We start from the raw sequence: 47877 nt of genomic DNA on the forward strand, positions 1-47877 counted from the left end.
CCCATGATCAGCGAGATCTGCGGGATCACGCCGGAGGCGTGCGTGTTGCGCTTGAAGATCTCCGCGTAGAGCCCGAGCGAGGCCACGCCCTCCTGGATGCGCGCTCCGCCGGAGTCGTTGATGCCGATCAGCGGGCACCCGGTCTTCAGCGCCAGATCCATGACCTTGACGATCTTCTCGCCGAGCACCTCGCCGAGGCTGCCGCCGAAGACGGTGAAGTCCTGCGAGTACACGCACACCTGGCGCCCGTCGATCGTCCCGTAGCCGGTGACGACGCCGTCGCCGTAGGGGCGGTACTCCTCCATGCCGAAGTTGGTGCACCGGTGCCGCGCGTGCTCGTCCATCTCGATGAACGAGCCGGGGTCCAGCAGCACGTCGATGCGTTCCCGCGCGGTCTTCTTGCCCTTGGCGTGCTGCTTCTCCACCGCGCGCTCGGATCCGGCGTGCACGGCTTCGTCGTTGCGGCGGTAGAGGTCCGCCAGCTTGCCCGCCGTCGTGTGGATGTCGGGCGTGTCGACCGGTGGCTCACCGACCGGTTCCGTCGCGCTGCTCATCAACCAACCCAGTCCTTGTTCCCTGCTGTCCGCCTCGCCCCGGCGTCCCGCGCTTCCCCGGGAGCGCGCACCCCGGCGCTGCCGGGGCGCGCTCGCCGCAGGTGGGATACCCCGGATTCCGCGAGGTCCGGGCGCGGCGCGCCCCGCGGGAGACTAGCCCGCCGGGCGCGCCGCGGTCAATTTCCAAGTGAGTCCATCCTAGACGACACTGTCCGTGATGGCGGTGGTGCCCAGCTGTTTCTCGGCATAAGTGAATGAGCGCTAGCTCACCACGCCTCCGCTGGCGGATCATCGGCGGCCGCGTCCAGCATCAGCGCGGCGGCCGTCGCATCGAGGGCCGCGAGGTGGCGCGCGGCACCCGTGCGCGCGAGATCGTTGGCCAGGGTCAGCGCCGCCTGTACGAGCACCCGCGCCCGCGCGGCGTCCAGTCCCGGCCGCGCCTCGCAGAGCAGCCCGACCCACTCGGCCACGTAGGCGTGCTGCGTCTGGCGCGCGCGGTGCCGCTGGTCGTCCGGCAGGTGGTGGACCTCGCTGACGAGGATGTCGATGAACCGGCCGTGGTCGAAGGCGAAGTCGGTGTAGGTGCGCTGCAGCGCCCGCAGGGCGTCCGCGGGGTCCGGGTGGCGCGCGAGCGTGCGCTCCAGCTCCACCTCGAGCCACGCCGAACCGCGCATGATCACCGTGCTGAGCAGCTCCTGCTTGCTGGCGAAGTAGTTGTACAGGCTCGGCCCCGACATGCCGGCCGCCGCGCCGACGTCCTCGATGGTGACCTGGGTGTAGCCGCACTCGGAGAACAGCCGCGTGGCCGCCGAGAGCACGAGCCGGCGGCGCGAGGCGCGGGCTGGCACGGAGGCGGACCGCTGCGGTCCCGCGCGAACGTCCGGACGGGCGAAGCGGCGCGGGGGTTGGTCGAGCACGACCGCGAGCATCGCCCGCAGCAAGTGCTCGAACTGCCCGCGCGGCAGCTCGGCGCGGTGGTAGGACGGGCTGGTCAGCACGCTGAACAGGCACCACGCGCGGAACCACGCGTCCTCGCGGCTGAGCTCGGGGCGGCGGGCCCGGGCCACGCGCTCCAGCGCCCGGGCGACGCCGCGCAGCTCGTCGCGGAGCGCCTCCCGCTGCGCCGCGGGCAGGTGCCGCGCTTCCCGCTGCCAGAGCACGCCGAGCTGCCGGTGGTCGAGCGCCTGCGTGGCCAGTTCCGCCACGACGGGCTCCACGTCGGAGACCGCGAGGCGTTCGGCGCCCGCGCGCAGCGGGCGCATCTCGTCGAGCACGACCTCGGTCAGCAGGTGCTGCTTGCCCGCGAAGTGGCGGTACAGCGCCGAGGAGCGGACCCCGACGGCTTCGGCGATGTCGCTCATCGACACCTGGGCGTAGCCCCACCGGTGGAACAGCTCGGCCGCGGCCGCGGTGATCAGCGCCCGCCGGTTGCGCGGGCGCGTGTTGCGCGGCGGCGCGTTCGTGCTCTCGATCTTGTGCGCCGAGTTCCTGCTCATGCCGTCACCGGTGGAAACCCCCGGCGCGACCGTTGCGGTCGGCCAGCAGCCCGGCCACGGTCGCGATCGCGATCTCCGCCGGGGCGCGCGAACCGATGTCCAGCCCGATCGGGCGATGCACCCGGGCGATGTCCTCCTCCGCCACGCCGAGCTCGCGCAGCGCCCGCACGTGCGGGCCCTCGTGCCGCGGATTGCCCATGACACCGATCCACCGCACGGGCCCGGCGAGCACGTCGCGCAGCAGCGGACCGAGCTCCGCGCGGTGGTGGTCGGTCACCACGACGTCGGTGGTGGAGCTCCACCCCCCGGCCGCGGACAGCACCGGGACGCCGGACCCGCGGAGCCCTTCCGCGCGGGCGGCGTCCGGTTCCAGCAGGTGCACGCGGAAGCCCGCGTCGGCGGCGTAGCGCAGCAGGCGCTCGGCGACCGGGGAGGCGAACACCGCGACGAGCTCGCGGTCGGAGTGCTCCTGCGCGCCGTCGCCGTGGGCCACCGCGCAGGCGGGATCGTGTGCCGGCTGCTCCGTCATGGCCACAGTGTGCCAGGGCGCCGCCGCACCCGTGATCGCGCGCGCCGGTGATCACGGATGCCGGGAGGCCGCGCTGGCGGCTGCCCGGAGCCGCCGTCCTGCGAGCGCGACCTCCGGACCACCTCCGCCTCGGGGCCGCGTTCCCCCGCGCGGGCGGGCTCCTCCGCGCGGGCGGGGTGCTGCGCACCGGCGCATCCCCGTCCCGCGCCCTCCGCACGTGCGCGCGGCCCGCCGCACCACCCGCCTCCGCGGCGGGAATACGCCCCCGCCCGCGCGGAGTTGTGCGGGGCGGATCGCCGGGTGCACCGGCCGGCTCGGCGGAGCCGGCCTCCCGGCAGCAACGTTGCGCGTGCTCACCACCCGCCCGCTCCGATCCCCTCCGAGCGGCCCGGTGCTCCTCGGGCCGTACCGCGGGTGCCGTTGAGCGACCTGCGCGCGAGGAGAGGTGCCCGGTTGCCCGCGGAGCTGCCGGGCGGCGCGGGGACCTCCACCCACCCCCGCTGTGACCCTCGTCATGATCACCCCCTCACGGAATGCAGGAGCATGCGCTAACGTTGCTTGATAACAGCAGACTCAATGAGATGGCGGCGAAGCCTGGCAATGAGGCTCAGTCCGCCCTTGCGAGGAGGAGACCATGCCGACCTTCTTCGGACCCGCGGGGTTCGGCCAGGGGCCGTTCGACGAGTACTTCGCCCGCTTCTTCGGACCGCAGGGCGGCGGCCCGAGCGGTGGTGACGAGGGGCGGCGCGTCAACCTGACCGACCTCATGACCGAGCAGACCCAGCAGCTGCTCGCCGAAGCCGCCCGCTTCGCCCGCGAGCGCGGCCAGTCCGAGCTGGACGCGCTGCACCTGCTGTGGGCCGTGACGCAGCAGCAGCCCACCGCCGGGGTGTTGCGCCAGGCCGGGGTGGACGTCTCCGCGTTCGCCGAGACGATCCGCTCCAACCTGCCGCCGGCCGCGCAGGCCGGGGGCGACGAGGCCGAGGCCGAGGTCTCGCTGACCCCCGCCGCGAAGACGGTGCTGGCCGACGCCCACCGCGTCGCCCGGACGCTGGGCTCGACCTACATCGCCCCGACGCACGTGCTGCTGGCCATGTCCGCGAGCAGCGACTCCGAGCCGGGCCGGCTGCTCAACGGTGCCGGCGCGAACCCGGAGACGGTGCGCTCCGCGGCGCAGGCACCGCAGCAGACCGATGACCAGGCCCAGCAGAGCAGCGAGACGCCGACGCTGGACCAGTACGGCACCGATCTGACCGCCCGCGCGCGCGGTGGCGAGCTCGACCCGGTGATCGGGCGCGGTCAGGAGATCGAGGAGACCATCGAGATCCTGTCGCGGCGCACGAAGAACAACCCGGTGCTCGTCGGCGAGGCCGGTGTCGGCAAGACGGCGGTGGTCGAGGGCCTGGCCCAGCGCATCGTCGACAGCGAGGTGCCGGACGCGCTGTCCGGCAAGCGCGTGGTCCAGCTCGACCTGTCCGGCATGCTGGCCGGTACCCGCTACCGCGGTGACTTCGAGGAGCGGATGACCAAGGTCATCGACGAGATCACCGAGCAGGACAACCTGATCGTGTTCATCGACGAGCTGCACACGGTCGTCGGGGCCGGGGGCGCCGAGGGCGCCGTCGACGCCGGCAACATGCTCAAGCCCCGGCTGTCCCGCGGCGAGCTGCACGTCGTCGGTGCGACCACGCAGGACGAGTACCGCAAGAACATCGAGAAGGACGCGGCGCTCGAGCGCCGGTTCCAGCCGGTGCGCGTGGGCGAGCCGAGCACGGACGACGCGATCGGGATCCTGCGCGGACTGCAGGACCGCTACGCCGAGCACCACGGCATCCGTTACAGCGAGGACGCCCTGGACGCGGCGGTGCGGCTGTCCGACCAGTACCTGACCGACCGGAACCTGCCGGACAAGGCCATCGACCTGCTCGACCAGGCCGGTGCCCGCAAGCGCCTGGCCACGGCCGCGCCGACCAGCCGGGTCGGCCAGCTGCGGCAGCGCATCGGGACGCTGGAGCAGCAGAAGGACGCGGCCGTCGCCGAGGAGGACTACGAGCGGGCCTCCGGGCTGCGCGACGAGATCAACGCTGCGCAGACCGAGCTCGACCAGCTGTCCTCCGAGTCCGGTGAGGCTCGCGCGGAGGTGGAGGTCACCCGCGAGGACATCGCGGAAGTGATCTCGCGCTCGACCGGCGTGCCGGTCAGCCAGATGACCACGGCCGAGAAGGAGCGGCTCCGCAACCTCGAGACCGAGCTGCACCAGCGGGTCGTCGGCCAGGACGACGCGGTGCGCGCCCTGGCCCGCGCCGTGCGGCGCTCCCGCAGCGGTCTCGGCGAACCGAGTCGCCCCATCGGCAGCTTCATGTTCCTGGGCCCGACCGGCGTCGGCAAGACCGAGCTGGCCAAGGCTCTGGCGGCCGCGCTGTTCGGCGACGCCAAGCGCATGGTCCGGCTGGACATGAGCGAGTTCCAGGAGAAGCACACGGCCAGCCGGCTCGTGGGTGCGCCCCCGGGCTACGTCGGCCACGGCGAGGCCGGTGAGCTGACCGAGTCCGTGCGGCGCAACCCGTACTCGGTGGTCCTGCTCGACGAGATCGAGAAGGCGCACCCGGACGTGTTCAACACGCTGCTGCAGGTGCTCGAGGACGGGCGGATGACCGACGGTCAGGGCCGGACCGTGGACTTCAGCAACACGGTGCTGATCATGACCAGCAACCTCGGCGCGGACATCGTGTCCAGCAAGTCGGGTGCGATCGGCTTCAAGACCGGCGAGAGCCGGGAGGACGACTTCGCGGAGCGGATCATGCCGCGCCTGCGGGAGGAGTTCCGCCCGGAGTTCCTCAACCGGATCACCGAGGTCGTGGTCTTCCGCCAGCTCACCGGTGAGCAGCTGCGGACGATCACCCGGATGCTGCTGGACCGGACCGTGCAGCGCCTGGCGGAGCGCGACATCGACGTCGAGTTCAGCGATGCCGCGGTCGACTGGATCGCCGAGCGCGGCTACCAGCCCGAGTTCGGTGCCCGGCCGCTGCGCCGGACGATCGAGCGGCAGGTCGACGACCGGATCAGCGACCTGCTGCTGGACGACGAGCTCGACGCGGGCACTCGCGTGGTGGTGGACGCCGCCGACGGGGAGCTGACCGTCACGACCACCACCGGGGCGGCCCCGGCCGCGTGACGGTCCCGGCCCCGCAGCGAGGACGGATCCCGCGGCGCTGACGAGGCGCCGCAGCGAGGACGAGGGGCGGGTCCACCGCAGGTGGGCCCGCCCCTCCGCGCGTCGCGGGCCGGTTCCGCGCGGCCGCGTTCCGGCGACGGTCCGCGCTCCGGAGCCGGTCGTCCCGTTCCGGTGCCGGCTTCCCGTTTCAGCACCGCGCCGCTGCGGACATCCTGCGGTGGCGGGGGAACCGCACGCCGCCACGGGCGAGGAGGAGCGATGCCCGGTCTCCTGCCGCGAGTCGTGCACCGCACGCTTCGGGCAGCAGCCTCCGGGAGCCCGTCGTGTTCGAGAGGAATCCCATGACCACCATCGCCTTCCTCGGCACCGGGACCATGGGAGAACCCATGGCCCGCAACCTGCTCGCCGCGGGCTTCGACGTGCGCGCGTGGAACCGCACGAGCAGCAAGGCCCAGCACTTGGCCGCGCACGGTGCGCACGTCGCCGACACCCCCGCGGGCGCGGCCCGCGGGGCCGACGTCCTCATCACGATGCTGCTCGACGCCGGGACGACCGTGCGGGCGGCGGAACCGGCGTACAAGGCCCTCGACGAGGACGGGATCTGGCTGCAGATGGCGACGATCGGCTTGAGCGGGATGCGCGAGGTCGCGCGCATCGCCGGCAGCTCGCTCGTCGACGCGCCCGTGCTGGGCACGCGCAAACCTGCCGAGCAGGCCACGCTCGTCGCGCTCGCCGCCGGCGACCCCGCTGTCCGCGAACGCGTGGCCCCGGTGCTGGACGCGATGGCCGAACGGACGCTCTGGCTCGGCGAGGACGCCGCGGGAGCCGCGGGAACGCGGCTCAAGCTCGTGGCCAACAACTGGGTGCTGGCGCTGACCAACGCCGTCGGCGAGTCGATCGCGCTGGCCCGGCACCTCGGCGCTGATCCGCAGCGGTTCCTCCAGGCGATCAGCGGTACCGCCACCGATTCGCCCTACGCGCAGCTGAAGGGCGGCGCCATCCTCGGCGAGGACTTCGCACCGTCGTTCACCACCAGCGGTGCCGCCAAGGACGCCGACCTCATCGCCGAGGCGGGTGAGGGCCTGCGGCTCGACCTGGCCGAGGGAGCGCGCCAGCGGTTGCGGCGCGCGGTCGCCGCCGGGCACGGCGACGAGGACATGGTCGCCGCCTACTTCGCCTCCTTCGAGTGAACGCCCGGCGGGCGGCCCCTCGTCATTCGCGCTGCAACCCCGCGCGCAGCTCGGCGGCGGGAAGCGGGTGCGAGAACAGGTACCCCTGGTACAGGTCGACGCCCAGCTCGGTGAGGGTGTGCAGCTGGCTCGTCGTCTCCACGCCTTCGGCCACGCAGGTGCGGTTGAGCACGCTGGCGATGTCGGTGACGGCGCGGGCGATGGCGTGGTCGACGGTGCTGTCGTCCACGCTGGCCACGAACCGGCGGTCGAGCTTGACGGCTTGGGCCGGCATGTCCTTGAGCCGGGCCAGCGAGGAGTACCCCGTGCCGAAGTCGTCGATGGCGAACCGCACGCCGTGCTCGGCGAGTTCCGTCATGGCGCGGTGCGCCGCAGGGGTGAGCTCCACCAGCTCCGTTTCGAGCATCTCCAGCACGACCCGGTCGGGCGAGATCCCGGATTCGGCGATGATCCCGGTGACGTCCTCGACGAAGCGCGGGTCGGTGGGCAGCAGCTGCGCGAGGTTGACGGCCACGGCCGGTGGCTGCCCGCCGGCGGCGGGCCACGTGGCCGCTTCCCGCAGCGCGGTGCGCAGCACCCAGCAGTCGAGCTCGCGCAGCAGATCGGCCTGCTCGGCCACGGGCAGGATCGTGCCGGGGGTGAGCATCCCGTGCTCGGGGTGCGGCCAGCGCAGCAGCGCTTCGGCCTCCACGACGGTGGCATCGGTGGAGACGATCGGCTGGTAGTGGAGGGCGAGCTGGTCCGTGCGCATCGCCTCCCGCAGCTGCCCCTCGAGGCGCAACTGGGCCTCCGCCGCGGAGACGAGCGCCGGATTGACCAGGGAAACGCGGCCGGGGCCGCGCTTCTTGGCCTGGAACATGGCCATGTCGGCGTAGCGCAGCAGGTCCTGGCCGGTCATGCCGCCCTCGAACATGGCGGCTCCGGTGGAGGCGGAGACGCTGATGAGCTCGTCGCGCACGGGCACCACGGTGCGCAGCGCCGCCGAGACGTGCTGGGCCAGCCGGTCGAGCTCCTCCCCACCGGGGCCGACCTCGGGGCAGACGACGAGGAACTCGTCGCCGGAGATGCGCGCGACGTAGCAGCCCTCCGGCACCTCCCGCTCCAGCCGGCGCGCCAGGGTCGTCAGCAGTTCGTCCCCGGCCTCGTGCCCGAGCGAGTCGTTGATCCGCTTGAAGTTGTCGATGTCGCAGAACAGCAGCGCGATCTGCGTGCGCTGCTCGCGGGTGAGCTCGGCGAGGACGTCGTTGACCCCCTTGCGGTTGAGCAGTCCGGTGAGCTCGTCGTGCGTGGCCTGGTGACGCAACCGGTCCTCGGTGGCGCGCTGCTCGGTGATGTCGCGCAGGATGACCTGGTAGGCGGGGCGCCCGCGCCACATGATGCGCACGGAGACCGACTCGACGAGCACGGTGCTGCCGTCGAGGGGGTGCATGGTCACTTCCGTCGGTTCCGTCCGCTCACCGTGCGCGTCCAGTGCGGCGATGCGTTCGCGCAGCGCGGGCAGCGCGGGGGCCGCGATGAAGTCGCTGATGGGACGGCCGAGGATGGCGGTGTCCGCCTCCGCTCCGACCAGGCGGACGGCCGCCGAGTTGACGTAGGTGACCACACCGTCCTGGTGCACGCAGATCGCCACCGGGGTCAGCTCGGTGAGCAGCCGGTAGCGCTCGGCGAGATCCGCGAGCGCGCGGCGGTCCTGGTGCGCCTCCGAGGTGTCGGTGACGGCACCGAGCAGTTCCTCCTCGCCGCCGCGCCAGGAGCGGCGGGCGCGGAAGCGCACCGCGCGCTCGCGCCCGTCGGGGGCCTGGAACGACTGCTCCAGCTCCAGGTCGCGCCAGACGGGGGCGGTGCGCGCGGACACGATCAGCGGGGCGGCGAGCTCCTGCAGTCGGGAACGCTGCTGCTCGAACGCGGTGCCGGGCATGGCGAGCAACCGCTCCAGCCCCGTGGAAGTCCAGCGCACCTCGTCCCGGGCGAAGTCGTACACCCACAGGACGGCGTCGTTGAGCGCGAGGGCCAGGTCCACGAATTCCCGGTCCGCAACGCCTCCGTCCAGCTCGTCACCTGCCGGGAGACGGTCGGCATCCCGAGGTTCAGACTGCATGGCCCCTCCGACCGCTCCGACCGATGAGCAAACCGGTGGTCACGCTGGGAACGACGACCTCCTACTCCATTCGGATCCGCCGACTCCCACCGTACTGGCACCCGGTGCCCGCTACCGGATGGCGGAACCCGGGGACGCCACCCGAAAAACACGTTGCGCGCAAGACAGCACCTTGGGCCTGCGTCCTTTTTGTGTGATCTTAATCCATTGCGGCGATACTCGTGGGATCGTGAACACATTTAGTGTCCGAACAGCGAATCTCCTCGTCACCGTCGGATGAAAGCGCGGACACAGCGGCACGATCGCACGCCCCGGCGCCACCTCCGCCTCGCGCCCCTCCCCGCTCACGTTCCGCGCCACGCACCTTCCCGCCTTCCACCGCGCAGCGGACGACGGAGGAGACATCCGATGACGAAGCAGCACTGCGACATCACCGGCATCGGCGCGGTCACCGGCTACGGCTGGGGAACCCCGGCGCTCTGGGACGGGCTGTGCAGCGGGGAGTCCGCCGCCCGTCCGCACACCGAACTGTCCGCGGATGGTCAGGACGACGTCTGGGCCGCGACCGTCACCGACGGCGGCGACCCGGCCGACGGCCGGGGACGCTTCCAGCGCGCCATGCGCGCCGCCGCCCGCGAGGCCGTCCAGGACGCGCGGCTCCGCGGCTGGCGTCCGACGGGCACCGTCGGCCTGCTGCACGCGGTCGTCCTCGGCGAGGTGGACCTGTGGAAGGACTTCTACCTCACGAGCAACGGCCGCCTGCCGGTGCGCGACTACCTCTCGCTCATGCCGTCGACGCCGATCTCCACGCTCATGCAGGAGCACGACTTCCACGGCCCCGCCATGAACGTCGGCGCCATGTGCGCCTCGGGCAACGCCGGGCTGCTCACCGCCAAGGCCTGGCTGGACGCCGGCATCGTCGACGACGTGCTGTTCCTCGCCAGCGACCTGTCGATCACCCCGGAGAACGTCGAGCACTTCCGGCGGCTGGGCGTGGCCATCACCGACACCGAACCGCTGCAGGCCTGCCGGCCCTTCCAGGAGGGGAGCCGGGGCTTCATCATGGGCGAGGCCTCCGTCGGCATGGTGCTCTCGCGCCGAGCGGCGAACCCGTACCTGCGCGTCCGGGGCGGGGCCATGACCCACGACGCCCACCACGTCACCTCGATCGACCCGAACCGCGCCGAGATCACACGCTGCTTCACCGAAGCCCTGGACAACGCCGCGGTCGACCCGAGCCGGGTGCGCTACCTCAACGCCCACGGTCCCGGAACGACGCAGTGCGACCGCACCGAGGCCGCGATCGCCGACGAACAGCTGCCGAACGCCGAGCTGTACTCGGTCAAACCCCTCGTGGGGCACTGCCAGGGCGCGGCCTCGGCGGTCGAGCTCGCGGCCTCCGCCCTCGGGCACGACCGCGGCCTCCTGCCGGCCCCGCGGCCCGTCGCCTCCGGGCACGAGCGCCTGCTGGCCGGTCCCACCGCGGCGCAGCCGGGGACGACGGTCAAATCCGCGATCGGCATGGGCGGGCACAACTCCGTGCTCGTGCTCGACACGCCCTGACCCGTTCACCGCTGGTCGCGGAACCACGGCGCACCGGATCCGCGCGTCCCCGCGGCGGGCCCTCCCCACCGGGCTCTCACCGCTCGGACCCGCCGAGCTGCGCGCGCAGGAACCGCACGGTGCGCTGCCAGGCCGATCCCGCGGAATCCGCGTGGTAGCTCGCGGGATTGCGGTCGTTGCAGAAGGCGTGCCCGGCCGGGTACAGGTGGATCTCCGGGTGCACCGGCGAGTCGCGCTCCACGTGCTCGCGCAGCTCGGCGATCGCCTCCCGGCTGATCGTGCGGTCGTGCTCGCCGAAGTGGCACAGCATCGGCGAGGTCAGCCCGGAGAAGTCCGTCTCCGCCACCGCCGGCAGACCGTAGAAGGGCACGGCGGCCCCGACGCGGTCGCCCTGCTGCGCGGCCAGCACGATGGCGAACTTGCCGCCCATGCAGAAGCCCACCACGCCGACGCGGGCGGACGTCGTCCGCGGGTGCGCCAGCAGGTGGTCCACCGCGCCCGACAGGTCCCGCGTGGCCTGCTCGACCGGGAGCTCCTGCATCATGCGCGCGGCTTCGGAGGGGTCGTGCGTGGTGCGCCCGCCGTAGAGGTCCGGAGCCAGCGCCACGAACCCCTCGCGCGCGAGGCGGTCGGTGATGTCGGCGATGTGGTCGGTCAGCCCCCACCACTCCTGGATGACGACCACACCGGGGCCGGGCGCCTCCGGCTCGGCGAGGTACCCGTGCGCGGTGCCCCCGTTGCTGGGGAAGCTGACGTTCTGCTGCGGCCGACTGCCCTCGGTCACCGTTGACCCTCCTCGCTTCGCGTTCGACGACCCCATCCTCCCGCCCGCGCCCCGCCGGGCCCCGGAGCGGGGCGCGGGCGGGATCAGCACGTGACCACCCGGTCGAGCACCGCCACCACCGCGTCCCGGTCCACCGCCGCCGCATCGGCGGCCAACCAGCCGCCGATGTCGCGGACGAACCGCGCCGGCGTCATCAGCTCCACGTCCCCCGGCGCGTCCTCCTCCGCGGTGACCTCGCCCTCGCGGTTCGGGTACAGCAGCGCGACACCCCGCACCTGGACGCCGGGCAGCAGGTCGGCGAAGGCGGCCATCCCGTCGGCGAGCGCCGTCGCACCCCCGCGGAACCGGTGGCCGTTGCGCCACACCGACCCGTCCGCGTCGATCGCGTAGTGCCCGGGCAGCCAGCTCTTCGGCTCGACGAGCACCAGGCGGCGGCCGCACAGCACCGCGTGCGGCACGTCGGCGAACACCGACCCCGGCCAGGCGAGCCCGTGGAAGATCCGCGCGCCCGGCATGCGGGTGAAGTACCGCTTGCACAGGTGCGCCGTGAGCACCTGGACGCGTCTGTCCTGCTGGTCCGGAGCCCCGAAGACCCGTTGGCCGCCGAGCCGGGCGTGGAAGTCCCGCTCCCCGCGGCGCGCGCGGAGGTACCGCCGCAGCATCACCACCACGGCAGCTCCGGCGGTGATCACCAGCGACAGCCAGGAACCCAGCAGCACCCCGCCCAGCCGCACGGTCGACCCGGTGAGCAGCAGCAGGCCCCAGGCGCCGAACATCGCCAGCACCGAGGCGCGGTCCGGGCCGGACGCGGGCACCAGCCGGACGCGATCGCGCGGGTCCACCCGGTTCCACCAGGGCAGGTCCTCCGGCCCGAGATCGGGCAGCCGCGGCTCGTGGCGCGGGTCCTCGCCGAAGGCGGAGCGCTTCCAGCGGGCCCCGCGCGGGAACGTGCGGGCATCGGGCGCGGAGGGCTCGTCAGAGCCGCGCGGGGCGGGGGGCGCCGCCCCGCCGCGGCTCCGGTCGTAGCGGGCGCGACTGGCCGGATCGCGCAAGGTGTCGTAGGCCTCGCGCAGCAGCCGGAAGGTCTTCTCGGTTCCGCCGACGTCCGGGTGCATGGTGCGCGCCAGCGAGCGGTACGCGGACTTGATCTCGGCTGCGCTCGCCTCCGGTGACACCCCGAGCAGCTCGTAGTAGTCGGTCCCGCGCACGTGCTCTGAGTACCTCCGTTCGGCCCGCTCGGCGCCGGTCCGCGCCCGCGACCAAGATCGCAGATCGCCGCGCGGGACGCGACGGACCCGGAGGAGTGAACCACGACCGCCCGGTGAGCTCCATCGAGGAACGCCCGTGATCGGAACGACCGTCCCGTGCGCCGACCGGAGCAGCTCGGCAACGACCGGGTGCAGTTGCCTCGCGAGGCGAGGGCGCGGGGGCTTTCACCCTCGTGCTCGGGATCATCGGCTTCCTGCTGGCCTGGATTCCCTTCATCGGCTTCTTCGGCTTCATCCTCGGCGTGCTCGCCACGTCCCTGGACGGGGTCGGCATTTATCGGGTGCACAAGGGCATCGCCACGAACCCGGTCGTCGCCTACGTCGTCGCCGGGCTCGGTGTGGCAGCTTTCATCGTGAGCCTCGTGGTCTTCGGCGGGTGATGAACTCCATCGATCAGGAGATGCAGCGCTCCGCCGATTCGGACGTGTCGCAGCAGCAGCCCGCAACGGGAGAGTTCGCCACCGCCAACTGCTCCGAGTTTTACTGATCCCGCGAACCACGCGGCGTCTCCGGGAGTGTTTCCACGTCAGCACCCCGGCGGTGCGCGTCGGGTTGCGCCGCACGGCTGGCACGTTCGGCGTCTACTCGCCCCGCCCGGCGGTCAGGTGATCAAGCACCACTTCACCTCGGAGATCACCGCCGAAGCCGCGAAGACGATCGCCGGAACGCCGCGGGAGAGACCGAACGTGTCGGATGCGCGGAGGACCAGCGGACCGCGGTGGAGCCTTGTGCGACGCCTGCCGCGACCAGTTCGATCCCGGCAGCTGAGCACGCCGTGTGGCTGCAGTACCCAGCTGTGATCACCGTGGAGGAGCGAAGGGCCGCGACAGTGCTCCAGGTGCGCGAACGACGTGCGGTCCTCCCCTCCGGTCAGCCCCTGAGCAGCTGCTCGGCTGCACCGGCACGAAAAAACCCGCTGACCGACCGGGTCAGCGGGCTCTTCTCACGGGCGGCCGAGGCGATCGATCGCCTCTCCCTTCCGGCCACCCGGTCAGCCGCGCGCACCCTCTGGAGCGCCTGGGCGGCGCGGCTCGTCCACGTCTGTTGTGCCTGCCGCTTCCGCGCCGCCGGAGCGCGGCCGGCGGAAGCCAGCTGCGGACATGCTACCAGCCGATGGCCACGCGCAAAGCGCGACGCGCCCGTTGCCCGCCCCCGCCGGCTCGACCCGCCTGTCTCGTTCTGTGCTGCCGGGCCGAGTCGCCGGTTCCACGCTGCCGGCTCGCGGCGACAGCACCGGCGCGGTCGGCCATCATGGCCGGTGTGGTGGCCGCGAGCGTCGTGCTGTGCGTCGATCCCGAGCTGCAGCTGTTCCTGTCCGCGCACCGCCGCGCCGGACGGGTGGTGGTGCCCAGCGACGGCACGGCCACCATCGCGCACCTGGCCGAGTCGGTGGGGGTCCCCGCCACCGAGCTCGGCGGCGTCCGGGTGGAGGGGTCCCGGGTGGATCCCACCCACCGCGCCGCCCCCGGTTCGCGGGTGGAGCTGCTGCCGGTGCCGCGCCCGTCCACCACGGCCGAGAGCTTCGTGCTGGACGTGCACCTGGGACGCCTGGCGCGGCGGTTGCGGCTGCTCGGCATCGACGCGTCCTACCGCAACGACGCCGCCGACGACGACCTCGTCGCGCGTTCCCGCGCCGAACACCGGGTCGTGCTCACGCAGGACCGGCGGCTGCTGTGCCGCCGCTCCGTGTGGGCCGGGGCCTACGTCTACGCCGCGCACCCGGACGAGCAGGTGCGGGACGTGCTCACCCGGTTCGCGCCGCCGCTGGCCCCGTGGACGCGGTGCACCGCCTGCAACGGGAAGCTCGCGCCGGTGCCCAAGCAGGAGGTCGCCGACCGGTTGCCGGCCGGGACGCGGCGCTGCTACGAGGCGTTCGCCCGGTGCCCGGAGTGCGGGCGGGTGTACTGGCGCGGCGCGCACGCGCGCCGCATCGACGCGTTCGTGGCCGAGGCCCGCGCGGTGCACCCGCGCGGAGGCGGAGGCCCCGTCCCCTCCCGCGAGCGGTGAACGCCCGGCCGCGGGCACCGGTCACCCGGCGGCCGCGTCGAGCACGGGCAGGTAGCCGCTCCCGTGGCCCTCGCTGTTGGGGTGGAACGACTCGCTGACCACCACCTCGGGGCCGTTGATCCACTCCTGCTCGCCGCACACGCCGTGGCCGTCGAACGTGCCGCGGACGTCGAGGTAGTCGAAACCGGCCCGCTGCGCGGCCTGCTCGATGACGCCGCTGAGCACATCCGCGCCCGCGTTGAGCCGCTCGCGCTTGTGCTCGGTGAAGCCGGGGATCGGGCACGCGCCCGGTTCGGTCAGCCGCGGGTAGCCGAGGACCAGGACGCGGGCGTTCGGCGCTTCCTCGGCGATGGCCCCGTAGGTCTCGTCGAGCGCGGCGGGCAGCTCGCCGCGCGCCCGCTGCTCGCCCTCGCTCACCCGCTCGTCGCAGGTCTCCTCGCTGCCGAGCAGGCACGCCGTGACGATCTCGCCGAAACCGATGTCGTTGCCGCCGACGGAGACCGTGACCAGGGTCGTCGCCTCGTCCAGCGCGGACAGCTGCGCGCCGGTGACGTCGTCGGTGGTCGCACCGCCGCAGGCGACGAAGTCGAACTCGGCGGGATCGTGCTGCTGCGCCCAGAGCTCCGGATAGGCCAGCGGCCCGCGCTTGCAGTCGCCGCTGTCCGGGTCGTACTCACCCGTGCCCACTCCGGAGGCGTAGGAATCCCCGAGCGCCGCGTAGTGCACCACCGGTTCCGCCGCGGCCGCCCCGGCGGAGCCCGCCGCTCCCAGAGCGACGGCGAACCCGCAGGCCAGCGCGCGGAACCACCGCGATTCGCACCGCACGTCATGCCCCCTCGTCCTCGCGCGTCCGCCCTCGCCGCGGACGATCACGGCCGCGATTCAACCCGGCATTCAAGGCACAACGGGCTCCCTGGCGTGAATTCGCCGCGCACGCCCCTCGACCGGAAGAATCCGCGCTCGGCGACCGGCCCGTCCGCGCGACGCCCTGGCGGCCGGCGCGGCGCACCAGCACCGCGGACCGGCACCGCCCGGTCCGGTCGGGAACCGGTGGCCGGGAACCGGTGTCGGGGGAACGGCGGAAATCCCGGAGGCACCGTTCCGCACCCCGCGGTCGGAATCGCAGCATTCCGGAACAACGCGGGGCGGAACCACCGCGCCACCGCGCGCGGGAATCGGCTCCGCTGCGGAAACGGATCGATAACGTTCGCGGCGCGCGCGCAGCGCACGCCGGTGCAGCGGGCGCGTTGCGCCCTCCCGGTGTGGTGGTGTTCGGTGCGGGATGACAACATCCCGTGGTCGAACTGCTCATACCCGATACCGGGCGGGTTCCACAGAAACAGGGAGGGCGGAAATCCCGTGCAAGTCCTGTGGGGAATCGGCGGCATTCTCGTGGTGCTGCTGCTCGCGGTCGCACTGTCCACCAACAGACGCGCGATCCGGCCGCGCACGGTCCTGGGCGCGCTGGCCATTCAGATCGTCTTCGCCGTCATCGTGCTGCGCTGGGACGTGGGCAAGCAGGTGCTCGCGACCGTGGCCGACGGCTTTCGCCAGGTCATCAACTCGACCCGGGAGGGCATCGACTTCCTCCTCGGGCCGGTCATGCCCGAGGATCCCAGCGAGACGGTCGTGGCCTTCCAGGTGCTGCCCGTCATCATCTTCGTCGCCTCGCTGAGCGCGATCCTGTACCACTGGAACATCCTGCAGTGGGTCGTGCGCATCATCGGCGGCGGGCTGCAGAAGGTGCTCGGGACGACGCGCGCGGAATCGCTCAACGCCACCGCCAACATCTTCCTCGGGCAGACCGAAGCCCCCCTGGTCATCCGGCCGTTCCTGGGCCGGATGACGCGTTCGGAGTTCTTCGCCGTGATGGTGGGCGGGCTGTCCACTGTAGCCGGAACGGTGATGGTGGGCTACGCCCTGCTCGGCGCGCGCCTGGAGCACCTCATCGCCGCCAGTTTCATGGCCGCACCGGCGGGCCTGCTCATGGCCAAGATCATCATGCCGGAGACGGAGAAACCGCGCAGCGACCGCGTGCTCGAAAAGCACGGCGGCAACGGCTCCGACGGCGCGGAGTCCGGCTCCGACGGGGCGGGAGGGAACACCTCCGAGGGGTCCGAATCGGACGGCTCCGAACCGGACGAGGAGTCGCAGGGCTCCCCGGGGGCCGACCGGCAACCCGGCGAGGACACCGGGGCCGAGCAGAAACCGCGCAACGTCATCGACGCGGCCGCGGCCGGCGCCCTCGACGGGCTGCGGCTGGCGCTGAACGTCGGCGCGATGCTGTTCGTGTTCGTCTCCCTCGTGGCGCTGATGAACCTCATCCTCGGCGGCATCGGCGGGTGGTTCGGCGCACCGGACCTCACCCTGGAGCAGATCCTCGGCTACATCTTCGCGCCGGTGATGAGCGCGATCGGCGTGCCGTGGGACGAGGCGATCGCCGCGGGCGGCTTCCTCGGGCAGAAGATCGTGCTCAACGAGTTCGTGGCGTTCGCCGACTTCGGACCGCAGATCGACCAGTTCAGCGAGAAGAGCGCCACGATCATCACCTTCGCCCTCACCGGATTCGCCAACGTCGGCTCGCTGGGCATCCTGCTGGGCGGACTCGGCGGGCTCGTCCCCCAGCGGCGCAGCTGGATCGCCCAGTACGGGATCCGCGCGATCCTCGGCGGAACGCTGGCGAACCTCCTCAGCGCCGCGATCGCCGGCATCCTGGTGTAGCTCCGCACCAGGAGCGCGGAGGACGCGGAGACTCCGCGGACGGGCCGTTGCGGGCGGGTGGAGGGGTGGAGGGACCTCCACCTCCCTCCACCCCTCCACTCACCTCATCGGACGCTCCCCCGATCGGCCACGTGCTGTACCCGCCCGCTGACGAACCGCTATTCTTGCGCACGCCGCGCACACCGCGCAGGCGACCGAACAGCTCGAGGCGAGGAGGGACTTTCGTGGAACAGGTGGTTTTGCTCGATGACGCCGGAGCGGCCATCGGCGTCGAGGACAAGGCGACCGTCCACCACCAGGAGACGCCGCTGCACCTCGCCTTCTCGTGCTACGTGTTCAACGAGCGCGGCGAATTCCTGCTCACCCGGCGAGCGGACCACAAGCTCACGTGGCCCGGCGTGTGGACCAACAGCTGCTGCGGCCACCCCTCCCCCGCGGAACCCGTGCCGGAAGCGATCGAACGGCGCCTCGGCGACGAGCTGGGCCTGGCCGTTTCCGCTCCGAACGTCGTGCTCAGCGAGTTCCGCTACCGCGCTGTGATGGACAACGGCCTCGTGGAGAACGAGATCTGCCCGGTGTACGTGGCGCGCGCGCACGAGGATCCGCAGCCGAACCCCGAGGAGGTCGCCGAGGTCCGCTGGGTGGACTGGAAGGAGTTCACCGCCGACGTGCTCGCCGGCCGCACCGCGGTCTCCCCCTGGTGCGTGCAGCAGGTGCAGCAGCTCGTGGAGCTCGGTCCCGAACCCGCCCAGTGGCCGAACGACTCCGAGGGCAAACTGCCCGCCGCGGCGCGCTGCCCGGTGTGACCCCGAGCAGCGGCGGCTCCGGGCTCAGCGCTGGCCGTACGTCGTCAGGCGCTGGGTCACGCGGGCCATCTCGTCCGAGCTGAGCAGCTGCGGTTCACCGACCTGGCGGGCGGTGAGCCACACCTGGCAGAGCCACTCGAGCTGGCGAGCGCGGTTGTAGGCGCTGCGCAGGGTGGAACCGAGGGTGATCGTGCCGTGGTTGCGCAGGACGCAGCCGGCCGAGCCGCTCAGCGCCCGCGACATCGCATCGGCCAGCTCGGCCGAACCGTAGGTGGCGTAGTCGGCCACCCGCACGGTTCCGCCGAACTCGGCGAGCTGGTAGTGCACCGCCGGGACCTCGTCCCGCACGAGCGACAGCGCCGTGGCGTACAGCGAGTGCGTGTGCACCACGGCACCGGCCTCGTGCCGCGCGTAGGCGGTGAGGTGCATGGGCAGCTCCGACGTGGGCTTCATCCGGCCGTCGACCACGTTGCCGTCGAAGTCGACCAGCGGGATGTCCTCGACGGTGAGCTCGTCGTAGTCCACACCGGAGGGAGTCACCGCGACGAGATCGCCGCACCGGATGGAGACGTTGCCGGACGTGCCCACCACGAGGCCGTCCGCGGTCATCCGGCGGCAGATCGCGATGACCTCCGCGCGCTGCTCAGTCCAACCGGAGCTGCCCGACACCTGGTCCTCCTCGGTCCTACGCAGGGTGCGACTCCGCTTCGTAGGCGCTGATCGCGGCGACCTTGCTCGCCGAGGCCGACGCCTCGTCGAAGCGGTGGTCCAGCCATTCCGCGGCGAGCTTACGCGCCAGTTCCCGGCCGATCACCCGCTGCCCGAAGCACAGCACCTGCGCGTCGTTGCTCAGCACGGCGCGCTCCACGGAGTAGCTGTCGTGGGCCGTCACCGCGCGGATGCCGGGGACCTTGTTCGCGCTGATGGCCACGCCCAGGCCCGTGCCGCACACGAGCAGCGCGCGGTCCGCCCCGCCCTCGGCCACCACGCGCGCGGCGTTCACCGCCACGTGCGGGTAGGCCGTGTGCTCGTCCGAACCGACGCCGACGTCGGTGACCTCGGCGACGCGCGGGTCGGCGCGCAGGTCCTCGCGCAGCACGTCCTTGTAGTCCATGCCCGCGTCGTCCGAGCCGACGACGATGCGCCACGTTCCAGCACTCATCACTTCGCACCTTTCGTTCGAGATCACCGGTTCACGCAACCGGATCGGATTCGCGCAGCACCGCGCCCACGCGGGTCACCACCATCGCCAACGAGGTGGCGCCCGGGTCCGGTGTTCCACGGCTGCGCTCGGCCAGCGGGCGGGCCCGCCCGGTCTTCGGCACCAGCTCCGCGGTCGCTTCGGCCGCCCGCGCGGCGGTCTCGGCCGCGCTGCTCCACAGCGCGCACGGATCCGCGGCGGACTCGTCCGAGCGCAGGCTCTCGACGAACGGCAGGAGGGCGTCGAGCAGGGTCTTGTCCCCCGGCTCGGCACCTCCCAACCGGCGCACCGCGTCCGCGGCCGCGCCGGCCGCCGCACCCAGGTCGGCCGCGGTGACCGCGCGGTCGTCCGGGAGGTTCTCCCCGAAGGACGCCAGGGCCGCTCCCCACAGGGCTCCGGACGTGCCGCCGGCTCGTCCGGCCCACGCGTCGCCCGCGGCCGCGAGCACGTCGGCCGGACCGGCTCCCCGCCCGGCGGTCTCCGCAGCGGCCTCCGCAGCGGCTGCGCTGCCCCGCGACATCCCGCGGCCGTGATCGCCGTCCCCGGCGATCGCGTCGAGCTCGCCGAGCCGGTCGGACTCCCGGTCGAGCTCCTCGGCCACCCCGCGCAGCGCGCGCACCACCTGCTGCGCGGTGCGCTGGCCGTCCGGCCCCGCCGCGCGGGCCGGCGCGGCGGTCTCGACGGTCTCCGGGGCGTCGAGCTCCTCCGCGGCGTCCAGGTCGGCGGGCGCGATGCTGCCCTTGCGGTAGGCCGGGGTGTCCACCGGCGCGTGCCAGAGGCGCTCCAGCTCCTCGTCCAGCCAGGTGAGCGTGAGCGAGCACCCGGCCATGTCCAGGCTCGTCACGAGTTCGCCGACCTCGGGCGCGACCACCTCGACACCGGCCTCGTCGAGCAGCCGCGCGACCGTGCGCCACACGACGAACAGCTCCTCGTACTTCGTCGCGCCGAGACCGTTGAGGATCGCGGCCGCGCGCGGGCGAGTGCCGTCGGCCGGCACCGGGGCCTCCTCGAGCAGCCCGTCGACGAGGACCTTCGCCAGCTCGGCGGCCGAGGGCATGTCGGTCTCGGACACCCCCGGCTCGCCGTGGATGCCCAGACCCAGTCCCATGCGCCCGGCGGGGACCTCGAACAGCGGCGCGTCCTGCCCCGGCAGGGTGCAGCCGTCGAAGGCCACGCCGAGGCTGCGGGTGCGCGCGTTGGCGTGCCTGCCCGCGCGCATGACCTCGTCGAAGGAGTAGCCCTCCTCGGCGGCGGCCGAGGCGATCTTGAACACGACGAAGTCGCCGACCACGCCGCGGCGCCGCTCGGCCTCGCCGGCGGGTGCGCTGGCGACGTCGTCGGTGACGACGAGGTTCTCCGCGCGGATCCCCTCCCGGCCGAGCCGTTCCGCGGCCAGCCCGAAGTTCATGTTGTCCCCGGCGTAGTTGCCGAAGGAGAAGATGACACCGCCCCCGCTGTCGACCGCGCGGCCGACCGAGTGGGCGTCCTCGGCCGAGGGGGCGGTGAAGATGTTGCCGATCACCGCGCCGTCGGCGAAACCGGGTCCGACCACGCCGCAGAACGCCGGGTAGTGCCCGGATCCACCGCCGGTGACCACGGCGACCTTGCCCCGGCGGCCGCGCCGCGCGCGCACCACACCGCCGGGGACCTGGCGCACGTAGTGCGGGTTCGCGGCGACGAAACCAGCGGTCATGTCCTCTGCGAACGACGAGGGATCGTCATGCAGGCGAGTCATTCGCGTTCTCCTTCGCCAGCCGAACGCGCCCGCGCTGTCGACGAGCGGGCGGCTCGGATCGTTGTCGGTGCGGTGGTGGTTGCGGAACCTTCTGCTACACGGGAGTCCCCAGGCACGTGCTGGGAGCTGCGGCCTGCCACAGCGGCCGAGCGCGCTCCAGGCTCGCCAGGTACTCGCGGTAGCCCCGCTCGTAGAACTCGGCGGCCTCGGGGTTCGGTGCGATCTCGTGCCGCGCCGCGGCCCACTCCTGCCGGTCGATCGGCTCGCCGAGGGCTTCCCACGCGGCCAGCGCCGCACCCCGCGCCCCGACGCCTTCCTCGTCCGGCACGTGCAGCGGCTGGCCCAGCACGTCGGCGAAGATCTGGCTCCAGCCGCTCGACCGCGCCCCGCCGCCGCAGGCGGAGACGGTGCCGTGCAGACCGGCGGACTCCAGGTTGTGCCGCGCGGCGTAGGCCACGGCCTCGCAGATCGCCCGCACGAGATCAGCCGGTGTCGTGTCCAGCGACAGACCGGTGAACTGCCCGCGGGCGTGCGGCTCCACGAAGGGCGCGCGCTCACCGGAGGTCGACAGGAACGACAGGGCCGAGACCCCGCCCGCCCCGGGCGAGCTCGCCGCCAGCATCTCGTCCAGGCGGTCCACGGTGGAGTTGACCGTGCGCAGCACCCAGTCGAGGTTGGCCGTGCCGACCATCGCGGGCATCACCCGCAGGTACTGCGCGGGCCACGGCGTCGCCAGGTACATGCCGGCGGGCTCGCCGCGCGGATCGATGACGACCTCGTCGCGCAGCACCTGGCAACCGAGAGTGGTGCCGATGACCAGCGTTCCGTCGCCGAAACCGCTGATCCCGGCACCGAACGCGCAGGCGGGCAGGTCGAACGGTCCGGCCGAGACGGGCAGGCCCGCCGGCAGGGCGAGCAGCCGCGCGGTCTCGGCGTTGAGCGCGTGCAGCGTGCCGGCGGGCGCGGGGTCGGCGAGCAGGTGGCGGTACTGCTCGATCCCGCAGGCGGCCAGGGCCTGGTCCGAGTAGGTGCGCGCGGCCACGTCGAGGAACGGCATCGACGCGTCGGAGGCGTCGACCGTGACGGACCCGGTGAACCGCTGCACGATCGCGTCCACGCAGTAGCCGGCCACGGCCGCGCGGTCGAGCCGCTCCGGTTCGGTCTCGGCCAGGTGCGCCAGCAGCGGACCGTGGGCCCCGGGGAACATGCCCGAGCCGGTGCGGGCGAACACCTGCTGCGTGACGCCGGAGGCGTGCCAGTGGTCGAGCACGTCGGCGGCGCGGCCGTCCATCCACGAGATCGCAGGTCCGACGGCCTCGCCGTCGCGGTCGCGCAACCACAGGCCGTCCCCCTGCCCCGTCAGGGCGAGCGCCTCCACGGTCTCGCCGATCTCGGCCGCCGCGGTGCTGACCTCGCGGACGACGTCGACGACCGAGCGCACGACCTCGTCGAGGTCCTGCTCGACCCGCCCACCGGACAACCGGTGCACCGTGCTGCGCACGCTGCGCGTCACCCGCGCGTAGCCGTCTCTGCCCAGCAGGGACGCCTTGGTCACCGACGTCCCCACGTCCACCCCGATGATCATGCCCGCTCGTCCCCGATCCGCTCGAGGACCCCGGGGTTGGCCACGAACCGCGGCCGCTGCCCCTGCACGAAGCGGGCCACGTCGGCGGCGACGATCTCGGCGGCGCGGTGCGCCGTCTGCCGCGTGGCCCCGGCGAGGTGGGGGGTGGTGATCACGTTCGGCGCGTCGAACAGCGGCCACTCGCGCGGAGGCGGTTCGATGTCGTAGACGTCCACGGCCAGCGCCCCCAGGTGCCCGGACCGCAGCATCTCCGGCAGCGGCGCGTAGTCGAGCAGCCCGCCCCGCGCGGAGTTGACCAGCACCGCCCCCTCCGGCAGCAGCTCGAGGTTGTCCGCGTTGAGCAGGTGCTCCGTCTCCGGGGTCAGCCGCGCGTGCAGGCTCACCACGGAACTGCTGCGCAGCAGCGTTTCCAGGGAGACCGCCCGCACGCCGTCGGCGGCCGCGTCCGCGTCGCTGACGAACGGGTCGTGCACGAGGACCTCGGCGTCGAAGGCGCGCAGCGCCCGCGCCACGATCCGCCCGATCGCACCGTAGCCGACCAGGCCGACGGTGCTGCCGGCCAGCTCGATGCCCGCGTTGTCGTAGGCGTAGTAGTCGCCGCGCCAGTTGCCGGCCTTGAGCTCGGCGTCGGAGCGCGGGATGTGCCGCAGCGCGGCCAGGATCATGCCGACGGCGAACTCGGCTGCGGCCGCCGCGTTGCGCCCGGGGGCGTAGCTGACGACCACGCCGCGTTCGGTCGCGGTGTCCAGGTCGACGTTCACGGGACCACCGCGGCAGACCCCGAGGAACTTCAGCTGCGGGCACGCCCGCAGCACCTCCCCGGTGAAGGGCGCCATCTGGGTCGCGACGACCTCGACGCCCTCCAGCGCGCCGAGCAGCTGCTGCTCGGTCCCGCTGGCCTCGGACACGTTGCCGACGGGGCCGAACGGTTCGACCGGCCAGGGCAGCTGCAGCTCGCGACCGGGCGGGGCCTGCTGGCCGAGCTCCCGCTCGATCGCGTCGAGGAACACCCCCGGGGACACGAAGTGGTCGCCCGCGGCGAGAAGTTCACTCATGCCGACTCCTTCGTCTCGTACGTGCCGCCGCGCCCGGGTGCGGTCAGCCGCGGGTGGGCTGCGCCAGCGCCCCCACCAGGTAGTGCCGCACCTCGTCGAGCGAGCCCGCGGTGTAGGCGGACCCGGCCAGCGCGTCCTCCGCCGGCGGGTAGTCCCGGTTGGGGTGGGCCACCACGGTCATCCCGGCCGCGGCCGCCGCGCGCAGGCCGTTGCTGGAATCCTCCACCGCCAGGCACCGCTCGGGAAACCCGCCCAGCCGTTCGGCGGCAGCCAGGTACACGTCGGGGTTCGGCTTGCCGCGCGCCACCTCCGCGCTGGAGACGGTGGCGCTGAAGCACTCCTCGAGCCCGTTGCGCACCAGGACCGCGTCGATGAGCCGCCGCGGCGCCGAGGAGGCCAGGGCGATGGGCGCGACCTCGGACACCTCGGCGACCATGCGGGCCGCTCCGGCGAGCGGCTCGACCTCCCCGCCGTCGAGCGCGGCGATCATGTCGTCGACGACCGCGCGCTCGGTGTCGACCGGGCTGTCGCCGGCGCCGCTGAACTCGGTCAGGAACGCCGCCCACTCGGGCGCGCTCATCCCCTGCACCTGGCGGGTCTGCTCGGCGGTCCACTCCTTGCCGCGCGCAGCGGCGAACCGCGCCCACATGCGCTCCCAGAGGTGTTCGCTCTCCACGAGCACGCCGTCCATGTCGAACACCACGGCGCGGAACTCCTCCGCCGTCCCCGCGAGCCGACCGGCCTCCGCCGCGCCCTCGACCCCCCGGTCCGGTTGGGCCATGCCGTCCCTCCACATCACGTCGATGCCAGAAAATTAACATGTTCTTGTTTATTAGTCACTACCTTCCTGATAATTCATGGGATGCGACGACGCGCCGACGTGCCCGCACGTGGACGACCACGACGTGCGAGAGAAGATGAAAGCATGAGCTCCGGACCGAAGAAGCAGTCACCGCGCCTCGCCCGCCAGCAGCGCATCGTCGACCACGTGCTGGGGCAGGGGTTCGCCAGCGCGACCGAGCTCTCGACGCTGACCGGCGTCAGCCTGATGACCGTGCACCGCGACATCGACGACCTGGTCACGCGCGGACTGCTGCGCAAGTACCACGGCGGCGTGTCGGCCCAGCCCTCCACGGTGTTCGAGAGCAGCTCCGACTTCCGCCTGCACACGCGCACGCGGGAGAAGGAGGCCCTGGCCGGGGAGGCGATCAGGTTCGTCAGCCCCGGCATGTCGGTGCTGCTGGACGACTCCACGACCGCGCTGGCGCTCGCGCGGCTGCTGCCCGACGTCGGCCCGCTCACCGTGGTCAGCAACTACCGCCAAGTGGCGGAGACGCTGCGGCAGGAGCCCGACATCCGGCTCATCGGGCTCGGCGGGGAGTACTCCCGCACGCACGACTCCTACCTGGGGCTGCCCTGCAAGGAGATGGTCAACACGTTCTCGGTGGACATCGCCTTCCAGTCCACCTCGGGGATGAACGGGCAGATGACCTTCCACCAGGAGCAGGAGGTCGTGCTGATCAAGCGCGCCATGCTCGACGCGGCCGAGAGGACCGTGCTCATGATGGACGCCAGCAAGGTGGGCCGGGCCGCGCTGCACCAGCTGGCCCCCGTCGGCCGCTTCGACCACATCCTGCTCAGCGGGGAGGTCGACGAGGAGCTGATCGCCGGCATGCGCGAGCTGACCGACGTGCGCCACGCCCGGTCGCGAACTGACTCTCACTGATTTTGCGAATATTAACTGCTGTGGTGATAGACCACTGCCCGGATCGGCGACGTCCGCCTCCTCTCCGCGGCGGGCTCAGCTCCGGCCGCCCGCACCGGTGTTGTCGATCAGCACGGTCGTCCGCACCGGCCGCGTCCCGCCGGGAGCCTCCGGCGCGCTGTTGACCACGTCGACGAACCGCCCGTCGGCGGTGCGCCGCTGGTAGCGCAACACCAGCTCCGCCGCGCCTGGGCGCAGGCCGCGCACCACGGCGCGGCCCGCGCGCATCTCGACGCTGGCCACCGACGCCGGGGACACCTCGGCCACGACCCGGTTCGCCGGGTGCTCCAGCGGCATCGCCGCGCCGGAGGCCGCCCGCACCTCCACCCCCACGGTGGCGCCGCCCCCGCCGGGCTCGACCACCGCGGTGTCCGCGCCCAGCGCGAACGGCGCGACACCGGACGGCAGCGGCTCGTCCGAGGTGGACTGGTGGATCGCCAGCCGCGCTCGGTCCGGATCGAGGCTCATCCGCTCGGTGTACAGGCGCCGCTCGGAGTCCATGTCCGGCCGCCCGTGGTGGAGGTAGAACAACTCGGTGCCGTCGGGGCTCGCGCTGATGCTGCCGTGGCCGGTGGAGAACATGCCCATGTCCGGATCGGTGCGCAGCACGGGGTTGTCCGGACTCTTGCGCCACGGGCCCAGCGGGTGCTCGGCGACGGCGTAGCCGACGCCGTAGTGCGGGCCCGCGTAGCTGTTGGCCGAGTAGGTCAGGAAGTACAGCGGCCGGCCCTCGCGCGTGCGCGCCTTGACCACGCTCGGGCCTTCCTCCCACCGGCGGTCCTTCTTCTCCCCGCCGCTGTCGGCGTAGTCGTGGACGTGGGCGTTCTCCCAGGCCTGCTCGTCGCCGCCGTAGTCGAGGACCGGGGTGAAGCCGTCCTTGCGGACGGGGTCGCCCGGCGCGCCGTTGGCGTCGCGGTAGGCGTCGGCGATCCGCGGCGGCGTGGTGCCGGTGGGGTCGTTCCAGAAGGCGGGGTCGAGCTCGACCGCGTAGATGCCCGCTTCCTCGACGTACTTGCCGAGGTCGTGGTCCCAGACCCAGTTGCGGTAGGCGTTGCGCGAGAAGTACAGGTAGATGCGCCCGTCGTCGAACAGCAGGGTCGGGTCGATCGTGGGCACGTAGGTGCCCAGCGGGGCCGTCCGGCCCTCCTCGAGGGTCTCGGGCGGCTTGCGCTCGGGTTCGTCCATGATGAGGTTGACGTCGTGGTAGTCCGGGTCGTACGGGCGGTAGTCCAGCGGCCCGTCGCCCAGCGGTCGGAACGGTCCCGCCGGGGAATCCGCCACGGCCACGCCGAGCTTGCTCGGTTCCTCGAAGTCCGCGTACCGGAAGTGCTCGGCCGCGAGGTCGCGGCGCAGCCGGGCGGAGTAGAACAGGAAGTACTTGCCCGTCCCCGTGTTGTGGTAGACCTCCGGCGCCCAGAACCAGTCGCGGCCCCACTGCTGCGCGTCCGCCGGCAGGGCCCCGCCGGGCAGCCGCTGCCACGTCGCCATGTCCGGCGAGCGGTGGACGGCGAAGTGGTGGCCGGGGTCGGCTCCCGTCGTGGAGTAGGCGTAGTAGTAGCCGCTGGCGGGATCGTGCAGCACGAACGGATCGGCCCCCGGGGTCTCCCCGGCGTTGTGGTAGGTCGCGTTCGAGTCCCCGGTCATCGCCGCGCTCACCAGCACCAGTGGAAGCACCAGGGCGAGCATCCGCACCACCCCGGCCGGACGGCTCCCGGCGCGGTCGCCGCGCCGCTCGGCCCCACCCTCCCCTGCGCGCGCGGAGCGCGCACGCCCGCGCCGCGGCAGTCGGTGCCGAGCCGCTCGCAGCACCGCTCGCCCGCCCCGGCGGACAACCGCTCGCCTCCGGTCCGCTGCACACACCGCGCGTGATTGTTCCGCACCGATCGTGACGCCCCGTGCACGACGCGCGCAGCACCCGGACTGCGACGCGGACGAGTGAACACCTGCGTGTCGGTGCGGGGAGCGGACCTGGCAGGCTTTCGGTATGGCGTCCGAGTCGTTTCCCCGTCACAGCGCGCGGACCCAAGGCTTCACGCTGGGAGCCCCGCGCACCAGCACGGTCTGCCCCGCCGCGGACCTCGTGGTCTTCCTGCGCTCGCACGGCCCCACCGATCGGAGCAATGCGCTGTGGGCCCTGGACCTGGACACCGGCGCGGAACGGGTCCTCGCCGACCCGGCGGCGCTGCAGGGGGACGACGAACCCACCGAGGCCGAGAAGGCGCGGCGGGAGCGCGCACGCGAACGGGCCACCGGAATCACCGGCTACGCCACCGATTCCCGCGGCGGCCTCGCCGTGTTCGCCCTCTCCGGCGACGTCTTCGCCACGCAGCTGCCGAGCGGGAGCACCCGTCCGGTCGTGCGTTCGACCGACGCGGCCGACCCGCGTCCGTCCCCGGACGGGAGCCGCCTCGCCTACCTCAGCGGCGGACGCCTGCACGTGGCCACAGTGGACGGATCGGTCGACCGCGCGCTCTCCCCCGCCGAGGACGCGGCGACGTGGGGCTACGCGGAGTTCATCGCGGCCGAGGAGATGCGCCGCTCCCGCGGGTACTGGTGGTCCCCGGACGGCGAGGCGATCCTCGCCACCCGCGTGGACGAGACCCCGGTGGACCAGTGGTACCTGGCCGACCCGACCGAACCGGCCGCACCGCCCCGCGAAGTGCGCTACCCGGCCGCGGGCACGGCCAACGCCGACGTGCGCGCCGCGGTGCTGTGGCTGGACGGACGGCACGTCGACGTCCGCTGGGACCGGGTGAACTTCCCGTACCTGGTCGCCGCGCACTGGTCCCCGCACGGCCCCCCGCTGCTGGCGGTGCAGACGCGCGACCAGCGCACCCAGCTCGTGCTCGCCCTCGACCCGCACACCGGGCAGACCCGCGAAATCCACCGGGACACGGACGAGCACTGGGTCGAGATCAAGATCGGTTGGCCCGCGTGGACCCCCGACGGCCGGCTCGTGCGCATCGCCGCCGACGGTGACTGCTACCGCCTCGTGGTCGGCGACGAGGCCTGGACCGCGGCACCACTGCAGGTGCACCGCATCATCGACGTGGACGAGGACGTGCTCGTCGCCGGATCCGAGGACGACCCGGCCGAAGTGCACCTGTACCGGGTCACCGCCGACGGCCCGGAACGGCTCACCCGCGAGCCGGGGGTGCACGGCGGCACGCGGGCCGGTGACGTCACCGTCATCGCGCGCAGCGGCATCGACGCGCCGCGCACCACCACGACCGCGTACCGCGGCGCAGCGGAGGTGGCCACGCTGGCCAACCACGCCGACGCCCCGCGGATGGACCTGCGGGTGAACCTGCTGCGGCTCGGTGCGCGGGACCTGCGCAGCGCACTGCTGCTGCCGAGCGGGCAGGACCGCGCCGAGGGGCCGCTGCCCGTGCTGGTCGACCCCTACGGCGGCCCGCAGGCGCAACGGGTGCTGGCCCAGCAGCAGGGCTACTTCACCTCGCAGTGGTTCGCCGACCAGGGGTTCGCGGTGCTCGTCACCGACGGGCGCGGCACGGGCGGGCGCGGCCCCGCGTGGGACCGCGCCGTCTCCGGCGACCTCGCCGGCCCGCCGCTGCAGGACCAGGTCGACGCGCTGCACGCGGCGGCCGAGCAGCACCCCGAGCTCGACCTGGCGCGCGTGGCCGTCCGCGGCTGGTCGTTCGGCGGCTACCTCGCCGCGCTCGGCGTGCTGCGGCGGCCGGACGTGTTCCACGCGGCGGTGATCGGGGCCGGCGTGGCCGACTGGTGCCTCTACGACACGCACTACACCGAGCGCTACCTCGGCGACCCGCGGGAGCACCCGGAGGTGTACGAGGCGAACTCGCTGCTGCGGGAGGCCGGCGAGCTCACCCGGCCGACGCTGATCGTGCACGGCACGGTCGACGACAACGTGGCCTTCGCGCACGCGCTGCGCCTGTCGCGCGCGCTGACGGCGGCGGCGCGTCCGCACGCCCTGCTGCCGCTGCCCGGGGTGACGCACATGCCGACCGACGAGTCCACCCTGGAGCAGCTGCTGCTCATGCAGGTGGACTTCCTGCACCGGTCGCTGGGGCCGGGCTGAGCACCAAGACGTCTTTGGTGGGTCATCGGACGACTGCGTTGCGGAGTAGCTGCAAGCTCCTCATCTCGACACGGCAGCTCCCAGCTGCTCCGACCGCCCACCCCGCATGGGAACCGGGCAGCAACAAACCTCCAACGAAGTCCCGTCGGCCCGAGTCAGAGGATCTCCAGCGGCACCGGCCCGGCCGGTGCGGGGAAGGCCTCGTCGAGCTCGGCCACGTCCGCTGTGGACAGTTCGATCCCCAGCGCGCGCACGTTCTCGGCCACGTGCTCCGGCGTCGCCGCCTTGGGGATGGCGCACACCCCGTCGCCGGAAAGCACCCAGGCCAGGGCGATCTGGGCCGGAGAGGCCCCGTGCCGCTCGGCGACGCGCTGCAGCGCCGCGGATCCGAGCACGCGTCCCTGCTCGATCGGCGAGTACGCCATGACCGGCAGGGAGTGCTCGCGGCACCACGGCAGCAGGTCGTGCTCGATGCCGCGGCGCGTGAGGTTGTACAGCACCTGGTTCGCGGCCACCTGGCGGCCCAGCTCGTGCTGCCACAGCTCCGCCACGTCGTCGGGGTCGAAGTTGCTCACCCCGAACGCGCGGATCTTGCCGTCGGCGCGGAGCTGGTCGAACGCCTCCAGCGTCTCCTGCAGCGGCGTGCCGCCGCGCCAGTGCAGCAGGTACAGGTCGATCCGGTCGGTGCCGAGCCGCCGCAGGCTGCGCTCGCAGGCCTCGACGGTGCCCTTCGCCGTGGCGTTGTGCGGGTAGACCTTGCTGACCACGAACGCCTCGTCCCGGCGGCCGTCCAGGGCGGTGCCGAGGACTTCCTCGGCACCGCCGTTGCCGTACATCTCCGCGGTGTCGATCAGCCGCAGCCCGAGGTCCAGGCCGTGCCGCAGCGCCGCCACCTCGTCCGAGCGGCGCGCCGCGCGCTCGCCCATGCCCCACGTGCCCTGCCCGAGCGCGGGAAGACCGCCATCACCCAGCACGCGCACCGTTGCCACCTCCGTCACCGGCTCTTGCTGCTCTCCCGCACGCGGACGGACAGCCGCACCGGGCTGCCGACGAAGCCGAACCGCTCGCGGAAGCTGCGTTCCAGGAACCGACGGTAACCCGGTTCCAACCGCCCCGTGCTGAACACCACCACGGTCGGCGGCTGCGCCTGCGCCTGCGTGGCGAACAGGATCTTCGGCTGCTTGCCACCGCGCACCGGCGGCGGCTTCGCCGCCACGAGCTCGCTGATCCAGGCGTTGAGCTGGCCGGTGGACACGCGCTGGTCCCACGACTCCAGCGCGCGGCGCAGCGTCGGCGCCATCTTGGACACCGCGCGTCCGGTGTGCGCGGAGACGTTGACCCGCTCGGCCCAGCGCACCCGCACCAGGTCCCGGTCGATCTCCTTCTCCAGCCGGCGACGCCGCTCGTTGTCGACGAGGTCCCACTTGTTGTAGGCGATGACCAGGGCGCGCCCGGCGTCCTCGACCATGCTGATCACGCGCAGGTCCTGCTCGCTCAGCGGCTCGGAACCGTCGATGAGCACGATGGCCACCTCGGCGGCCTCGATCGCGTGGCGCGTGCGCAGCGAGGCGTAGTACTCGGTGCCGCGGGCGGTCTTCACGCGCTTGCGCAGGCCCGCGGTGTCCACGAACCGCCAGGTCTCGCCGCCGAGCTCCACGAGCGAGTCCACCGGGTCGACCGTCGTTCCGCCGACCTCGTCGACCACCGCGCGCTCCTCACCGGTGAGCCGGTTGAGCAGGCTGGACTTGCCCACGTTGGGCTTGCCGACCAGGGCGACGCGCCGCGGGCCGGCGCTGCGCCCCCGGTCGCGGGGTGTTTCCGGCAGCGCCTCGAGCACCGCGTCCAGCAGGTCACCGGAGCCGCGCCCGTGCAGACCGCTGACGGGCCGCGGCTCGCCGAGCCCCAGCGACCACAGCTCGTGCACCTCGTTCGCGGTGCGCTGGTCGTCGACCTTGTTCGCCGCGAGCAGCACCGGCTTGCGCGAGCGGCGCAGCACGCGGGCCACGGCCTGCTCGCCCTCGGTGATGCCCACTTGGGCGTCGACGGCGAACACGATGGCGTCCGCCGCGGCCACGGCCAGTTCGGCCTGCTGCGTGATGGCGGCCTGCCGCCCGGAAGCCTGCGGGTCCCACCCGCCGGTGTCCACGATCGTGAACCACCGGTCGTTCCACAGCGCGTCGTAGGCCACGCGGTCCCGGGTCACGCCCGGGGTGTCCTGCACGACCGCCTCGCGCCGGCCGATCAGCCGGTTCACCAGGGTCGACTTGCCCACGTTGGGCCGCCCCACCACGGCCACCACCGGCTGGGCCGGGACGGACGGCTCGCCCTCGGCCGGTTCGAAAGCATCGGCCACCGCCCAGTCGGACTCGTCCGACCACGTGCCGTCTAGCGACTCGTCGGTCACGCTTGTTTCCCTCTCCGCTGATCGTTGTTCTGGTCGGCGACCAGCTCGTCGAGCGCGACCACCAGGTCCACCAACTCCGAGCGCACCCGGTCGGTCGCCGCACGCAGGCCGACGCGCCCCTTCTCGCTCGGCAGCTCGACGGGTTCGCCGAAGAGCACGTCGACCCGGGGCCGCAACCGCGGCCACCGGCCCGGCCGCGCGGTGCCCCGGCACGCCACCGGGAGCACCGGCGCCTGCGCGGTGCGGGCGAGCCACGCGGCGCCGTTCTGCGCGTTGTCCACTTCACCCGTGCCGCGGGTTCCCTCCGGGAACACGGCCACGGTCCCACCGTGGCGCAGCACGCGAACCGCCGCGAGCAGCGGGGTCCGGTCGGGCTCGCCGCGGCGCACCGCCAGCTGCCCGATCCGCCGCAGGAACCACCCGACCGGACCGCGGAACATCTCCGCCTTGATGAGGAAGACCACGTCGCGGGGCAGCACCCCGAACAGCAGCGGCCCGTCGACCAGGGCCGAGTGGTTCGCCACGAGCACCACGGGACCGGAACGCGGAACCCGGTCGGCCCGGTGCACGCGCAGCCGGTAGGCGGAGCCGAGCATCCGCGCGAAGCGCCGTCCGCCGCGGTGCAGCGCGAGCCGCGCGCCTTCCGGCAGGTGCTGCTGGTCTTCCTTCCTCACCCGGCCGTCCGTTCCGAGGCCGACGGGGCGCAGTCCCCGAGCAACCCCCGCGCTTCGACGAGTTCGTGCAGCCGGGTGAGCACCTCGGCCACACCGAGCTCGGTGGTGTCCAGTTCCACGGCGTCGGTGGCCTGCCGCATCGGCGAGGCGCTCCGGCCCGCGTCGCGCTGGTCCCGGCGCCGCACCTGCTCGGCGGTGCTGGGCACGTCGCCGCTGCGGCCGGCTGCGGCGTCCTGGGCGGTGCGGCGCTGCGCCCGCGCGTCGGTGCTGGCCGTGAGGAAGACCTTCAACCGCGCGTCGGGGACGACGGCCGTGCCGATGTCGCGGCCCTCGACGACGATGCCGCCGGGGCCGTCGAGGGCCCCGCGCACCTCGGCGCGCTGCTGCTCCACGAGCACCTCACGCACCGCGGGGATCGCCGACACGGCCGAGACCGCCCCGGTCACCTCGGCGCCGCGGATCTCCGCCTCCACCTCGGCCCCGTCGAGCAGCACCGCGGGCCGGTCCGGCTCGGTCCGCACGCTCAGCAGGGCGGTGCGCACGACGCGTTCGACCTCGACCGCGTCGGCCGGGTCGACCTCCGCGCGCAGGACCGCCAACGTCGCCGCCCGGTACATCGCGCCGGTGTCGAGGTACTTCGCCCCCAGCTCGGTCGCGAGCCGTCGAGCCACCGTGGACTTGCCGGTACCCGAAGGCCCGTCGAGCGCCACCACACCGCGTAGCTGTGCCACCGTCGCTTGTCCCTCCCTGAACTGGCGGTCCCACCGGGGTCCATTCTGCCTGCCGGGCAGTGGTGATCCCCACGTGCCTCGGCATCGACGGCGCCGCTCGCCCCGCGCGTGCGCCGGCGGCGCGGAGGCCGGTGTCACAGCCCGACGGACTTGTACAGCGCTCCCATCTCACGCTGGTTGAGCGGCCGGATCGCGCCGGGGCGCTCGTCGGTGAGCCGCACGTTGCCGATCGCGGTGCGCACCAGCCGCTGCACGGGCAGCCCCACGTGCTTGAGCATGCGGCGCACGATGCGCTTGCGGCCCTCGTGCAGCACGAGCTCGACCATGGCCCGCTTCGGCACCTGGTCGACGAGCTTGAAGCGCGACACGCGCACCAGGCCGTCCTCGAGCTCCACCCCCTCGCGCAGCGTCCTGGCCATGTCCTTCGGCACGGTGCCCTGCACCTCGGCCAGGTAGGTCTTGGGGACCTCGTAGGAGGGGTGCATCACCCGGTTGGCCAGTTCACCGTCGTTGGTCAGCAGCAGCATGCCCTCGGTGTCCTGGTCCAGGCGCCCCACGTGGAACAGCTTGCCGTCCTTCTTGCTCAGGTAGTCGCCGAGGCACGGGCGGCCCTGGTCGTCGGACATCGTGCAGAGGATGCCGCGCGGCTTGTTCAGCATGAGCACCCGCACGTCGTTGGTGAGGAACACCCGCGCGCCGTCGACGTGCACGGTGGCCGTGCTCGGGTCGACTCGCCGTCCCAGCTCGGTGACGGCCTCCCCGTTGACCTGGATACGGCCCTCGACGATCATCTGCTCGGTTTCCCGGCGGGAGGCCACACCGGCGTTCGACAGCGCTTTCTGCAGCCGAACGCCTTCGGCGTCGGCAGAAACGGAAGGGTCCTTAGACGTCATCAATCGCATCCACTTCGGGCAACAAGGGGGCCAGTGGCGGCAGCTCCTTCAGCGACGACAAGCCGAGCCGCTCCAGGAACAGCTCCGTCGTGCAGTACAGGAGGCCACCGGTTTCCTGATCGGTCCCGGCCTCTTCGACCAGGCCTCGACCCACCAGGGTACGGATAACGCCATCGACGTTCACACCGCGTACCGCTGCCACGCGGGAGCGGGTCACGGGCTGGCGGTAGGCGACCACGGCGAGCGTCTCCATCGCGGCGCGCGTGAGCTTGCTGCGCTGACCGTCGAGCAGGTAGCGCTCGACGTACGGCGCGTAGCGCTCGCGCGTGTACATCCGCCAGCCGTCGCCGACGTGCCGCAGGTCGATCCCCCGGTTCGCGGCCGCGTACCCGTCGGACAGCCGGTGCAGGGCCGTGCGCACCCGGGCCACCGGCTGCTGCAGGGTCTCGGCGAGCAGCTGCTCGCCGGCGGGGGCGTCGACGACGAGCAGCAGCGCTTCCAGCGCGCAGTCCAGGTCCTCGTCGGTGTCCAGGGCCGGCGGTTCGGGAGCGCTCTCCACGGCCCGGTGCGCCGCGGCGGGCCCACCGCCACCGCCCTCGGTGCCACCGTCCTCGGTGGGCCACGTCCCGGTGGTGCCCGCGGAAGCCGCACCGGTGCCGGTGCTCTCCGCACCTGCGGTGCTGCCGGAGCCCCCGGCGTCTCCGGTGCGCCCGACGTCCTCGCCGCCTCCGGCGTCCTCGGCGGGAGAGGTGGCATCGGCCGCGCCTCCCACCGGAGGAACCCCGGGACCATACGTGTCCACAGTGGATTCATCTGGATCCGCTGTGGACGGTTCCGTCCGCTGCACCGCGCCCTCCGCCGGCGCGGGCGGTGGTGCGCCGCTCTCGTCGTGCCCGTGGGGCTGGCTGCTCACCCGTACTCCTCGTCGTCCTGTCGCGCCAGTTCCGCGTCCGCCTGCGCCCGCGCCTCCTGCAGGCTGCCGCCCGCCCACCGGATCGACAACGTGGCCAGCGGTGCTTCCTGCTCGAACAGGATCACCTGCTCGCGGTACAGCTCCAGCAGCGCCAGGAAGCGCGCGACGACCTCGATGGTGTGGCCGCAGTCGGAGACCAGACCGGCGAAGGTCGCCTCGCCGCGCTCGGCCAGGCGCACCCGCAGCAGCGCGACGTGCTCCCGCACGGAGACCTGGTGCTGGTGCAGGTGCTCCAGCGACACGGCCGGTGGCGGTTGCGGCCGGAACACCGAGGCGGCGATCTCCGCGAACCGCTCCGGGCCGACGCCCAACCGCACCTTCGGCAGCAGGTTGGCGAACCGGTCCTCCAGCGAGACCGCGCGCGGGTAGCGCCGCAGCGCACCCGCTTCCAACTCGCTGAACAGCTCGGCGACCTGCTTGTACGCACGGTACTGCAGCAGCCGCGCGAACAGCAGGTCCCGCGCCTCCAGCAGCGCCAGGTCCTCCTCGTCCTCCACCTCGGCCGCGGGCAGCAGCCGCGCCGCCTTGAGGTCGAGCAACGTCGCCGCGACGACGAGGAACTCGGTGGTCTCGTCCAAGTCCCACTGCTGCCCGAGAGCTTTGGTGTAGGCGAGGAACTCGTCGGTGACCCGGTGCAGCGCCACCTCGGTGACGTCCATCTCGTGCTGCGAGATGAGCTGCAGCAGCAGGTCGAACGGCCCTTCGAAGTTGTCGAGCCGCACGGTGAACCGCCCGCCCGAGCCGGACTCGTCCGCCTCCGGCTCGCCCGCGGCGAGTTCGGACAGCTCGGAATCGGTCACGCGGCGGCCCCCTGTACGACGGTGTTCTCCGGCGGTGCCGCGGGCCAGGAGGACACCGGTCCGCGTCCCGGCCCCTCGGCCGCCCCTCCCCGCCGGGCTGCGGCGCGGGAGGGGCGTGCGCACCGGACCCGGCGATGATACTCCGCGGCCGCACCGGCCGGACCGCCCGTTGCCGGTCGGCGCCCTGCTCCCCCTGCCGCCCGCACCCCCTCCGAGCAGGCAGAACGGGCGCCTCAGCGCGCGATGACCTCCCGCGCGAGCGAGCGGTACGACTTCGCCCCGGCCGAACGGGGAGCCCATCGGGTGATCGGCTCGCCCGCCACCGTCGTCTCCGGGAACCGCACGGTCCGGTTGATCACGCTGTCGAAGACGATGTCGCCGAACGCCTCCACGACCCGCTGCATAACTTCCCGCGAGTGCAGTGTGCGCGGATCGAACATCGTGGCGAGGATCCCGGAGATCTCCAGGTCCGGGTTCAGCCGGTCGCGCACCTTCTCGATCGTGTCGATGAGCAGCGCGACGCCGCGGAGGCTGAAGAACTCGCACTCCAGCGGGATGATCACGCTGTGGGCCGCCGCCAGCGCGTTGACCGTCAGCAGCCCCAGCGACGGCTGGCAGTCGACGAGGACGTAGTCGTACTCCTTGGCGGCGCTGCGCAGCGCCCGCTGCAACGCCTGCTCCCGCCCCACCTCGGCGACGAGCTGCACCTCGGCCGCGGACAGGTCGATGTTGCTCGGCAGCAGATCCATGCCGTCGACCGAGGTCTGCTGGACGATCTCCTCGAGCTTCGCCGAGCTCTCCATGATCACGTTGTGGATCGTGCGGTCCAGCTGGTGCGGCTGAACCCCCAGCCCCACCGACAGCGCACCCTGCGGATCGAAGTCCACCAGCAGCACGCGGCGGCCGTACTCGGCCAGCGCCGCCCCCAGGTTGATCGTCGAAGTGGTCTTGCCCACACCGCCCTTCTGGTTGCACATGGCCACGATGGACGCAGGGCCGTGCCCCTCCAGCATCGGCGGTTCGGGGATCTGGCGACGGGGTCGTCCGGTGGGCCCGAGCCCGCGGGCCGCCCCGGGCGCGAGGTCGACCTCCTCCTCGGAACTCGATCCCGTTCCGGTCGAATCCGGGGCGATGCTCAGGTCGACCGCGCCCCGCGACCGCCCATCGGCGGAGGGCTGCGGTTGCGACATGGCGATCCTGACTCCTTCGTTAGCCGGTGGCGATCACAATGCAGCCTAGGTGGCGTTCACGACCTGCGGCAACGCGCCTCGCCGTGGTGTGCCGAACAACCGTCCGGCACAGCGGCCCGATTCGCCCGCCCGCTAGCCTCGGGCGCGCGGGTGCGACGTCGCGTAGACCTCGCGCAGCGTGGTCACCGTGACCATGGTGTACACCTGCGTCGTCGCCACCGAGGCGTGGCCGAGCAGCTCCTGGACGACCCGCACGTCGGCACCCCCTTCCAGCAGGTGCGTCGCGAAGGAGTGCCGCAGCACGTGCGGCGAGACCTCGCTGGTGATCCCGGCGCGCTCGGCCGCGGCCTTCAGGGCGTGCCACGCGCTCTGCCGCGACAGGCGCGATCCGCGGGAATTGAGGAACACGGCGGAACTCCCGCGCCCCCGCGCGGCCAGAACCGGACGAGCGCGGACGAAGTAGGCGTCCAGCGCCTCCAGGGCGGGCCTCCCCACCGGCACCAGGCGCTGGTGCCCGCCCTTGCCGGTGAGGATCACCGTGCGCTCGCCCACGTCCAGGTCGTCCACGTCCAGCCCCACGGCTTCGGAGATGCGCGCACCCGTGGAGTACAGCAGCTCCAGCAGGGCCCGGTCGCGCAGCTCGTGCGGGCGCTGCCCGGTGGCGTGCTCCAGCAGCCGCGCGACCTCGTCGACCGCCAGCGCGCGCGGCAGCGACCGCGGTGGGGCCACCGGCGCCACCTCGCGCGCCACGTCCGCGGCCAGCATCCCCTCCGCCTGCGCGAAGCGGTGCAGCCCGCGGGTCGCGACGAGCGTGCGCGCCACCGAGGACCGCGCCAGCGGACGGCGGTCACCGCTCGGGTGGGACAGGTCGGCCTGGAAGTCGGCCAGGTGCTGCGCCGTGACGGACGCGAGGTCGGTGACGCCGCGTTCGGCCAGGAACGCGGCGTAACGCCGCAGATCCCGCCGGTAGGCCTCGAGCGTGCTGCGCGCCGCGCCGCGCTCGACCGTCAGGTGCTCGAGATACCGGGTGATGGCCGCGCGCACCGCCTCCGGCAGCTCCTCCTGCTCCGGCACGGTTCACTCCGCGCGCTCGTGCCCGGCCGCACCGCCCCGCTGGGCGAACCGGCGCGGCCGGTCCTGCCACGAGGCGTCCGCCGGCCGCGGCCGGTGGACCCCGTCCCGCACGGCCCGCGCCGCCAGCAGCCCGGACACGGCGGGGGCGTTGACGATCTCCCCGTCGAAGACCATGGCCACGGCCTCGTCGAGCGGCACCGACGTGACCGTCAGGTCGGCCTCCTCGTCGGCCGCGGCCGGCGGGAGGTCCACCGCGCGCAGCTGCCGCGCCAGGAACACCCGCACGCTCTCATCGGTGAAACCGGGCGAGGAGGCCACGTCCACCAGCACCGACCACTCGTCGGCGTCCAGGCCGACCTCCTCGGCCAGCTCGCGGCGCGCCGCCTCCACCGAGCTCTCCGCGTCGACGTCGAGCAGCCCGGCCGGCAGCTCCCACAGCCGCCGTCCCAGGGGGTAGCGGTACTGGTGGATCAGCGTGACCCGCTCGTCCTCGTCGAGGGCCAGCACCGCCACGGCCCCGTAGTGCTCGACGACCTCGCGCCGCGCGCGGCGACCGCCGGGCATGTCCACCTCGTCGGCCCGCAGGGCCAGGATGGTGCCGACGTAGATGTCCTCGCTGCCGGCCACGGTGAAGTCGTGCGCGCCGTTGGTGCGCCCCACGCCGCCCGGTGCGGCGCCGGCCCCCGCCCTGTCGGTTCGGGTGCTGTCGGTTCCGGTGTTGTCGGCTTCGGTGTTGTCCGCGTGCACGCGGCCCAGCCTAGTACCGATCAGCGCCGCAGGGCCCGCACCGGCGGCGCGGCCAGGTCAGGAGGCGCCCGACGTGCGCGGCGCCTCGGGCAGGTCCACCGGCAGCCGCTCGGCCGCGCGGTAGTCCAGCGCGGCGCGCACGAACGCGGCGAACAGCGGGTGCGGCCGGGTCGGCCGGCTCTTCAGCTCGGGGTGGGCCTGGGTGCCGACGAAGAACGGGTGCTGCTCGCGCTCGAGCTCGACGAACTCGACGAGCCGCCCGTCCGGCGAGGTCCCCGAGCACAGCAACCCGGCCTTGCGCAGGTCCTCCCGGTAGTTGTTGTTGACCTCGTAGCGGTGCCGGTGCCGCTCGGCGATGTCGGACTCGCCGTAGGCCTCGCCCACCAGCGAACCGGGCTCCAGCCGCGCCGGGTAGGACCCGAGCCGCATCGTGCCGCCCATGTCGCGGTCCCCGCTGAGCACGTCGCGCTGGTCGGCCATGGTGCTGATCACCGGGTGCTGGCAGGGCTCCTCGAACTCCGCCGAGTTCGCCCGCTCCAGCCCGGCCAGCGACCGCGCCGCCTCGATGACCATGCACTGCAGTCCCAGGCACAACCCCAGCGTGGGGATGCCGTTCGTGCGGGCGTACCGGAGCGCGCCGAGCTTGCCCTCGATGCCGCGGACGCCGAAGCCACCGGGCACGAGCACGCCGTCCATGCCGGCCAGCGCCTGCGCCGCGCCCGACTCGGTCTCGCACGAGTCGGACGGCACCCAGGAGATCTCCACTTTGGCCCGGTGGTGGAAACCGCCCGCGCGCAACGCTTCGGTCACCGACAGGTACGCGTCGGGCAGGTCGACGTACTTGCCGACGAGCGCGATCCGCACGCGCTCGGACGGGTTGTGCACGCTGTCCAGCAGGTCCGTCCACACCGACCAGTCGACGTCGCGGAACGGCATGCCGAGCCGGCGCACCAGGTAGGCGTCCAGCCCCTCGGCGTGCAGCACCCGCGGGATGTCGTAGATCGACGGGGCGTCCGGGCAGGCGACCACGCCGTCGGTGTCCAGATCGCACATGAGCGCGATCTTGTCCTTGAGGTCCTCAGGCAGATCGCGGTCGGCGCGGCAGACCAGCGCGTCCGGCTGGATGCCGATGTTGCGCAGCGAGGCCACCGAGTGCTGCGTCGGCTTCGTCTTCAGCTCGCCCGACGGGGCCAGGTAGGGCACCAGCGAGACGTGCAGGAAGAAGCAGTTGTCCCGCCCCACCTCGTGGCGGATCTGGCGACAGGCCTCCATGAACGGGAGCGACTCGATGTCACCGACGGTGCCGCCCACCTCGGTGATCACCACGTCCGGCGCTCGCCCGCTGTCGTCCGGCTCGCCCATCGCCATGACGCGCGACTTGATCTGGTCGGTGATGTGCGGGATCACCTGCACCGTGTCCCCCAAGTACTCGCCGCGGCGCTCCTTGGCGATCACCGACGAGTACACCTGCCCGGTCGTGACGTTGGCGTTGCGCGTCAGCGCCCGGTCCAGGAACCGCTCGTAGTGGCCGATGTCGAGATCGGTCTCCGCCCCGTCCTCGGTGACGAACACCTCGCCGTGCTGGAACGGGTTCATCGTCCCAGGGTCGACGTTGAGGTACGGGTCCAGTTTCTGCATCGTCACCCGCAGGCCACGAGCCGTCAGCAACTCACCCAGGCTCGCCGCGGTCAGACCTTTGCCCAGCGAAGAGGCAACGCCCCCGGTCACGAAAACATGCTTGATCGCGCGTGCGTGCGGCACCAAAAAGCTCCCCGTGGTTAAGCCGTCGCCGGGCTGTCGTCCCGCCCGGTTCGAAGGATCTCTCTGCACTGTGACGGTTGCGGCTGCTTGGCCGGGCCCGTCGCTCCCACGGAATTCCAGCCTATCGCACGAGTTCACCCGAACGCACCGCCTGGTGCAGGCCGCGTACACCTCCCGGCCGATTCCCCCGCGGCCGGGCGGCGGACCCGCCCTGCCCAGCGGCGGACCACCGAACCGCGATCACGACCCGCGCTCGCGGGAACGCCCCCGGCGGTAGTGGGCCTTGTCCCGCTCGGCGGTGTGCAGCAGCTCCTCGGCGTGGGCCCGCCCCGTCTCGGTGGAGTCCAGCCCGGCGAGCATGCGCGCCAGCTCGGCCACGCGTTCGTCATCGGCCACCGTGCGCACGTCGCTGCGGGTGAGCCCTTCGTCACCATCGCCCTTGTCGACCACGAGGTGGCGGTCGGCGTAGGCGGCGACCTGCGGCAGATGCGTGACCACCACCACCTGGTGACTGGCGGCGAGCCGGGCCAGCCGCCGACCGATCTCCACCGCGGCGCGGCCACCGACGCCGGCGTCGACCTCGTCGAACACGAGGGTGGGCACCGTGTCGGCGTCGGCGAGCACCACCTCCAGCGCAAGCATCACGCGGGAGAGCTCACCTCCCGATGCCCCCTTGTGCAGCGGTGCCGAGGCCGCCCCGGAGTGCGGCAGCAGCCGGAGCTCGACGTCGTCCACCCCGTCCCTGCCCGCGTGCAGCACCGCGTCATCGACGGTCAGCGCGTGCTCGTCGCCGGTCTCGGCCGTCCGCGGCCGCACCGCGACCTCCAGCCGCGCCTGCGCCATGGCCAGGCCCTGCAACTCCTCGGTCACCGCCGTGGCGAGCCGTTCGGCGCTGCTGCGGCGGATCTCGGTCACCGCCCGCGCGTGCCCGACCAGCTCGCCGGCCAGCTCGTCGCGCCGGCGCGCCAGTTCGGCCAGCGCCTCCTCCGAGGTGTCCAGGCCGGCGAGGCGCTCCCGCGCCTGCTCGGCCCAGCTGAGCACACCGTCCACATCAGCGGCGTACTTGCGCGTCAGCTGCTTGAGCTCGGCCTGGCGGGCCAGCACCTGCTCCAGGCGGTCCGGATCGGCGTCCAACCGCTGCAGGTAGGCGCTGAGCTCCGCGTCGACGTCGGCGAGCACCGTCGCGGCCTCGGCCACCCGGGGCTCCAGGTCCCGCAGCTGCTGGTCCTCGACACCCCCGAGCGCCCGCCGCACCTGCCCCAGCAGGCCGAGGGCCCCGGGCAGGTCGGGATCCCCGTCGGCCGCTCCGGACAGGGCGGTCTGCGCCACCGCGGCTTGCTCCCGCAGCTGGTCCGCGTCGGAGAGCCGCCGCGCCTCGGCCACCAGCTCGCCGTCCTCGCCCGGTTCGGGCGCCACCGACTCGATCTCGGACAGGCCGTGCCGCAGCAGGTCGGCCTCCCGGGCCATCTCGCGGGAGCGCTCCGTGCGCTCGGTGAGTTCGCGGATCGTCGCGGCCCACTGCTCCCGCACGCGCCGGTACTCCGCCAGTGGCTCGCGGATCTCCTCACCGGCGAAGCGGTCGAGCACCGCGCGCTGCTCGCCGGAGCGCAGCAGCCGCAGCTGATCGTTCTGCCCGTGCACCGCGAGCACCTGGTCGGCCACCTCGGCCAGCACGGTGTTCGGCACCGACCGCCCCCCGAGGTGGGCCCGCGAGCGCCCGTCACCGGACACGCTGCGCACGGCGATGAGACTGCCGTCCTCGTCGGTCTCCGCGCCCGCGTCGGCCCCGGCCTTGACCGCGTGCGCCGCAGCGTCACCCTCGAACCGGCCCTCCACCACGGCCCGCTTCGCACCGGCCCGCACGCGCGAGGAGTCCGCGCGCCCGCCGCCGAGCAGGTGCAGCCCTGTGACCACCATCGTCTTGCCGGCCCCGGTCTCACCGGTCACGACGGTCAGGCCCGGGTGCAGCTCGAGCGTGGCGTCGTCGATGACGCCCAATCCCTGGATGCGCATCTCCGCCAACACAGCACGCACCCTAGCGGGTGATGATCCGCCTCGGCGCGGTGCCAGGCCCGCGGCCGCCGACCACCCGAGCGGCGCCACCCGGCCGCCCGCAGACCGCGCGACTCCGCCGCTGCCGGTCACGGGCGTTCCGGTGCCGCGGCGGGGCCGCGCCAGCCCTGGACCGGCAGCTCGAACTTGCGCACCAGCCGGTCGGTGAAGGCGGTGTCGTGCAACCGCACCAGGCGCAGCGGCTCGCCCCCGGCGACCACCTCCACCCGCGAACCGGGCGGCAGGTCGACGTGGCGCTGCCCGTCGCAGGACAGCACCGCGTCGTGGCCGTTGTGGTCGACCTCCAGCGCCACCAGCGAGTCCTGGGCGATCACCAGCGGGCGCGCGAACAGCGCGTGCGCGTTGCTCGGCACCACCAGCAACGCGTGCACCTCCGGCCACACCACGGGGCCGCCCGCCGAGAACGCGTAGGCCGTGGACCCCGTGGGGGTGGAGCACAGCACGCCGTCGCAGCCGAACGCGGAGACGGGGTGCCCGTCCACCTCGACGACGACGTCGAGCACGCGCTCCCGGCTCGACTTCTCCACGCTCGCCTCGTTCAGGGCCCACGTGCGGCACAGCACGTGGCTGTCCAGGCTCGCGGTGACCTCCACGGTCATCCGCTCCTCGACGGTGTAGCGGCCCTCGACGACCGCGCGGACCGCCTCGTCCAGCGCATCGGAATCGGCACCGGCGAGGAAGCCCACCCGGCCGAGGTTCACGCCGAACACGGGCACGCCGCTGCCGTAGGCCAGGTCCGCGGCGCGCAGCAGCGTGCCGTCGCCGCCGAGCACGAGGACCAGCTCGGTGCCGACAGCGGCGTCCCTGCCCGGTGCGACGACCTTGTCGTAGCACTCCGAGTTCAGCAGCGGCGCCTCCTCGGCCAGCACCCGCACGCGCATCCCGGCGCCGATGAGCTGCCCGGCGACCTTCTCCGCCGTGCGCAGGTTGTACTGCTTGCCGGAGTGCACCACCAGCAGCACTTCGCGGGTCACGTGGCACTCCCTTGCCGGTGCGCGCTTGCATCGACGTTCTGCGGGCCGCGGCGCACCGCCTCGCGCACCGCCGAGGCCGCGTCGACGCCGCTGTCCGCCGCCCGCAGCCAGGCGAAGAACTCGACGTTGCCGGACGGCCCGGGCAGCGGGCTGGCGGCGACGCCGCGCAGGCCCCAGCCGTGCTCCTCGGCGAACCGGACGACGTCCAGTACCGCCTCGGCGCGCAGCTCGTCGTCCCGCACCACGCCGCCGGAGCCGAGGCGCTCCCTGCCCACCTCGAACTGCGGCTTGATCATCGGCAGGAGATCGGCGCCCCCACGGGCGCAGCTCGTCAGCGCCGGCAGCACCAGCCGCAGCGAGATGAACGAGAGATCGGCCACGATCAGGTCCACCGGCTCGCCGATCGTCCCCGGTTCGAGGAACCGCACGTTCGTGCGCTCGTGCACCTGCACGCGTTCGTCCGTGCGCAGCTTCCAGTCCAGCTGGCCGTAGCCGACGTCCACGGTGACGACGCTGCCCGCCCCGCGCCGCAGCAGCACGTCGGTGAAGCCGCCGGTGGAAGCGCCGGCGTCGAGGCAGCGGCGCCCGGCCACCGACAGCCCCCGGGGTTCGAAGGCCTCGAGCGCGCCGAGGAGTTTGTGCGCGCCGCGCGAAGCCCACCGGGGGTCGTCGTCCTCGGCGACGACGACCGGGGCGTCCCGCTCGACCGCCGTCGCCGCCTTCCGCGCCACCATGCCCCGCACCGTGACGCGCCCGGCGGAGACGAGGTCGTTCGCGTGTTCGCGCGAACGCGCCAGTCCGCGACGAACCAGCTCAGCGTCCAAACGAGCCCTGCGCGGCACCGGTGTCAGCTCCTGTCGCTCGTCCCCGACAAGTACGTGTCCGCGGTGCTCAACGCGTCCGTCAACGCGTTGTGCACCGCTTCGAAACGGCGCACGTGCTCGGCCACCGGCCGCTCGCGCGCAGCGTCGAGCTCCGCGAGGGCCGTGTGGATGGCCGCGATCACCGCCTCCTCGTCGCCGTCCGCCGAGGACGCGGCCGCCGGGACCTCGGGGTCCGGATCCTGTGGACCTGTCATGCGTCCACGCTAGCGGAATCGTCCGGCCCGAGGACATCACGCCCGCGGGCACGTCCGGTCGAACGCCGTCTCCGCGAAACGCACCGCATCACGGTCCCTCCGGGGTCCCCGAGAGCCCCAACCGCGCGAGCACCTCGCGGGCGCCCGCGTCCCGCGCCCGCACCGCAACCGGACCGCTCCCGGCGCTCCACCGGGCCGCGCACAGCGACCGCAGCGCGGCGAGCTGCTCCGCACCTCCCCCGGATCCCTCCGGGACCTCGGGGGGCTCGGAGTCCTCGGGGGCCGAGGCCAGCTCGACCACGTCCCCGGACACGCGACACGGCCACGCCGGATCCGCGGCGATGCGCACCCGCTCGGGCGGTTCGTGCAGCCCGGACAGGTCCGCGGCGAGGTACGCGGGTCGCTGTTCCGGGCCGGCGGCGAGCAGGTCAGCCGGGCGGCTGACGCCGGTGAGCACGAGCATGCCGGGCATGCCGGCACGCACGGCCCCGGCGATGTCGGTGTCCAGGCGGTCCCCGACGAACAGCGGCGATCGCGCACCGGCGGAGCGCGCCGCGGTGTCCAGCAGCGGGCGTTCCGGTTTCCCCGCCACGCGGGGGTTCCGACCGCTGGTGGCCTGCAGTGCGGCGACCAGGGAACCGTTGCCGGGCAGCTCGCCGCGTTCCGTCGGCAACGTCGCGTCCATGTTGGTCGCGATCCACAGTGCGCCCTCGTGCAACGCCAGCGCGGCCTCGGCCAGATCCGACCAGGTGATCTCCTGGGACAACCCCTGCACCACCGCGACCGGGTCCTCGGCGTGCCTGCGGACCGGGTGCAGCCCTGCCTTGTCCACTTCGGACTCGAGGGCCGCCGACCCCAGCACGAGCACGGCCGAGCTCGCGGGCAGGAGCTCGGCGAGCACCGCTGCCGCCGCCTGCGGACTGGTGCTCACCTCGACGCTGCGCACCGCCAGGCCCAGCTCACCGAGCTGGTGTGCCACGTCCTCGTCGGACTTCGACGCGTTGTTCGTGACGTACCGGAGCGCGACCCCGCGCCGCTGCACCTCGCGGATCGCCTCCGCGGCGCGCTCCACCAGAACACCGCCGCGGTACACGGTTCCGTCCAGGTCGAGCAGCACGGCGTCGTGCCCGGACAGCACGCTCTCCGTCACTCCTCCGACCCGTCCTCGGCGAGGGCGGACTCCCCCTCGGACGCTGCGGCTCCGCCGGCGCCGGGGGAATCGGAGCGCTCCGCGCCCGCGTGCGTCCCGGACGCCCCGGCCCCGTCCCCGTGGTCATCAGTGCCGTGGTCCTCAGGGCCGTCGTCCTCAGCACCGCCGGCATCGGAGCCCGAGCCCTCGATGGCCTGGTTGACGAGCTCGTTGGCGACTTCCGGACCACCCAGCCGCTCCACCAGCTCGTCGAGGCGCCCAGGAGCGTCGGTGTCCTCCTCGTCGTCGGCGTGCGCCGCGTGCACGAACCAGGTGAAGGACTCCTGCACGCGGCCCGCCGCCAGCAGGTTGTCGGCGTAGGCGTAGAACAGGCGCGCGCTCCACGGGTCCTGGCGCTGCGGGTCCAGCTCCGGGATCTGCAGGCTGACCACCGAGGCGTCGATCTCGCCGAGATCGCGCCGCGCCCCCGCGGCGACGATCCGCAGTTCGATCGCCTCGGCCCGCCCCAGTTCCGCGGCTTCCGGACTGCGGCTGAGCTCGATCGCCCGCTCGGGGCGGCCCATCGCGCGCTCCGCGTCGGCCATCAGGGCCACGTGCCCCGGTCCGCCGGAGAGCCGGCGGGCGGTGCGGAGCTCGTTGAGCGCTTCGTTCCACTCGGAAGCGTTGTAAGCGGCGACGCCGGCGGCCTCGCGCACCGAGGGGATGCGGGAGGCGCGCTTGCGCGCGTACCGCGCGTGCTCCAGGGCCTGCTGCGGATCGCTGTCGAGCAGGTAGCCCGTGGCGAGCAGGTGGGCGGCCACGTTGTCGGCCACGTGCTTCGGCAGCGGGCGCAGCTCGCGGCGCACCTCGTCCTGCACCTCAGCAGGATCGATCTCTTCCGGCAGCGTCGGCTCGACCGGGCCGGAACCGGTCGTCTTGGACGCCTCGGTCCGTGCCGGAGCCGAGCGGGACTTGTCAGTGCGCTGCTTCTGCGACTCCCGGTTCTGCCGTTGGGGCGGCTTCGATCCGGGGGCGTTCTTGGAACCTGCCTTGGTTCCCGCGGGGCTCTTCGGGCCGCGTCCGCCCTTCGGTCCCTGAGCGCCCTTCGGGCCGTGCTCGCCCCTCGGCTTGTCGAACCCCTTCTTCCCATCGCGTTTCGGGGGTCGCCCCGCGCCACCACCGGAACCCGCGAAGCCCGGTTTGCCGCCCTGCTTGTCGCGGGGCTCCTGCTTGCCGCGCGGCCCCTGCTTGTCGCGGGGCTCCTGCTTGTCGCGGGGACCCGGCTTACCACCCCTGGAGTGTTGCGGCTTCTTCGGATCGTGGCCGCGGTTCTGGTCCTGATTACGGCCGGCACCGGCCCCATGGCGAGCGCCGCTGCGCCTGTCTTCGGAACCGGACACCGAACCTCCTGAACTCGGAAAAAATCGATTGCTCACAGCTGAACCCATTTTATCGGGTCCCGGCGCAGCACCGGCGCTGCCGTGCCCGCGGCTGATGCGCACGCCTCACTCGCCCGACCACGCGGGGAACCAGGCCGGGTCAGGCCGAAGCAGTGAACATCGAGAACAGCGCCCGCGGTCTGCCAGCACGTGCGCACCGGACCACTCCTGAACCCGCCGCAGCCGGCCACTCGCCGAACCGTTCGGGACTGCCGAACGCTGCCGCGGTGACCCACCGCCGGGCCGGTGCGAGCTCAGCAGTCCGGAATGCCGCGCTGCCCTGGCAGGGGCAGCCAGGGCGGAGGAGGCACGAACACCACCATGCGGTGCTCGCCAGCTCCGGAA

Annotated in this window: 40 protein-coding genes (1 of these 40 cut by a window edge); 9 read left to right on the plus strand and 31 right to left on the minus strand. The window is 73.1% G+C overall.

Annotated features, from left to right (window positions below; genetic code table 11):
* The 3 genes from ACYVJE_RS21190 to ACYVJE_RS21200 all read right to left on the minus strand — a co-directional run.
* A protein-coding gene (locus tag ACYVJE_RS21190) for an acyl-CoA carboxylase subunit beta (RefSeq protein WP_461145835.1) crosses the window boundary here: on the minus strand, positions 1–554 show its 5' portion. The gene continues 1084 nt to the left of window position 1, outside the view; only the first 554 of its 1638 coding nucleotides appear in the window; its start codon is at positions 552–554; its stop codon lies off the left edge, out of view.
* Positions 555–820: 266 nt separating this feature from the next.
* Entirely contained in the window at positions 821–2050 is a 1230-nt protein-coding gene (locus ACYVJE_RS21195; protein ID WP_461145836.1) for a TetR/AcrR family transcriptional regulator, read from the minus strand.
* 4 nt (positions 2051–2054) lie between these two features.
* Entirely contained in the window at positions 2055–2579 is a 525-nt protein-coding gene (locus ACYVJE_RS21200; protein ID WP_459155910.1) for an XdhC family protein, read from the minus strand.
* A 634-nt stretch (positions 2580–3213) separates the two neighbouring features.
* Here ACYVJE_RS21200 and ACYVJE_RS21205 point away from each other — a divergent pair.
* Positions 3214–5754, plus strand: a complete 2541-nt coding sequence (locus ACYVJE_RS21205) for an ATP-dependent Clp protease ATP-binding subunit (protein WP_461145837.1) — start codon at positions 3214–3216, stop codon at positions 5752–5754.
* Positions 5755–6095: 341 nt separating this feature from the next.
* Complete coding sequence (locus tag ACYVJE_RS21210) at positions 6096–6944, plus strand: NAD(P)-dependent oxidoreductase (RefSeq protein WP_459155912.1); 849 nt, start codon at positions 6096–6098, stop codon at positions 6942–6944.
* Positions 6945–6966: 22 nt separating this feature from the next.
* Here the strand turns inward: ACYVJE_RS21210 and ACYVJE_RS21215 are convergent, their stop codons facing one another.
* Positions 6967–9042, minus strand: a complete 2076-nt coding sequence (locus tag ACYVJE_RS21215) for a putative bifunctional diguanylate cyclase/phosphodiesterase (RefSeq protein WP_461145838.1) — start codon at positions 9040–9042, stop codon at positions 6967–6969.
* Between the two features lie 408 nt (positions 9043–9450).
* Between ACYVJE_RS21215 and ACYVJE_RS21220 the strand changes: the two genes are divergently transcribed.
* Entirely contained in the window at positions 9451–10605 is a 1155-nt protein-coding gene (locus tag ACYVJE_RS21220) for a beta-ketoacyl synthase N-terminal-like domain-containing protein (RefSeq protein WP_461145839.1), read from the plus strand.
* 76 nt (positions 10606–10681) lie between these two features.
* Here ACYVJE_RS21220 and ACYVJE_RS21225 read toward each other — a convergent pair whose 3' ends face one another.
* Both ACYVJE_RS21225 and ACYVJE_RS21230 read right to left on the minus strand, forming a co-directional pair.
* Positions 10682–11389, minus strand: coding sequence for a dienelactone hydrolase family protein (locus ACYVJE_RS21225; protein WP_461145840.1), 708 nt, complete (start codon positions 11387–11389; stop codon positions 10682–10684).
* A gap of 83 nt (positions 11390–11472) precedes the next feature.
* On the minus strand, positions 11473–12597 hold the full coding sequence (locus ACYVJE_RS21230) for a J domain-containing protein (protein ID WP_461145841.1): 1125 nt from the start codon (positions 12595–12597) through the stop codon (positions 11473–11475).
* A 233-nt stretch (positions 12598–12830) separates the two neighbouring features.
* Here ACYVJE_RS21230 and ACYVJE_RS21235 point away from each other — a divergent pair, with 233 nt between their 5' ends.
* Both ACYVJE_RS21235 and ACYVJE_RS21240 read left to right on the plus strand, forming a co-directional pair.
* On the plus strand, positions 12831–13037 hold the full coding sequence (locus ACYVJE_RS21235; protein ID WP_461145842.1) for a hypothetical protein: 207 nt from the start codon (positions 12831–12833) through the stop codon (positions 13035–13037).
* A gap of 880 nt (positions 13038–13917) precedes the next feature.
* Positions 13918–14664 carry a Mut7-C RNAse domain-containing protein gene (locus ACYVJE_RS21240; RefSeq protein WP_461145843.1) on the plus strand — a complete coding sequence of 249 codons (747 nt, stop codon included), beginning with the start codon at positions 13918–13920 and terminating at the stop codon, positions 14662–14664.
* A gap of 21 nt (positions 14665–14685) precedes the next feature.
* Here the strand turns inward: ACYVJE_RS21240 and ACYVJE_RS21245 are convergent, their stop codons facing one another.
* Positions 14686–15489 carry an SGNH/GDSL hydrolase family protein gene (locus tag ACYVJE_RS21245; RefSeq protein ID WP_459155918.1) on the minus strand — a complete coding sequence of 268 codons (804 nt, stop codon included), beginning with the start codon at positions 15487–15489 and terminating at the stop codon, positions 14686–14688.
* 534 nt (positions 15490–16023) lie between these two features.
* On the opposite strand from ACYVJE_RS21245, the gene ACYVJE_RS21250 reads away from it, so the two are divergent.
* Together ACYVJE_RS21250 and idi are read left to right on the plus strand one after the other, a co-directional pair.
* A complete protein-coding gene (locus tag ACYVJE_RS21250) occupies positions 16024–17385 on the plus strand; it encodes a NupC/NupG family nucleoside CNT transporter (RefSeq protein ID WP_461145844.1) in 1362 nt (453 codons plus the stop codon).
* Between the two features lie 224 nt (positions 17386–17609).
* Positions 17610–18191 (plus strand): isopentenyl-diphosphate Delta-isomerase, encoded by a 582-nt coding sequence (idi, locus tag ACYVJE_RS21255; protein WP_459155920.1) that lies wholly within the window; start codon positions 17610–17612, stop codon positions 18189–18191.
* A 24-nt stretch (positions 18192–18215) separates the two neighbouring features.
* On the opposite strand, the gene ACYVJE_RS21260 is transcribed toward idi, so the two are convergent.
* The 6 genes from ACYVJE_RS21260 to ACYVJE_RS21285 all read right to left on the minus strand — a co-directional run bounded on the left by ACYVJE_RS21260 (position 18216) and on the right by ACYVJE_RS21285 (position 24548).
* The gene (locus tag ACYVJE_RS21260) at positions 18216–18860 is read right to left on the minus strand and encodes a class II aldolase/adducin family protein (protein ID WP_461145845.1); all 645 of its coding nucleotides are present in this window, start codon (positions 18858–18860) and stop codon (positions 18216–18218) included.
* Positions 18861–18876: 16 nt separating this feature from the next.
* The gene (locus tag ACYVJE_RS21265) at positions 18877–19353 is read right to left on the minus strand and encodes a ribose-5-phosphate isomerase (RefSeq protein ID WP_459155922.1); all 477 of its coding nucleotides are present in this window, start codon (positions 19351–19353) and stop codon (positions 18877–18879) included.
* A gap of 31 nt (positions 19354–19384) precedes the next feature.
* The gene (locus ACYVJE_RS21270) at positions 19385–21127 is read right to left on the minus strand and encodes a dihydroxyacetone kinase family protein (protein WP_461145846.1); all 1743 of its coding nucleotides are present in this window, start codon (positions 21125–21127) and stop codon (positions 19385–19387) included.
* 94 nt (positions 21128–21221) lie between these two features.
* Positions 21222–22712: an FGGY family carbohydrate kinase gene (locus ACYVJE_RS21275; protein ID WP_461145847.1), complete on the minus strand. Its 1491-nt coding sequence runs from the start codon at positions 22710–22712 to the stop codon at positions 21222–21224.
* A complete protein-coding gene (locus ACYVJE_RS21280) occupies positions 22709–23767 on the minus strand; it encodes a 2-hydroxyacid dehydrogenase (RefSeq protein WP_461145848.1) in 1059 nt (352 codons plus the stop codon). The genes ACYVJE_RS21275 and ACYVJE_RS21280 overlap by 4 nt, the downstream gene beginning before the upstream one ends.
* A gap of 43 nt (positions 23768–23810) precedes the next feature.
* Complete coding sequence (locus ACYVJE_RS21285) at positions 23811–24548, minus strand: HAD family hydrolase (protein ID WP_461145849.1); 738 nt, start codon at positions 24546–24548, stop codon at positions 23811–23813.
* Between the two features lie 144 nt (positions 24549–24692).
* Here ACYVJE_RS21285 and ACYVJE_RS21290 point away from each other — a divergent pair, with 144 nt between their 5' ends.
* Positions 24693–25493, plus strand: a complete 801-nt coding sequence (locus ACYVJE_RS21290) for a DeoR/GlpR family DNA-binding transcription regulator (protein ID WP_461145850.1) — start codon at positions 24693–24695, stop codon at positions 25491–25493.
* 75 nt (positions 25494–25568) lie between these two features.
* On the opposite strand, the gene ACYVJE_RS21295 is transcribed toward ACYVJE_RS21290, so the two are convergent.
* Positions 25569–27218, minus strand: coding sequence for a family 43 glycosylhydrolase (locus ACYVJE_RS21295; protein WP_461145851.1), 1650 nt, complete (start codon positions 27216–27218; stop codon positions 25569–25571).
* 298 nt (positions 27219–27516) lie between these two features.
* Here ACYVJE_RS21295 and ACYVJE_RS21300 point away from each other — a divergent pair, with 298 nt between their 5' ends.
* Positions 27517–29592 carry a S9 family peptidase gene (locus ACYVJE_RS21300; protein WP_461145852.1) on the plus strand — a complete coding sequence of 692 codons (2076 nt, stop codon included), beginning with the start codon at positions 27517–27519 and terminating at the stop codon, positions 29590–29592.
* Between the two features lie 155 nt (positions 29593–29747).
* On the opposite strand, the gene ACYVJE_RS21305 is transcribed toward ACYVJE_RS21300, so the two are convergent.
* From ACYVJE_RS21305 to ACYVJE_RS21385, 17 genes are all read right to left on the minus strand, one after another.
* Complete coding sequence (locus tag ACYVJE_RS21305) at positions 29748–30590, minus strand: aldo/keto reductase (RefSeq protein WP_461145853.1); 843 nt, start codon at positions 30588–30590, stop codon at positions 29748–29750.
* Positions 30587–31996, minus strand: coding sequence for a ribosome biogenesis GTPase Der (gene der / locus ACYVJE_RS21310; protein ID WP_461145854.1), 1410 nt, complete (start codon positions 31994–31996; stop codon positions 30587–30589). Before der ends, ACYVJE_RS21305 begins: the two co-directional genes overlap by 4 nt.
* Positions 31993–32670, minus strand: coding sequence for a lysophospholipid acyltransferase family protein (locus ACYVJE_RS21315; RefSeq protein WP_461145855.1), 678 nt, complete (start codon positions 32668–32670; stop codon positions 31993–31995). The genes der and ACYVJE_RS21315 overlap by 4 nt, the downstream gene beginning before the upstream one ends.
* Entirely contained in the window at positions 32667–33401 is a 735-nt protein-coding gene (gene cmk / locus ACYVJE_RS21320; RefSeq protein WP_461145856.1) for a (d)CMP kinase, read from the minus strand. The genes ACYVJE_RS21315 and cmk overlap by 4 nt, the downstream gene beginning before the upstream one ends.
* A gap of 134 nt (positions 33402–33535) precedes the next feature.
* Positions 33536–34294: a pseudouridine synthase gene (locus ACYVJE_RS21325; protein WP_461145857.1), complete on the minus strand. Its 759-nt coding sequence runs from the start codon at positions 34292–34294 to the stop codon at positions 33536–33538.
* The gene (gene scpB / locus ACYVJE_RS21330; RefSeq protein WP_461145863.1) at positions 34284–35096 is read right to left on the minus strand and encodes an SMC-Scp complex subunit ScpB; all 813 of its coding nucleotides are present in this window, start codon (positions 35094–35096) and stop codon (positions 34284–34286) included. The genes ACYVJE_RS21325 and scpB overlap by 11 nt, the downstream gene beginning before the upstream one ends.
* A gap of 107 nt (positions 35097–35203) precedes the next feature.
* Positions 35204–36052, minus strand: a complete 849-nt coding sequence (locus ACYVJE_RS21335) for a segregation and condensation protein A (protein ID WP_459160005.1) — start codon at positions 36050–36052, stop codon at positions 35204–35206.
* Positions 36053–36300: 248 nt separating this feature from the next.
* Entirely contained in the window at positions 36301–37257 is a 957-nt protein-coding gene (locus tag ACYVJE_RS21340) for a ParA family protein (RefSeq protein WP_459155935.1), read from the minus strand.
* Between the two features lie 132 nt (positions 37258–37389).
* Entirely contained in the window at positions 37390–38331 is a 942-nt protein-coding gene (gene xerD / locus ACYVJE_RS21345; RefSeq protein ID WP_461145858.1) for a site-specific tyrosine recombinase XerD, read from the minus strand.
* Between the two features lie 3 nt (positions 38332–38334).
* Positions 38335–38991, minus strand: coding sequence for an NUDIX domain-containing protein (locus ACYVJE_RS21350; RefSeq protein WP_459160006.1), 657 nt, complete (start codon positions 38989–38991; stop codon positions 38335–38337).
* 144 nt (positions 38992–39135) lie between these two features.
* Positions 39136–40839, minus strand: coding sequence for a CTP synthase (locus ACYVJE_RS21355; RefSeq protein WP_459155937.1), 1704 nt, complete (start codon positions 40837–40839; stop codon positions 39136–39138).
* Between the two features lie 240 nt (positions 40840–41079).
* Complete coding sequence (gene recN / locus ACYVJE_RS21360) at positions 41080–42864, minus strand: DNA repair protein RecN (RefSeq protein ID WP_461145859.1); 1785 nt, start codon at positions 42862–42864, stop codon at positions 41080–41082.
* 116 nt (positions 42865–42980) lie between these two features.
* On the minus strand, positions 42981–43886 hold the full coding sequence (locus ACYVJE_RS21365) for an NAD kinase (RefSeq protein ID WP_459155939.1): 906 nt from the start codon (positions 43884–43886) through the stop codon (positions 42981–42983).
* The gene (locus ACYVJE_RS21370; RefSeq protein WP_459155940.1) at positions 43883–44728 is read right to left on the minus strand and encodes a TlyA family RNA methyltransferase; all 846 of its coding nucleotides are present in this window, start codon (positions 44726–44728) and stop codon (positions 43883–43885) included. Before ACYVJE_RS21370 ends, ACYVJE_RS21365 begins: the two co-directional genes overlap by 4 nt.
* Before the next feature lie 5 nt (positions 44729–44733).
* A complete protein-coding gene (locus ACYVJE_RS21375) occupies positions 44734–44964 on the minus strand; it encodes a hypothetical protein (protein WP_459155941.1) in 231 nt (76 codons plus the stop codon).
* A gap of 88 nt (positions 44965–45052) precedes the next feature.
* On the minus strand, positions 45053–46114 hold the full coding sequence (locus ACYVJE_RS21380) for an HAD-IIA family hydrolase (RefSeq protein WP_461145860.1): 1062 nt from the start codon (positions 46112–46114) through the stop codon (positions 45053–45055).
* Positions 46111–47493 (minus strand): tetratricopeptide repeat protein, encoded by a 1383-nt coding sequence (locus ACYVJE_RS21385; protein ID WP_461145861.1) that lies wholly within the window; start codon positions 47491–47493, stop codon positions 46111–46113. The genes ACYVJE_RS21380 and ACYVJE_RS21385 overlap by 4 nt, the downstream gene beginning before the upstream one ends.
* Positions 47494–47877 lie beyond the last annotated feature (384 nt).

It is taken from the genome of Salinifilum aidingensis (genome assembly GCF_054782015.1).

What these genes read in the sequence shown, in the direction of transcription:
- ACYVJE_RS21295 (WP_461145851.1), bottom strand. Translation starts at nt 27,218, where the DNA reads ATGCTCGCCCTGGTGCTTCCACTGGTGCTGGTGAGCGCGGCGATGACC.
- ACYVJE_RS21265 (WP_459155922.1), bottom strand. Translation starts at nt 19,353, where the DNA reads ATGAGTGCTGGAACGTGGCGCATCGTCGTCGGCTCGGACGACGCGGGC.
- ACYVJE_RS21210 (WP_459155912.1), top strand. Translation starts at nt 6,096, where the DNA reads ATGACCACCATCGCCTTCCTCGGCACCGGGACCATGGGAGAACCCATG.
- ACYVJE_RS21270 (WP_461145846.1), bottom strand. Translation starts at nt 21,127, where the DNA reads ATGACTCGCCTGCATGACGATCCCTCGTCGTTCGCAGAGGACATGACC.
- ACYVJE_RS21285 (WP_461145849.1), bottom strand. Translation starts at nt 24,548, where the DNA reads ATGGCCCAACCGGACCGGGGGGTCGAGGGCGCGGCGGAGGCCGGTCGG.
- ACYVJE_RS21300 (WP_461145852.1), top strand. Translation starts at nt 27,517, where the DNA reads ATGGCGTCCGAGTCGTTTCCCCGTCACAGCGCGCGGACCCAAGGCTTC.
- ACYVJE_RS21340 (WP_459155935.1), bottom strand. Translation starts at nt 37,257, where the DNA reads ATGTCGCAACCGCAGCCCTCCGCCGATGGGCGGTCGCGGGGCGCGGTC.
- ACYVJE_RS21280 (WP_461145848.1), bottom strand. Translation starts at nt 23,767, where the DNA reads ATGAGTGAACTTCTCGCCGCGGGCGACCACTTCGTGTCCCCGGGGGTG.
- ACYVJE_RS21195 (WP_461145836.1), bottom strand. Translation starts at nt 2,050, where the DNA reads ATGAGCAGGAACTCGGCGCACAAGATCGAGAGCACGAACGCGCCGCCG.
- ACYVJE_RS21200 (WP_459155910.1), bottom strand. Translation starts at nt 2,579, where the DNA reads ATGACGGAGCAGCCGGCACACGATCCCGCCTGCGCGGTGGCCCACGGC.
- ACYVJE_RS21290 (WP_461145850.1), top strand. Translation starts at nt 24,693, where the DNA reads ATGAGCTCCGGACCGAAGAAGCAGTCACCGCGCCTCGCCCGCCAGCAG.
- ACYVJE_RS21375 (WP_459155941.1), bottom strand. Translation starts at nt 44,964, where the DNA reads ATGACAGGTCCACAGGATCCGGACCCCGAGGTCCCGGCGGCCGCGTCC.
- ACYVJE_RS21215 (WP_461145838.1), bottom strand. Translation starts at nt 9,042, where the DNA reads ATGCAGTCTGAACCTCGGGATGCCGACCGTCTCCCGGCAGGTGACGAG.
- ACYVJE_RS21220 (WP_461145839.1), top strand. Translation starts at nt 9,451, where the DNA reads ATGACGAAGCAGCACTGCGACATCACCGGCATCGGCGCGGTCACCGGC.
- ACYVJE_RS21205 (WP_461145837.1), top strand. Translation starts at nt 3,214, where the DNA reads ATGCCGACCTTCTTCGGACCCGCGGGGTTCGGCCAGGGGCCGTTCGAC.
- ACYVJE_RS21325 (WP_461145857.1), bottom strand. Translation starts at nt 34,294, where the DNA reads ATGACGTCTAAGGACCCTTCCGTTTCTGCCGACGCCGAAGGCGTTCGG.
- ACYVJE_RS21275 (WP_461145847.1), bottom strand. Translation starts at nt 22,712, where the DNA reads ATGATCATCGGGGTGGACGTGGGGACGTCGGTGACCAAGGCGTCCCTG.